The sequence below is a fragment of the Candidatus Omnitrophota bacterium genome, from assembly GCA_028715965.1.
Taxonomy (GTDB): Bacteria; Omnitrophota; Gorgyraeia; order Tantalellales; family Tantalellaceae; genus JAQUQS01.
Window position 1 is genome coordinate 67,004 of record JAQUQS010000001.1, and the last position, 57,671, is coordinate 124,674.

General features: G+C 50.5%; 53 protein-coding genes and 5 tRNA genes (1 of these 58 cut by a window edge). All 58 read right to left on the reverse strand.

The window, feature by feature from the left end; translation table 11 throughout:
- Nucleotides 1–113, reverse strand: a 113-nt coding sequence (locus PHH49_00395; protein MDD5487414.1) for a GTP-binding protein, incomplete at its 3' end; no start/stop codon positions are given.
- 106 nt (nt 114–219) lie between these two features.
- Nucleotides 220–295: transfer RNA gene (locus tag PHH49_00400), tRNA-Thr, on the reverse strand.
- 571 nt (nt 296–866) lie between these two features.
- Nucleotides 867–9,413: a metallophosphoesterase gene (locus tag PHH49_00405; GenBank protein ID MDD5487415.1), complete on the reverse strand. Its 8,547-nt coding sequence runs from the start codon at nt 9,411–9,413 to the stop codon at nt 867–869.
- A gap of 1,392 nt (nt 9,414–10,805) precedes the next feature.
- Nucleotides 10,806–10,879: transfer RNA gene (locus PHH49_00410), tRNA-Gly, on the reverse strand.
- A gap of 117 nt (nt 10,880–10,996) precedes the next feature.
- Nucleotides 10,997–11,170 (reverse strand): hypothetical protein, encoded by a 174-nt coding sequence (locus PHH49_00415; GenBank protein ID MDD5487416.1) that lies wholly within the window; start codon nt 11,168–11,170, stop codon nt 10,997–10,999.
- The gene (locus PHH49_00420) at nt 11,170–11,343 is read right to left on the reverse strand and encodes a hypothetical protein (protein MDD5487417.1); all 174 of its coding nucleotides are present in this window, start codon (nt 11,341–11,343) and stop codon (nt 11,170–11,172) included. Before PHH49_00420 ends, PHH49_00415 begins: the two co-directional genes overlap by 1 nt.
- A 127-nt stretch (nt 11,344–11,470) precedes the next feature.
- Nucleotides 11,471–11,791, reverse strand: coding sequence for a hypothetical protein (locus PHH49_00425; GenBank protein ID MDD5487418.1), 321 nt, complete (start codon nt 11,789–11,791; stop codon nt 11,471–11,473).
- An 83-nt stretch (nt 11,792–11,874) separates the two neighbouring features.
- Complete coding sequence (locus PHH49_00430; GenBank protein ID MDD5487419.1) at nt 11,875–12,636, reverse strand: hypothetical protein; 762 nt, start codon at nt 12,634–12,636, stop codon at nt 11,875–11,877.
- Between the two features lie 92 nt (nt 12,637–12,728).
- Nucleotides 12,729–13,088, reverse strand: coding sequence for an FMN-binding protein (locus PHH49_00435; protein MDD5487420.1), 360 nt, complete (start codon nt 13,086–13,088; stop codon nt 12,729–12,731).
- A gap of 17 nt (nt 13,089–13,105) precedes the next feature.
- Nucleotides 13,106–13,552 (reverse strand): PilZ domain-containing protein, encoded by a 447-nt coding sequence (locus PHH49_00440; protein ID MDD5487421.1) that lies wholly within the window; start codon nt 13,550–13,552, stop codon nt 13,106–13,108.
- Between the two features lie 23 nt (nt 13,553–13,575).
- On the reverse strand, nt 13,576–14,010 hold the full coding sequence (locus PHH49_00445; protein ID MDD5487422.1) for a hypothetical protein: 435 nt from the start codon (nt 14,008–14,010) through the stop codon (nt 13,576–13,578).
- A gap of 80 nt (nt 14,011–14,090) precedes the next feature.
- Nucleotides 14,091–14,456 (reverse strand): response regulator, encoded by a 366-nt coding sequence (locus tag PHH49_00450; protein ID MDD5487423.1) that lies wholly within the window; start codon nt 14,454–14,456, stop codon nt 14,091–14,093.
- Nucleotides 14,457–14,534: 78 nt separating this feature from the next.
- Nucleotides 14,535–14,732 (reverse strand): hypothetical protein, encoded by a 198-nt coding sequence (locus tag PHH49_00455; GenBank protein ID MDD5487424.1) that lies wholly within the window; start codon nt 14,730–14,732, stop codon nt 14,535–14,537.
- A gap of 138 nt (nt 14,733–14,870) precedes the next feature.
- Complete coding sequence (locus PHH49_00460) at nt 14,871–15,785, reverse strand: cation diffusion facilitator family transporter (protein ID MDD5487425.1); 915 nt, start codon at nt 15,783–15,785, stop codon at nt 14,871–14,873.
- Between the two features lie 510 nt (nt 15,786–16,295).
- Nucleotides 16,296–16,380 (reverse strand) — tRNA-Tyr (locus PHH49_00465).
- Between the two features lie 22 nt (nt 16,381–16,402).
- Nucleotides 16,403–16,477, reverse strand: a tRNA-Thr gene (locus PHH49_00470).
- Nucleotides 16,478–16,608: 131 nt separating this feature from the next.
- Nucleotides 16,609–17,475 (reverse strand): NAD(P)H-hydrate dehydratase, encoded by an 867-nt coding sequence (locus tag PHH49_00475; GenBank protein MDD5487426.1) that lies wholly within the window; start codon nt 17,473–17,475, stop codon nt 16,609–16,611.
- Complete coding sequence (acpS, locus tag PHH49_00480) at nt 17,459–17,854, reverse strand: holo-ACP synthase (protein MDD5487427.1); 396 nt, start codon at nt 17,852–17,854, stop codon at nt 17,459–17,461. Before acpS ends, PHH49_00475 begins: the two co-directional genes overlap by 17 nt.
- Entirely contained in the window at nt 17,854–18,567 is a 714-nt protein-coding gene (locus tag PHH49_00485) for a pyridoxine 5'-phosphate synthase (protein ID MDD5487428.1), read from the reverse strand. Before PHH49_00485 ends, acpS begins: the two co-directional genes overlap by 1 nt.
- Nucleotides 18,560–19,096: a YbbR-like domain-containing protein gene (locus PHH49_00490; GenBank protein ID MDD5487429.1), complete on the reverse strand. Its 537-nt coding sequence runs from the start codon at nt 19,094–19,096 to the stop codon at nt 18,560–18,562. Before PHH49_00490 ends, PHH49_00485 begins: the two co-directional genes overlap by 8 nt.
- Nucleotides 19,093–19,899 (reverse strand): diadenylate cyclase CdaA, encoded by an 807-nt coding sequence (cdaA, locus tag PHH49_00495; protein MDD5487430.1) that lies wholly within the window; start codon nt 19,897–19,899, stop codon nt 19,093–19,095. Before cdaA ends, PHH49_00490 begins: the two co-directional genes overlap by 4 nt.
- A gap of 1 nt (nt 19,900) precedes the next feature.
- Nucleotides 19,901–20,743: a dihydropteroate synthase gene (gene folP, locus PHH49_00500; protein ID MDD5487431.1), complete on the reverse strand. Its 843-nt coding sequence runs from the start codon at nt 20,741–20,743 to the stop codon at nt 19,901–19,903.
- Nucleotides 20,744–20,773: 30 nt separating this feature from the next.
- Nucleotides 20,774–22,696, reverse strand: coding sequence for an ATP-dependent zinc metalloprotease FtsH (gene ftsH, locus PHH49_00505; protein ID MDD5487432.1), 1,923 nt, complete (start codon nt 22,694–22,696; stop codon nt 20,774–20,776).
- A 78-nt stretch (nt 22,697–22,774) separates the two neighbouring features.
- Complete coding sequence (tilS, locus tag PHH49_00510; protein ID MDD5487433.1) at nt 22,775–23,797, reverse strand: tRNA lysidine(34) synthetase TilS; 1,023 nt, start codon at nt 23,795–23,797, stop codon at nt 22,775–22,777.
- A 15-nt stretch (nt 23,798–23,812) separates the two neighbouring features.
- Complete coding sequence (locus tag PHH49_00515; protein MDD5487434.1) at nt 23,813–24,364, reverse strand: epoxyqueuosine reductase QueH; 552 nt, start codon at nt 24,362–24,364, stop codon at nt 23,813–23,815.
- Nucleotides 24,365–24,375: 11 nt separating this feature from the next.
- Nucleotides 24,376–25,290: an MBL fold metallo-hydrolase gene (locus PHH49_00520; GenBank protein ID MDD5487435.1), complete on the reverse strand. Its 915-nt coding sequence runs from the start codon at nt 25,288–25,290 to the stop codon at nt 24,376–24,378.
- Nucleotides 25,278–26,249, reverse strand: coding sequence for an NAD(P)-dependent oxidoreductase (locus PHH49_00525; GenBank protein MDD5487436.1), 972 nt, complete (start codon nt 26,247–26,249; stop codon nt 25,278–25,280). The genes PHH49_00520 and PHH49_00525 overlap by 13 nt, the downstream gene beginning before the upstream one ends.
- Nucleotides 26,250–26,519, reverse strand: coding sequence for a SemiSWEET transporter (locus PHH49_00530; GenBank protein MDD5487437.1), 270 nt, complete (start codon nt 26,517–26,519; stop codon nt 26,250–26,252). It abuts the gene before it with no gap.
- Nucleotides 26,520–26,544: 25 nt separating this feature from the next.
- On the reverse strand, nt 26,545–28,266 hold the full coding sequence (locus PHH49_00535) for a FecR domain-containing protein (protein MDD5487438.1): 1,722 nt from the start codon (nt 28,264–28,266) through the stop codon (nt 26,545–26,547).
- 85 nt (nt 28,267–28,351) lie between these two features.
- Nucleotides 28,352–28,750, reverse strand: a complete 399-nt coding sequence (locus PHH49_00540; protein ID MDD5487439.1) for a hypothetical protein — start codon at nt 28,748–28,750, stop codon at nt 28,352–28,354.
- A gap of 31 nt (nt 28,751–28,781) precedes the next feature.
- On the reverse strand, nt 28,782–29,255 hold the full coding sequence (locus PHH49_00545; protein MDD5487440.1) for a PilZ domain-containing protein: 474 nt from the start codon (nt 29,253–29,255) through the stop codon (nt 28,782–28,784).
- Nucleotides 29,256–29,391: 136 nt separating this feature from the next.
- The gene (locus tag PHH49_00550; protein MDD5487441.1) at nt 29,392–29,847 is read right to left on the reverse strand and encodes a PilZ domain-containing protein; all 456 of its coding nucleotides are present in this window, start codon (nt 29,845–29,847) and stop codon (nt 29,392–29,394) included.
- The gene (gene uvrB, locus PHH49_00555; protein ID MDD5487442.1) at nt 29,844–31,871 is read right to left on the reverse strand and encodes an excinuclease ABC subunit UvrB; all 2,028 of its coding nucleotides are present in this window, start codon (nt 31,869–31,871) and stop codon (nt 29,844–29,846) included. The genes PHH49_00550 and uvrB overlap by 4 nt, the downstream gene beginning before the upstream one ends.
- Nucleotides 31,872–31,916: 45 nt before the next feature.
- A complete protein-coding gene (gene nadC / locus PHH49_00560) occupies nt 31,917–32,810 on the reverse strand; it encodes a carboxylating nicotinate-nucleotide diphosphorylase (GenBank protein ID MDD5487443.1) in 894 nt (297 codons plus the stop codon).
- Between the two features lie 10 nt (nt 32,811–32,820).
- Complete coding sequence (locus tag PHH49_00565) at nt 32,821–33,543, reverse strand: pseudouridine synthase (protein ID MDD5487444.1); 723 nt, start codon at nt 33,541–33,543, stop codon at nt 32,821–32,823.
- A 39-nt stretch (nt 33,544–33,582) separates the two neighbouring features.
- Nucleotides 33,583–36,267 carry a valine--tRNA ligase gene (locus PHH49_00570; protein MDD5487445.1) on the reverse strand — a complete coding sequence of 895 codons (2,685 nt, stop codon included), beginning with the start codon at nt 36,265–36,267 and terminating at the stop codon, nt 33,583–33,585.
- Nucleotides 36,264–37,841 (reverse strand): citramalate synthase, encoded by a 1,578-nt coding sequence (gene cimA, locus PHH49_00575; GenBank protein MDD5487446.1) that lies wholly within the window; start codon nt 37,839–37,841, stop codon nt 36,264–36,266. Before cimA ends, PHH49_00570 begins: the two co-directional genes overlap by 4 nt.
- 31 nt (nt 37,842–37,872) lie before the next feature.
- Entirely contained in the window at nt 37,873–39,123 is a 1,251-nt protein-coding gene (locus tag PHH49_00580; protein ID MDD5487447.1) for an aspartate kinase, read from the reverse strand.
- A gap of 34 nt (nt 39,124–39,157) precedes the next feature.
- Entirely contained in the window at nt 39,158–40,357 is a 1,200-nt protein-coding gene (locus tag PHH49_00585; GenBank protein MDD5487448.1) for a cofactor-independent phosphoglycerate mutase, read from the reverse strand.
- A 4-nt stretch (nt 40,358–40,361) separates the two neighbouring features.
- Nucleotides 40,362–41,423 carry a threonine synthase gene (thrC, locus tag PHH49_00590; GenBank protein ID MDD5487449.1) on the reverse strand — a complete coding sequence of 354 codons (1,062 nt, stop codon included), beginning with the start codon at nt 41,421–41,423 and terminating at the stop codon, nt 40,362–40,364.
- Nucleotides 41,424–41,443: 20 nt separating this feature from the next.
- Nucleotides 41,444–42,742: a homoserine dehydrogenase gene (locus tag PHH49_00595; protein ID MDD5487450.1), complete on the reverse strand. Its 1,299-nt coding sequence runs from the start codon at nt 42,740–42,742 to the stop codon at nt 41,444–41,446.
- A gap of 36 nt (nt 42,743–42,778) precedes the next feature.
- Nucleotides 42,779–42,857 (reverse strand) — tRNA-Pro (locus PHH49_00600).
- 14 nt (nt 42,858–42,871) lie between these two features.
- Complete coding sequence (locus tag PHH49_00605) at nt 42,872–43,852, reverse strand: NAD(P)-dependent glycerol-3-phosphate dehydrogenase (protein MDD5487451.1); 981 nt, start codon at nt 43,850–43,852, stop codon at nt 42,872–42,874.
- A gap of 272 nt (nt 43,853–44,124) precedes the next feature.
- Nucleotides 44,125–44,490: a hypothetical protein gene (locus tag PHH49_00610; protein MDD5487452.1), complete on the reverse strand. Its 366-nt coding sequence runs from the start codon at nt 44,488–44,490 to the stop codon at nt 44,125–44,127.
- A gap of 154 nt (nt 44,491–44,644) precedes the next feature.
- Nucleotides 44,645–45,301 (reverse strand): glycerol-3-phosphate 1-O-acyltransferase PlsY, encoded by a 657-nt coding sequence (gene plsY / locus PHH49_00615; GenBank protein MDD5487453.1) that lies wholly within the window; start codon nt 45,299–45,301, stop codon nt 44,645–44,647.
- Entirely contained in the window at nt 45,298–46,647 is a 1,350-nt protein-coding gene (gene der / locus PHH49_00620) for a ribosome biogenesis GTPase Der (protein MDD5487454.1), read from the reverse strand. Before der ends, plsY begins: the two co-directional genes overlap by 4 nt.
- The gene (locus PHH49_00625; GenBank protein ID MDD5487455.1) at nt 46,631–47,167 is read right to left on the reverse strand and encodes a CDP-alcohol phosphatidyltransferase family protein; all 537 of its coding nucleotides are present in this window, start codon (nt 47,165–47,167) and stop codon (nt 46,631–46,633) included. Before PHH49_00625 ends, der begins: the two co-directional genes overlap by 17 nt.
- A gap of 4 nt (nt 47,168–47,171) precedes the next feature.
- Nucleotides 47,172–47,765: a signal peptidase I gene (gene lepB / locus PHH49_00630; GenBank protein ID MDD5487456.1), complete on the reverse strand. Its 594-nt coding sequence runs from the start codon at nt 47,763–47,765 to the stop codon at nt 47,172–47,174.
- Nucleotides 47,762–49,564, reverse strand: coding sequence for a translation elongation factor 4 (lepA, locus tag PHH49_00635; protein ID MDD5487457.1), 1,803 nt, complete (start codon nt 49,562–49,564; stop codon nt 47,762–47,764). Before lepA ends, lepB begins: the two co-directional genes overlap by 4 nt.
- A gap of 36 nt (nt 49,565–49,600) precedes the next feature.
- A complete protein-coding gene (locus PHH49_00640; GenBank protein ID MDD5487458.1) occupies nt 49,601–51,028 on the reverse strand; it encodes a phosphoglucomutase/phosphomannomutase family protein in 1,428 nt (475 codons plus the stop codon).
- A 59-nt stretch (nt 51,029–51,087) separates the two neighbouring features.
- The gene (rpe, locus tag PHH49_00645; GenBank protein MDD5487459.1) at nt 51,088–51,729 is read right to left on the reverse strand and encodes a ribulose-phosphate 3-epimerase; all 642 of its coding nucleotides are present in this window, start codon (nt 51,727–51,729) and stop codon (nt 51,088–51,090) included.
- A 15-nt stretch (nt 51,730–51,744) separates the two neighbouring features.
- Nucleotides 51,745–53,016 (reverse strand): pitrilysin family protein, encoded by a 1,272-nt coding sequence (locus PHH49_00650; protein ID MDD5487460.1) that lies wholly within the window; start codon nt 53,014–53,016, stop codon nt 51,745–51,747.
- A gap of 23 nt (nt 53,017–53,039) precedes the next feature.
- On the reverse strand, nt 53,040–53,453 hold the full coding sequence (gene ruvX, locus PHH49_00655) for a Holliday junction resolvase RuvX (protein ID MDD5487461.1): 414 nt from the start codon (nt 53,451–53,453) through the stop codon (nt 53,040–53,042).
- Nucleotides 53,454–53,462: 9 nt separating this feature from the next.
- Nucleotides 53,463–54,299: a tryptophan synthase subunit alpha gene (trpA, locus tag PHH49_00660; protein MDD5487462.1), complete on the reverse strand. Its 837-nt coding sequence runs from the start codon at nt 54,297–54,299 to the stop codon at nt 53,463–53,465.
- Nucleotides 54,296–55,486 (reverse strand): tryptophan synthase subunit beta, encoded by a 1,191-nt coding sequence (gene trpB, locus PHH49_00665; protein ID MDD5487463.1) that lies wholly within the window; start codon nt 55,484–55,486, stop codon nt 54,296–54,298. The genes trpA and trpB overlap by 4 nt, the downstream gene beginning before the upstream one ends.
- The gene (locus PHH49_00670) at nt 55,458–56,141 is read right to left on the reverse strand and encodes a phosphoribosylanthranilate isomerase (GenBank protein ID MDD5487464.1); all 684 of its coding nucleotides are present in this window, start codon (nt 56,139–56,141) and stop codon (nt 55,458–55,460) included. Before PHH49_00670 ends, trpB begins: the two co-directional genes overlap by 29 nt.
- A gap of 19 nt (nt 56,142–56,160) precedes the next feature.
- Nucleotides 56,161–57,519: a TrpB-like pyridoxal phosphate-dependent enzyme gene (locus PHH49_00675; GenBank protein ID MDD5487465.1), complete on the reverse strand. Its 1,359-nt coding sequence runs from the start codon at nt 57,517–57,519 to the stop codon at nt 56,161–56,163.
- A gap of 22 nt (nt 57,520–57,541) precedes the next feature.
- On the reverse strand, nt 57,542–57,671 hold the 3' portion of the coding sequence (gene trpC, locus PHH49_00680) for an indole-3-glycerol phosphate synthase TrpC (protein ID MDD5487466.1). The gene runs 647 nt beyond the window's last position; only the last 130 of its 777 coding nucleotides appear in the window; its start codon lies beyond the right edge, outside the window — the gene reads right to left on this strand; it ends in the stop codon at nt 57,542–57,544.

Genomic DNA, 57,671 nt, shown 5'->3' on the forward strand with positions numbered 1-57,671 from the left:
TTCGCCAGGTACGTCGTTATCGCTGCCGTTAACGTCGTCTTGCCATGGTCAACGTGACCTATCGTTCCAATGTTCAGATGCGGCTTGTTACGTTCAAATTTTTCCTTGGCCATCACTTACCTCCTTGGATTAGTGCTTTGAAATATCCTTTCCTTTGCACTTATTTTTTCGAGGGTTTTTCGCATATTTATTCCCGCAACCATCCGGGACTTCCTTGCCTGGAGCCCACGGCCGGATTTGAACCGGCGACCCCGTCCTTACCATGGACGTGCTCTACCGACTGAGCTACATGGGCGACCAAAAAATTTTTCTATATACTATTAATAGACAGTAAACTTCCCCATTTGCTTGACTTACGTCAGCATTTGAGTAAGTTAATACCATCTATTGCATAGTATTATAGAAATGTCGGAGTATAGATTTTATCAAAAAAGTTTTTTATGTCAAGCAGTATTTGTATTTTTTTGTATTTTGACGGTTTTTTAGGCACCGAAACGGGCTAGCAGGCGTCTCCCATTACAAGGTCAAGACCACTCAGGGCAAGAACCTTGCCGTGCTGATACCTCCCCGGATAAGTACCAATAGCGTTCTTGTCATACCCGGTCCTTGTACGCGGCATATCTATCGAAGGGGCCCGCGTATCCCGCCCCCCCCTCCAAGCTATACATTATGTTCTTTCCTATTAATCACATCAGGGGGCAAAACGCTGGTTGTTGCTCTAGCCCAAAAGTCCCCCATCCCCTGAGCTTTCCCTTTCTACTTCATGGCTTTATGGTAAGGTCCCTTTAATTAAACTTAAATGGGACCTTTGTGAGCGACCTGTTATGACCCCATAGATATTTCCCCGGAGAAAGAGGCCGGATGCCTTAGGCGGCCTTGAGGAATTCCTGGATATGCTCGTGTAGCTCTGTCAACGCGTTGATATTTACCATGCCGACAGGCGGCAGGAACCATTCAAGGGCCCTGTTAAGTCTTTGTACCCCGTCCTGGCTTATTAGATATCCCACTATCTCATCTGTAAGCTTATCCTCTCCACGGGCCTCAAGATAAAGGGACTTAAGCTTTGATACGATATGAGGCCTTATTTCCGCCAGGTCCTCACTAGCGCCCTTTTCCCCCTCCCTGACCCTGCGCTCAGCGGCCACCAATACGGCCTTGGCCAATCCGATCATGAAAGCCGATTCAAAATTATTCAGATTGACCTGTGAACTGGCGGCGCTGTTCGGACCTTCAAGCGCTACCGGATACTGGTTGTCCAATAGTTCCATCTCCTCGTCCCTTATCCATTCGAGCATATAAGTGGACGTAATAGGCACCTCTATGCCCTCTGGTGAACCCATCTTTTCCTTCTCGCCCTTAACGCGTACGCGTCCGGGCTCACCTTCAGGCAGGCCCTCGCCCAGAAGCCCAGCCCTTATATCATCATCGACGAACAGGAAAGATCCCTCCCTTATGGTCTTGATCACTTTATCCATGAACTCCCCGGGATCAGGGGAACTATCCATCAGCCTTTTAACATCATAAGGCAGTTCTTCCATCCCCAGGCCTTCCTTTGTCCTCATCCCCCTGGTAAAGATAAAATTAACGTTCTTCATGCATCCGCATAGCATGATGAGATAGGCCAGGGTCTCGGCATTGGCGTCTACATCCTCCTCTATCTTGGATACAAGCGATACATCGATCACGATGTCTACCGGAGGAAGAGTCTCCCCCTCCTCAGCGCTTTTAGCGATATCCTGCATGCCTTTTACTACCGCCCTGTAAAGGCTGAGGGACTCTTTGTTCAGATATTCGAGTTTATCCTTAAGGTTCTCGACATATTGTTTATGCCTTTCCTCGTTGGCCTGCTTGACCAGTCTTAACAGACCGCTACCTACATTCGGCGCCGTATATTCCCTTCCCAGCTTGGGATATGCCCCAAGGACACGGCCTTCCTGGAAGACCAGGGCCGCGCGGCCTGACCCATAGCTCGTTGTCATACCCACATCCACGTCCACTATGCTTTTCTCTCCATCGCTATCCGTTATGACCCCGAGACGTCCCTCTTCCTGGAACGGGTGCGGATCATGGAAAACCACCTCATCAAACGGCATCCAGTCCATGGCCAGAAGACTCACTTTGGAAAAATAATAATCCGCTATGCCCCAGATATTATCATTAATGATCCCGGGCGCCGAGCTAAATATCACGCTGTCGAACCTGTTACTACGCGCGGAGTCCCTGAGCGTATCGTTAACGGCATACGAGAAAGTATCCGGATCACTTATATCCCCGACATATTCCGCCTGGAACGCGTCAACAAGCCCCGGCAATATGACCCCGTGCGTGAACACCTTACCGCCAAGAGAATACGCCCCGATAAGGTTACCGTTCCTGATATCCTCCCGTATCATCCCGACAAGTTCCCTGTCGTTATGCCATAACGCCTCGTTGAACCCGCGGATCATATCCTCTCTCCGCAGCCTCTCCGCCTGGCCTTTCCATCTGCCTCTGGCATGTTTATAAAGGTAAAAGAGCTCATGGTTCCCTATAAGCCTTACAACCTGGCCACTGGCGGTATTGGCCTTCACCTGCAGCATACGCAAATACTTGAAAGCCTCAATGGATTTTTCTCCTCTATCAACCACATCCCCGCCCTGGATAAGACAGGCATCTCCGCCCGTCCATATATCCTCTTTCCCATCGGGGTCGTCACCTCTCTTTATGACACCAGTATTTTCCAGTATATTCCTGAACGCATCCAGGTCCCCGTGGATATCCCCCACTACGACCACACGCCTATCCACGCCACTTAGCGGTTTTACGCGGGGGATCTCCTCATACTCCCACAATGCGGATAATCCCTGCGCGGGAACATCCGCATCCTTTTCTTCGCGTTTCTCCCCCCTGGGAGGGGCCGCGGGCCTCTTGTCCGCATCTTCCCCTTCCGCGATCGGCGCCTCACTTGCCGCGGCGTTTTCAACAGGCGCCGTTATTTCCCAGACGATATCGAAAGGATAAGGCGAGGGTGTGCTGTTCCAGTATATTTTATCCGGAAGGACCACCGGCTCACCATACCGGCCTGACACCACCTTTACGATATCGGACCTGTTAGAAGTTATGTTCCCTTCGTTATCAAGGGTAGGCAGGCAAAGATGCATGTACCCTCCGGCTTCCTTAATGCGCAAAAGCGCTTTCTCTATGAGAGGATATACCTCTCGCGCCTTTACTTCGGAAAGATATTCGGTACTCGGTTCTATCCCCGGGACCGTGAGGACTTTCTCTCCGCCCACTTCCGCCTCTACAAGATGAACGTATCCCGCTACCCGCCTGTTCCTGGTATCGTACATTTCCAGAAGGAAGAATTTATCGCTCTCCCAGAGACTGTCGTCCTGGGCCACGCACACACCAGCATTAAGCCCCCATAACCCGTGAGGCATACCTTTCACCACCCTGAACTCAAGTACTGAGGAACGTTCGTCGCTGATCTCGTCGAACTTTTCCCTTTCCCGGGATATCATCTCGACCGTCCCGGATAAGAGTTCCTCTATTATATCTTTATGGGCCATGGCCCTGAACGTCGGCCTGGATAACATTATATCCCTTATAAGGCCCTTGAGTTCCGGTATCTCTATTATGCTTATCAGTTTGTCCTCTACCTCATTAGCATCAAGCCCCGTAAGTACGTTACTCAGTGATGCCCGTCTTGCCTCGTCAGCCTGCCGGCTCATCCATATACCGGTAACGGTCCTCTTGACCGCGTTCGGATCAGAAAGTTTCCGGCCTTCCAGCAATTTTTGGCGGGGAAGCTTGTCCTGGTCGATCTCCTTCAGTTCTTTTTTCAGAATGGCCCCAAGGTTATCCTTATCGGAAAAGATCTGTTCTATGAGCAAAAGATCATAATATGACGCCCCTTCAACGGCGTTGACCTTCTGTCTTATTACCTCATCATGGGACGCGAACAGGCAGAGCGCTCTCAGGCATTCTTCCTGTTTGGACGCGTCCCCACCGGAGGAGAAGAACGCCTCAAGCGCCGCCAGGAACTTTTCCCGGTCACGGTAACGTGCCGCGGCCTCATCCTCCTCTGCACTAGCCCTCAGGACCGACAGCATGTCCCTTATCTTGTTATCCGGGTCTACCTTTTCACCCTTCCTCAGCCTCCACTGTACTATCGGTATCGCGTCCTCTTCCCCGTCGCCAAAATCCCTGTTACGCAGTGGTTCCGGGACATCATTACGTCTGTCACCGGAATATATCCTTCTACTTAGAAGGGATAGCACTTCGCCCTTCTTGACAAAAGACGCGCCGGAAAGAGGGATACGCATCTGCACGGCGGCAAGCAACATCTCCTCTCTCTGTGGCATATCATATCCGGCGAACATGTCGGAGGTAAGGAACGCGTCTATTTCCGCTTTTCCCACCGCATCTATTGAAACGTCCTCGGCGAACCCGGCAAGGGTTTCCAGGACCTGTTCGCCTTTTTCATGGTACATCTTGTATAAAAGCGGAGAGAAACCGTTCATCCTTCCGGAAAAACGCAAAACGGCGTTCTTATCTTCCGTTGACATCACCGCCGGGAGCATGCCTGAAGCCATCCCCTCGGTCACTCCCTCCAGTACGTTAAAGGCCAGGGACCTTCGCTCCTTTATTATGGTGTTATAAAAGTCCATATGGTCCACCAGGTCGGCTCCGCGTTCCTTAAGCGCCTCCAAACATCCGCGTCCCAATATAAGCCCCAGGATCTTGGGCCTGTTATAATCCGTACTATTACCGCAAATGGAAAGAAGCGTTCTATTCAGAGCAGGCCATGCCCTGTAGACACTCCACCGGCCATATACGGAAAAAAGGTTCTCAATGCCGGCGAACAACTCTTTTTTGGCCGTTCCGGCGTCCGCCCCCAAAGCGGACAACTGTTTTCCCAGCGCCCTCAGTCTCAACCTGATGTACCCCGGGGCATCTCTCGATGTGATCTGGTCCATGAAGAACGGCAGCACCTGATACATATACGGTATAAGTTCCGTATCCGCCTCACTGAATTCCGAAAGGCCTTTCCCGATCTCGATCAGGTCGACTTCGAACGCCATGCTGCTATTTGCCCGCAGATCGTCCGCGAACATGGGTAGCCCTTTTGATAATACATATCCCGAACGTTCTCCCGCGATGACCGCCGTTTCCACCACGGCCTGCCAGTGTTCCCGCACGCTTTCCTCTCCGAACGCCCGCAACATACCGGGTATACCTCTATCGAACAGCATGTGCGCCCCATCGGGATCACCATACGCGGCCGCGGCCATCCTTATAATGTCCTTACCGAAACTCACCAGGTTCTCTCTTGTCCTTACGGGATCCCCCTTTTCCACTATCATGTATCCTATCGCCGGCAAGGTACTTTCCAGGACAGGTACCGCGACCCCATGCTCCAGGGAACCTCCTATCACCATGATCTCTTCCCAGTACTCCTTTATGAAATCCTCGCCAAAAGCCCTCTTCAAAGCGCTCATACCCCTGGAATAAATATCTCCGGCCGAACGGCTGTCCCCCGCGGCCTTGCCCATATTAAGCATGTCCATGGCCCTTCGTTCAAAACGCTCAAGCGTGGCATCGAGATCCCCCTCTACCCTGGCCGCATTGAACGCGCATATAAGCCCCGTTTCGAACCTGTCGGGACCGTAAGCGTGCCTGGTGGCTGCATCACCAATGGTGAAAAGACCCTGGGTCCCATCCCCGGCCTTTTCAGCTATTCGTATGAGCACATCGCTTATCCTGGCCAGATATACCGCTCTTTTTTGCGGATCCTGGCTGGAATATATCTCATCAAGAAATCCTGAATCCAGGCTATAGAAGATCGGCAGACCATCGCTGAGCACATAACAGGAATTCCTCCCGGCCCTGGCACATATATCCTGGATTTCCTCCCAATGCTCCTTTATTATCTCAATACCGATCGAGCCGGGAAACCCTTCCTGGAAAAGTCGCCACGCGTTATCCTCGGCCTGTACCCCCGCATTGAGCATCTCAGCCCAATGCGCCGCGATGAACCCTGCCCCGAACCTGCGTACTCCTTTTAGGCTGTACTCGAAGAAATGTCCGGCACCATCCCCCATAGCGTTCGTAAGCTCGACAAGGTCCTCGTCCACCCCTGCCCATATCAATATCTCCCTTACCTCGGCATCTAATGCCGAGAATCGCCGCGCGCCTTTTGCGATGAGCGGGTATATCATGGCATCATACGCCTTTTCGGCGCTTATACTGCGTATGCTACGCGTGAGCCTTCTGTCAATATCCTCAAAAACGCGTCTCTGTAGTATCCTTAAAAGATAATGCTGGTTCTTTTCCCTATCGAACCAGTACTGGTCGTTCTCCAACCACACCTCGCCATTATCCCTGAGATCGTCCATAGCATCTGAAACATCGATCGGGCCGAACTGGACGCCGTCTACCGTCGCGTATAGTTCTTCTGACGCCTTATCGAACCTCAAGGCCAGTTTCCCGCTGGACACAAGATATTCCCCTATCTCATGGATCACCGCCATGAACCTGTCCGGATAAAGCTCTTTGTTTATTGCTATAATACTGCCTCCCGGGTGGGCGAGACCGAACATGTCCCCATATAGCTCAGCATAGAACACGACCCGTACGTCATCAGGAAAAGCGTTCATCATGGCACCGACTAGATCTTTGTTATCTATCGCGTTCTCAACTATTGCCCGCTTGTTGACCGGCGGGCTTTTATCCGTCACATGCAGTACGAATTTTTCCGTGAACACGCTATCTTTCTCGGATACCATGACACCGATAGAGTCCGGGCCATCCTTCCCTTCTCCTATTATTATATTTTCCACATCGTACTGTTTCCCTATCTGGGGCACGGTCGAATACGCCGGCGCCGGATATCCCGGTATAGGCAATAGCATCTGGGGTGAAATATCCTGTCCGTTCATGCCCCTCACCTCGTCTACAAGGTCCATGGCGTCTCCCCATGAGATCACATAGAACAGGTTGTAATTCCTGTCGTCCTTGCTGTCTATATACTCAACCTGCGGATCATCTATTTTCCTGAACCTTATGTCCCCCCGCCTGAAGAACCTTTCCGCGTCACTATCCGCGGGATGCACCACCATTATGGGTTTGTCGATATCCATGATCTCGAACATGGTCCTGCTCTCTTCGCCGCCGTTAAGGATATCGACATAACCAAGACGTGTCATTATGCTCTCAACGGATTTCGCCAGAAGTATCTTTCCCAACCCCATGCCCCTGTATCCACTTTCAATTTCCAGATAGTCCCCGAGATATCCTTCATACACACCCCTCAGGTCTTCGTCCATCACCATTATCGGGCTCCTGCCGCATACCGTGAGACCTATCATGCGCCCGGACTCATCCATCATCCTTACCAGGAAACGACTTCCTTCATCTTCTTCAGCCGGAGCTATGGATATCATCAATTGTTCCTTATCGAAATCCCTGCCGCCCTCGCCTACTCCTTCGAACCATTTATTAATGGCCTTCGTCATGGCCTCATACCCGTTTATCTCGGATACGAAATAGTTCTTGCCATTGACCGTGAAAGGTCCTTTTATGCCATCCGCTTTCCACCTGTCCCCCTCTTCTCCTACAGACGGCACGGCGCGTTTGGTCGACAATACCGGCTTTTTCTCAAGACTTTCCAATGCCCCCTTTTTATCCCGTACGACCATCCTGACCGGCCTCATCCAGACATCGGTATCTTCCCTGGCATAATACACATCTATGTCCAGCACATGTTCGCCCGTTTCGGGCAGGTACTGGTAGTCCTTAAGAACAGCTCCGGTCGTATAAACAACCCCTTTTATCCATCCATCAATGTCATACTGCCTGTCTTCCGGCGCGAAAACGACCGCTTCCGTGAACCTGCTTGGCCGTCTTTTGTCGATGATAAAGGCCCTTACATCGTAATATTTAGGCCCATATTCGGCTCCCCTGTGATAAAAGACCACTTCGAACGGACATTCCGGGATACTTCTGGCCCCGTGTACCGACGCTGAAGGCCCTATCCAGCCTATATCAGGATAATTCACGGACTTGTATTCCCTCATATCCTGCCAGGGACCATCCGGCCCCTTATATGAACACGCAAGGCGTATCGTGGAATTCCATCGTTCCTCGGGACGATATAACGCGTACCATACCCTCCTGCCTTTCTCGTCCCTGTACGGCGCGTTGAAAGGCGCGAAATTCTTTATGTTCTGTCCGGCGCATGGCCCGTCATTTATCAGTTTCTTGAGCGGGGTCCACTCCCAACTGAACTCCTCACCCTTGAGCTTCTTCGCCACATTCCCAAGAAGCGCTTTCCTGTCATGTGAGGTCACCGCGGAATACCACTCAACCTCTTTTTCCCCGTTCCTCTCGACCTCTCTTACAGCCGTAAGATAAACATATATACGCCCTCTGTATTCGAGCACCCTTGCGTCCTCAAGGAATTTGACCTGGGGATCAAGGGACAACAGCGCGCTGTTCTCCGGGGCCAGCAGATCGCGGTCTATCTCTATCATGCTATCTGTCTCGACATCGTGCACGTAAAGGCCTATCCTGGAATCAAGCATGGCAGGTATCTCGGGAATAGGGGTCTTGCCGGTCACTCTCCTGGCGAATATCAGGCGCTTTGTATCCGACAGCCCTTTCAGGTACTTCCCGCTCAGGACACCGGCGTTAAGTATATATTTTTCCTCGGACGGTTTCATTACCCTTCGGGCTTCGCCCGACTCGACCTTCACCTCGACATCTAACGGCTCATAACTTACGGGTTCAGGAAAAGGAAGCTCAGATTGGAAATATCCATTTTCCGCGCGCCGGATACTCTCCTGTACGGGAACAGGCTCTATGGACAGCTTACTTTCATCACTCTGCATTTCATTTATGCTGTTATAATATGAGTTAAAGCGGAATTTCTTCCCCCTGTTCTCTCCCCAGAGCACTTCAACATCAACGGTAGTCATAAAAACCGTTTCTCTGGGATCATATATCGCGCGCGGATCCGAGACTATACGCAATATGCGCGCCCGATCCGATGAGGGCCTGTCCCTTTTTATGGTCGTGAACCATTTATCTAATTCCGCGTTGATCTCGGAAAGGGATGGCAATTGCGCGTTGATATAAGCACTGTCCTTGCTTTTCTCGCACGCTTCGGAGAACTTCCTGATGATCGAAGCCAATATGATGGCGGTCTCTATCCGTAGCTGGTTCTCGTATTCGACATCGGGACTGCTTATTATGGGCTTGAATATTGACTGTACCTGAAGATCATGGGAATCCGGTTCGTAGGCATGTGCCGTATCGGGAGGAAAAGATATAGTGTTGATAAAAAAGACCGCAGCCACCATCCAATGTATAGCTCTACGGATGGTAGAGTTCGCTCCCCAGAAATACCTTCCTGCTTTTTCTAAATATTCCATAATACTATTGACTTTCTTAGTATTTATAACACTAACCCGCTAATAGTATACCATTTTCATTGGTTAGCTCAAAATAAAGCTGGTCGTCTTTTGTATCCTTAACAAAACGCTATATAACATTGCTGTTAAATTATATTGTATTATGGGGCAAATATATAGATATATTTCTACTTTTTGGGCGATCCTACCTCCACGGGCTTGGCCCCTGTCCATCCCTTATCGTTATTTCCAAGGCAAAACCTGTTTTAAACCCGGGGATATGCTTTCCGCAGTAAACTGTCCCCAGGATATAAACCATATGAAATGTGGACCGACCGATGGGCCAACGTGCTTTGCCCCTACTGCCTATACTTTCAGGGGCCCCAGCGCGAGTAGCGTACACGAACGAGAAAATAAGGAAAAACCCCTGTTTTTCATGATTTTTGAGTGAGTTTACGCGGGCCGTAGGCCCCAGATAAGATATGGGTAGACCGACCGAGGATGACCTGGGGCATGGTTCCCGGGAAATGTCGAAATCCTGGAGAGGTTTCGACCGTAATGTCCGAAGGCGTGTCGCGAGGTCCCCCGAGCGACCGATGGGCCAACGTGCTTTGCCCCTACTGCCTATACTTTCAGGAGCCCCAGCGCGAGTAGCGTACACGAACGAGAAAATAAGGAAAAACCCCTGTTTTTCATGATTTTTGAGTGAGTTTACGCGGGCCGAATGGCCGACCAGTGAAAACTGGAGCGAGCAACTGAGGACGTAATGTCCGAAGGCGTGTCGCGAGGTCCCCCGAGCGACCGATGGGCCAACGTGCTTTGCCCCTACTGTTTACACTTTCAGGGGCCCCAGCGCGAGTAGCGTACACGAACGAGAAAATAAGGAAAAACCCCTGTTTTTCATGATTTTTGAGTGAGTTTACGCGGGCCGTAGATCTAAGATAAGATATGGGTAGACCGACCGAGGATGACCTGGGGCATGGTTCCCGGGAAATGTCGAAATCCTGGAGAGGTTTCGACCGTAATGTCCGAAGGCGTGTCGCGAGGTCCCCCGAGCGACCGATGGGCCAACGTGCTTTGCCCCTACTGCCTATACTTTCAGGAGCCCCAGCGCGAGTAGCGTACACGAACGAGAAAATAAAGAAAAACCCCCGTTTTTCATGATTTTTGAGTGAGTTTACGCGGGCCGTAGGCCCCAGATAAGATATGGAGCGAGCAACTGAGGACGTAATGTCCGAAGGCGTGTCGCGAGGTCCCCCGAGCGACCGATGGGCCAACGTGCTTTGCCCCTACTGCCTATACTTTCAGGAGCCCCAGCGCGAGTAGCGTACACGAACGAGAAAATAAAGAAAAACCCCCGTTTTTCATGATTTTTGAGTGAGTTTACGCGGGCCGTAGGCCCCAGATAAGATATGGAGCGAGCGATGGGAATCGAACCCACGTAGGAAGCTTGGAAGGCTTCTGCACTACCATTGTGCTACGCTCGCCCTTATGTAGCGACCATTTTACATGATTTAATATACATCATTTCAATGGGTTGTCAACAATAATGTACCCAAGTAAGAGCGATATCAGCGCAATATCAGTTTGGCAGCACTTGTTTTTCAGCTGTTTATAACCCTCTTATATAGAGCCCTTACCTGATCCCTGTAATAAGAGTCAAAGGCATGTTTTATAGCCTCTTTGGGGACCGCCCTCCTCATTCCATCCTCCGTCCTTTTTTTCTCTCTTTTTCTTTCACTTAGAGTGACTTTGTGCATGTGAAGTTTTCCCGGCATTATTCCTCCCCTTTCCTTACTTTTCTGAAAACAACACTTCCGTCATGCTGAACAACGAATATCACCTTATCCCGGTTATGTATACCGAAATATCCCTGAAGAGCCTTTGGTATGAAGATCTGGCCTCTGTCAGATACGGTCGCTTTGAATTTGAAATAGTTACTCACGGGCATGCTAACTCCTAAAAAGTATTCAACAAGTATAAAATAAGTATACAACAAGTATAAATACTTGTCAAGTAGGCACAAAAAAAAGAGCGGCAGAACCGCTCTTTTTTTGTATACGATCAACCCGTCCCCGTTAATCCATATCCCTGGGATCTTCTCCACCCATGGAAATATATTCTCCGCCCGCACCTTCCTCATAGAGATCTCCGGTCGCCATATCCTCGAAAGCACCATCACCCTCTTCTTCCGTCAGCATCAGGGAACCATCCGTAGATTGGTACTCTCCATCTCCCAGGTCCTCGAGCGTGCTGTTCCCCTCGGTGGCGAACTCGCCCATTGCCGACATACCATCTGTTCCGCTATCCTCCGAAACAGCGATATCTGTCATGGAAAAAAAGACCAATATGACCAAGACCGCCAATCCGAAAAGTACACGCTCCTGTCCTTTTAACATACATCCACCTCCTGTAGTCCCACAAAAAAATACCCACCTTCATAGGTGGGCACAACGATCAACTCATATCATGTATCCGCGGATCAACGTTCATCTATATTCTCTTCGTCGAGGCGCTCTATCCTGTCCACTATGTCAACGTTCACCCCGACACCATTGACCATGATTATCCCATGCCTGGCTTTTTCACCAAAGCCCGCGCTCTCCCTACCAGCACCAGAAGCCCCCTTCAGGTCGTTGGCTGTTTTCTTCAAGGCATCGAGAACCGCATCATCGGTCTTTCTGATGGGCCCCGGGTCGCCATATTTGATTATATCGCAACTGTACCCTTCTCCTATCGTAACCTCTTCTTTAAGCGAACCGTCAGGATTGAACCCACGAAAAAAAACATCATGCTGGTAAACGTTCACATTCGTCATTAACCCGTCGGTCGCGACCATCCAACCTGTGCCCCTGGCCCCGCAAATACCACTTGGGGTGCGCATCACGAACTGCTGTCCGCTGGAAAGTCCAAGAAGGTTAGCCACTATCGTACCGTTGAAAAGCTCTATGATATCAGGCGCCGCATCCTTTATTTCAACTAACGTATTCTCCTCTATCTTCGTAAGGTTCTTCCTCGCGTCATCAAATGCCACTACAACGTTCGAAGCTTTCCCCACTGAAAGCCAGTCTCCACTTTCAAGCTGTGTATCGGGGATACAGGCTATGCCTGCCTTAGTCCCGGATTTTATGAGCTTTACACTGCCTTCTGTGGAAACTACGTTTATGGTCTCTTTTGCCGAAACCTGACCCACAAAAGCTACAGTGATAATGATCACAGATCCTATTGCCGTCTTCCAGTACATCCCGCCTCCCGTAAAGCAACCTTTTTATTGCTCTATCAAGGTTATTGTACAACAGAATAGCGTAAAAATAAAGTATTATTTTTGAATGAACTTTACTTTTTACGCGCAGAAGATATAGCGCTCTCAATAGCGTCAAGTATGGCTTTACTGGTAATGGTCGCACCCGTTACCGCATCGACATCAACGCTCTGGCGGTCTATCACATCATCGATCACATCAATGCCTTGCGTAAAATAGGGCTCCCACCCATCCGTCAACACATTGATATCGACTATCTTACCGCCACTTATCGTAACATCAAGCTTGAGGATGGGGCCTCCGTAGTCCTCAGCCTCTCCCCGGTATACCCCGTCCGGGATGTCACTAAACCCCTTGTCCCCGGCAAACGCTCCCACATGGAGCAAAAGACAGACCATAGTCAGAACGACTACTACCTTCACCCGTGTCCTCATTTAACACATGGCCTTTCCTATTCAGCTTCTATGGTATATCTCCTCAAGCATTCCCGTTCCATCTCCCCAAGGTCCATAAAAGCCACAGCCAGAAGATATACCGGCGCGTTCGTGTCCTTCTGTATGCGTACTACTTTTCCCGAGCAAAGAATTGGACGTTCGAAAGTCGGGAAATTTATTTTCAGATCGACAAGGGTCCCTTCGGCAAGTTTCTTGTCATAATAGAAAAGCGCGCCATTCACGCCCAGGTTATGTATGGTCACCATGTCCCAGGCCGGGGAGAACTTTTCCCTGAATCCTACGACTATCTTCCTGGAAACCCTTTTGCCTCTTCTTCTTTCAAAATCCGAAGACGCGCTTTTCTTCATCTTTTCGAGGGCTTCCGCGTCGACCGTTTCACCGCAATATCTACATTTAACGGCCTCTATGATGATCTCCGCTCCGCAGAATGGACATTTTTTCATCGTCTAAGCCCCCTCCGGCTTTATTATTCGTAAACGCCCCTTTTAGGCTCGCAATAATCCCAACTTTGGACCACCCCGTCTACAAGACAGAACGTGATAACCTTCTTATCCCCCTCGGGCCGGGGCAATCTGAATGAAACAAACTCTTCCCCATCCTTTTTATTGCTCGCTATCAGGTTCTTTTCGGAGAAACCGATCTTACCCAATCCGGACATGGACATACCCGCGTACAGACTCGTACCCGTTCCCTCATCCTCATCGCTGCCAAACCCCATAACTACAAGAAGATATCCGATAAATATAAGAACTGAAAAAAGCCTTGTCACCAGTATGAGACCTGGATATACCTTAAGTGACGAATAATATCCCGCGTCTACCGCCCACAGTCCCATGCCTATACTTACCGCATAGATACTCTTGAACGCTTTTTTCCACTTTTTATCTATCCGAAATTTCATAAATGACCGTATGTGTTTAAGTAAAAGATTACCAGATGTGTGGTCTGTTTGCAAGGCAGGCGCGTATCCGTCCGTGGCCCTTAGCCGAGAATGTTCTTAATGACCTTGAGGAGTTCTGCTGGTTTAAAGGGCTTTGTAATATAATTTTCCACCCCACAGCCCCTTGCCACCATTTTTTCGATATCGTCATCAAGACATGTAAGGAATATCTTTGGTATACCCTGGTATTTACCTTCACGCTTGAAATCGTCCAGTATGTTGAACCCCGAACGTCCGGGCATCAGGATATCTATTATCATAAGATCCGGCTTGAACTTATCTATGTACTCCTCTGTCCGCATCGGGTCAGCAAGTGTCTGTATCTCATACCCTTCAGCCTCAAGATTGAATTGAAGCAGGCTTAATAGCCCTTTATCGTCGTCGATAGCCAGTATCCTCTTTGCCATATATGCCCTCTTTCAGATTGTACCCCGGGGAAAACCCGGGGTTGGTCCAACATTTCTCTTATGTCTTCAATTGTACCCTCATATGTTCGTGAATTCAATAGCTAAAGTACATATATAGCCAAAAACGCGCCTTTGACTTTGTACCGGGTACAAAAGTCCGCTTAACTTGTCCCTGAACTCCTCTTCAACCTGTCCCCCAGAGAGTGGGCAATAAGATACAGGTTTAGCTTTGAGAATAAAAACGGTATTGGTCAGCTCCTGTTTGATTTCGTTCATATGATATGCTGATCAACGTCGGTACCGAAAAAATAACCAACCTTCCTCAATGGGCCCATCTCTATTATTCCCCTGTCTCAAAGGTATTTTACGGACATTTACGGTCCGGGACAACGGACCTGGTCTTTAGTCGTTACATTATCTTTTGGGCTTAAAACACACAACCGCGTCACAGCCGGATAGCTGGAGTTTGAGTTCTTTTTCAAAAACATCGGCCAGCTCTTCTACCCGCATGACCGTAAGATCCTCGCTGACCAGGAAACATACATCCACAAATACTTTTTGCCCGGCCTTCCTTACCCTTAAACGATCCACGCCGAACACATCAGGCATGCATCTCTCGACCGCTTTCTTTACTTTATCGCGGATATCTTCTCCCGGAGCGGCATCCAGCAATTCAAACAAACTATTGGCCGCACCCCTAAAAGGCATTGAGACAAAAAATAACGCTAGCAGAATAGCCATTACAGGGTCAACGTAAGGCGTTATCCCACTGTATCCCAGAGATTGCGTGGCCAATCCAACGAGAAATCCCGCGCACACGCTGAAAGACAATACGGTGTCAATAAGCCAGTGTAAACTTGCCGCTTTGATCATTTGCACTTTTGTACGGCGAAAGATCCCTTTAAGGTAAAGCGTGATAAATACGCCCAGTACTCCGGACAGGAAAGTCGCTATTGCCGGCATGCTGTAGCTGTGTATGTCTTCCGCGTGCACAATATCCTGTATAGCATATTTTACGCTGATAACGCAGGTACCAATGATCAAACCGTTCTGGACAGCGACTGTCAGCGGTTCGTATTTATGATATCCAAAATTATATAAGCCGTCGGGAGGACAGTGTATTTTTTTTATCGAGAAATGCATCAGGGACGCCGTAACCAGTATCACCAGGCTAGCCGACGCATCCAGTATTAAGGTCATAGAGTCGACCCAGATACCGACAGTGGCCGAGATAATAAACAAGGCAATTGAGCCGAACATCGAGACCCTTGCGGCAAAAAGCTGTTGTTTTTGCCCGTCTATACCCGTAGACTCTATCCCTTTCGTCATTCCGGTCCTCCTTTAAGGATACTATCTTTCCGTCAGGTACTTCTGTTTTGCCTTTTTTCCTGCACCATACGACCCACAACACCTCTTCCTATGCAAAACACATTGAACTGCCCCCGACTCGCGAACAGGCGCAATTTCTAGGTATTATACACTATATTTCGGACCCAGGACAGGTTGCCTTTTGAGCATGACTTTTGTACCAGGTACAAAAGTCCGCTTAACTTGTCCCCGAACTCTCCTTCAACCTGTCCCCTGGGAAATAGTAGTTTAAACAAAAAGCCCGCTCTATGAGCGGGCTTTGTTTAAATGGTGGGGAGAGAAGGACAATCGAGCTATCGAACCTTCCTTTCCGGTCGGTTCGACCTAACGCTCTCTCGGCATGAAACTTCTCCGTTCGGAGAAGTTTCAGATTCGGCGCCGTAAACAGGAATATTGGTGGCACCTCATCCTTAACCGGCACGCCGGTTAAATAAAAAAAACCCGCTATGAAAGCGGGTTTTTTTATTTAAATGGTGGGGAGAGAAGGATTCGAACCTTCGAAGGCTGAGCCGACAGATTTACAGTCTGTTGCGTTTAACCACTTCGCTATCTCCCCATTATCATAAAGAGCGTATATATGGAGCCGGCGGAGGGATTTGAACCCCCGACCAGAGGTTTACAAAACCCCTGCTCTACCCCTGAGCTACGCCGGCCTTCTCACAGCCGCTATAAGGTACGACACAACACGTTAAGCTCCGGGCGTGTATAACGTTTTGTATTATACCTTAAAGACGCTTTTTGTCAAATATTTACGGCGCGAAACCAGCCATAGCCCCGGGACCCGTTAGATCCCGGCCTTCTTGAACGCCTCAGGCAGGCAATCTATCAGGTCCGACGCTATCATGGGAGATTGTCCCATTTTCTCAGCGGCGATATCCCCGGCAAGACCATGCAGATATACCGCGCAAACCGTAGCGCCGTAGTCATCCAATCCCTGCCCTATGAATGACGCTACCATACCGGTCAGGACATCTCCCGTACCGCCAGTGGCCATACCTGAATTACCCGTCACGTTCCTGTAAATACCACCTTCGGGAGAAGCCACTATGGTCCCATGGCCCTTGAGGCAAACAATGGCCCCCGTCACTTCCGCGACCCTCTTTGCCACCTCGGTACGGTTCTCCTGGATAAAATCCACGCTCTCGGTCAAAAGCCGCGCCATTTCTCCGGGATGAGGCGTTATTACGGTCCTGTACGTCCTTTTTCTCAATAATTCCGTTTCTCCGCCAAGGGCGTTCAATCCGTCAGCGTCAAGGACAACGGGGATCGATATGTTACCAAGAAGTTCCAGCACGAGCTCCCGAGTTTCTTCTTCCCTGCCCAGCCCGGGTCCGATCGCGACCACATCAGCTTTAACCGCAAGGTCCATTATGCTATCCCTGGCCCTTGAACTGAGAGACCGGTTCTTAGTTTCCGGCAAAGGGACCGTCATAACTTCCGTAAGCTTCACTTCCATGATATCGTTCAAAGAGGACGGTACGCCACATGTCACAAGCCCGCTGCCCGAACGCAACGCCGCCTGTGAACATAAAAAAGCGGCTCCCGTCATTCCCGAGGACCCGGCTATAACAAGCACTTTACCGAGATCTCCCTTATGCGCGTCGGCCCTTCGCGCCCTCATCGCGCCTATATGATCATGCCCTTCGATCATCGCCCACCACCACCGCGTTCGCGGTCGCAAGGTCCCTTGTATGGGATATGCTCACAAGCACTTTTTTTATCCCGTGTTTTTTTACTATTTTGTCCGCCTCGCCGTGTAACATCACATAAGGCTTGCCGTCATCCTGGTTGAGTATCTCTATGTCCGCCCAGCTCAGGCCTATGCGAGCGCCATCGGGTAGGGCTTTCTTTACCGCTTCTTTAGCGGCGAATTTACCCGCCATATGCATCGAATGGTCTTTTTTCAGATCGGCGTAGCTGAGCTCATTCCCCGTGAATATCTTCCGGAGAAAAACCTCGCCATATGACTCAACGGCTTTCCTGAAACGATCCACTTTCACCGCGTCTATACCGATACCGAGAACATCCATCACAAGAGCTCCTTCATTTCTTTTACAGCCGCGCTTATCCCGCGAAAAACTGACCTGGATATTATTGAATGACCAATGTTGAGCTCGTACATGCCGGGTATAAGCGCGATATTACGGACATTATCATATGTAAGTCCGTGTCCTGCGCATACCGTAAGCCCTTTATCCATAGCATACCCGGTAAGGTCTGTAAGAACCTTTAGTTCAGGATCGTGATCCTCCCCGGCGTCATATCTCTGGGCGTACCGTCCCGTATGGAACTCGATCATACCGGCGCCGGACACGAGGGAAGCGTCTATCTGCTCTTTTTCCGGATCTATAAAAAGACTGACCTCTATCCCGCTCGCCCTAAGCTTCTGGACCACTCGGGACACCCTGTCCATATTAGCGACTACATCCAAACCACCCTCGGTGGTGACCTCCATGCGGTTCTCCGGGACAATGGTGGCCTGGTCTGGCTTGATCCTGCAGGCGATATCCACTATCTCGCTGTCAACGGACATCTCCATATTAAGGCGTGTCCCGACTTTTTCCCTGAGAAGAACAAGATCATTATCCTGTATATGCCTCCTATCCTTCCTGAGATGGCACACTATGCCGTCCGCTCCAGCCTTCTCGCTCTCAAGTGCCGCCTGTACGGGATCCGGTTCGAACGTCTTACGTGCTTCGCGAACAGTAGCGACATGGTCGATATTAACCCCTAATTTAACCACTGGTCGCACCCTCCGCCGGCACGGGCTGTTCTGGGGATGATTGTGAGGGGATCGTTTCCGGTACCGCGATCTTCTCGGTAACGGCACGCTTACCGCTTACGCTTTCCACTGGCAGGTATACATCAATGACCTTATCTTCCAGCTTAAGCAGCCCGGAATCGGCATCTATGCCTACTCTTAGCCTGGTACTACGCGTATACTCATTGAGGTCTATCTTCTGGGTCCTTAGTTCGGTAATACCCGCAAGCACGTTGTCCGGACCAAAAACGGCCAACTCGGACGGATCGAGCACTACTTTATCGAATATGACCCTGTACCCGTCCGGGGACTTACCGTAAAAGACCGGTTTAATCTGCAATTCCTTCATCGTGAACTTATTCCGGAAGAACGCCTCTTCCGCATCATCTGATTTTTGCAGGAAAGAGTCACTGTTCACGAGATCAAAAACATAGAACCACGTGGCTATGGCCAGCACTAAGGCGATAAGCTTTGCCCATACGTTATTGAATATCACTTTATATAAATTCATGCCATTCCCTGCGCGTCCTCTTTTTTGGAAAGGATCTTTTTGATGACCGATAATACGGAACTTTTTCTTACCCTCGGCATATAAGCTTTTTCAAGTATCCGGGCGATGTTCTTATGGTCAAGATCTTCCGTTATCTTACCTCCCATCGCCAATGATATTTTGCCGGTCTCCTCGCTTATAACTATTATAGCGGCATCGGTCTCTTCGCTAAGACCTAGTGCGGCCCTGTGCCTGGTGCCCATGGTCTTGGGAACGTTCGGGTTCTGCGTTAAAGGAAAAAGACAAGCCGCGGCTTCCAGTCTTTGCTCGGATATGATTATACCCCCGTCGTGCAGGGGCGTGGTCGGGGTGAAGATGGTGTTGATAAGCTCGCTGGTCACCCTTGAATCTATGCTTACCCCACTCTCCACATAACGCCTGAGCCCTATCTCGCGTTCTATCGCGATAAGTCCGCCCGTTTTTTTCTTCGACAGCACAACACTGGCTTTCGCGATCTCTCCCAGTATCTCGCGTTCTTCCGCGAAAATGCCAAAGCGACCTATCCTCGCAAGACCCCTTCTTATCTCCGGTTGGAATATTATCAGGAAGGCCAGCACGGATATGGCCAGAAGTCGCGTAAGAAGCCAGTTGATTATTACAAGGTTAAGCCCTCTGGTAAGCATTATAACGGCCGAAATTATGATAACGCCCTTAAGCACCTGTTCGGCCGCGGTACCCTTGAGGAGTAGATAGACAAGATAGTAAACTCCCCATAGTATGCTTATCTCGAGTATCATTTCCCAGGACACAAAGAATAATTCCATGTTATCTACCTTTTATGGCGTCGACCACAAGACAAACTTCTTTTATCTGGCCGATATCATGCACCCTAAGGATATCGGCCCCGTTCAATACCGCCACGGCAGAAGCCCCTGCCGTGCCGAACTCTCTTGAATCCGGGCCCTTCCCGGTTATACTGCCTATGAACGATTTACGTGAAAGCCCTATGAGAATGGGCTTGTCCAGCTCCTTGAACCTGGCCAGCGCTTTTATTATAGCAAGATTATGTTCCAGCGTCTTCCCAAAACCTATTCCAGGGTCCACTATAATCTTGTTGGCCGGGATGCCGGCCTCGACCGCCCTGTCAACAGCGGACTTCAAAAAATCATATACTTCCTCGATCACGTTCCTGTATTTCGGGCCGTCCTGCATAGTTACAGGCGTACCTTTCATATGCATAAGGACAACGGACGCGCCGTACTCCGCGACCACCGCTCCCATCTCAGGATCACCGGTAAGCGCGGTTATGTCATTAACTAACTCCACCCCGGCCTCAAGAGCTTTCTTCGCTACGGAGCTCTTGTAGGTATCTATGGACATCGGCGTCTTAACTATCCCCTTGAGCGCGTTTATTACCGGTAGCACACGACCTATTTCTTCCTCCGCGCTCACCGGCTCCGCACCAGGCCTTGTTGATTCACCACCTATATCGATTATATCCGCGCCCGCCTCGCTCATTTCAAGGGCCTTGGCAACAGCCCGGTCCTTATTCAGATATTTTCCCCCGTCCGAGAACGAATCAGGCGTCACGTTCAGTATCCCCATAATACATGTTCTTTTCCCTATGGGGAGCACGTGGTCCTTAAGTAACATATCTTTCTCGTCCATTCTCATCATCTGTCAACGACCTGTGTTGTCCTATTCCGCTTCCGGCGTCGGGAATCCCAGAAGCTCTCTTACCTCTGAAACATCCATGGTCTCTTTCTCCATGAGTTTACCGGCCAGAAGATCAAGTTTATCCTTATTCTTCCTTAAACTATCGACAGCGACCTGATAGCAACTATCTATGATGGACTTGACCTCTTCATCTATCAACCTGGCCGTTTCCTCGCTGTAATTGCGTTCCTCCGCGATATCCCTGCCCAGGAACACCTGGTGATGCCTGCGTCCCACGGTCAAATGCCCCAGTTTCCCGCTCATGCCGTACTGGGTCACCATATCCCTCGCGAGCTGCGTAGCTTTCTTTATGTCGTCCTGGGCCCCGGTGGATATCTCGCTGAAAGCGATCTCTTCGCTGGCACGCCCCCCGAGCATACCGGATATCCTTCCCATGAACTGTGTTTTCCTGTATATATACCTATCCTGCTTGGGAAGCTGCATAGTATATCCAAGCGCCATACCCCGGGACACTATGGTCACTTTGTGCAACGGGTCCGCACCTTCCACAAGGAACGCCATAAGCGCGTGTCCGGATTCGTGGTACGCGATTATCTTCTTTTCGTCCTCTCCGATCTTTCTCGATTTGCGTTGGGGCCCGGCCATCACCCGTTCCATGGCCTCCTGGAGGTCCTCGTACGTGACCGCTTCCTTGTTCTTCCTTGCCCCGAGAAGGGCCGCTTCATTTATTATATTCGCCAGGTCCGCACCGGAGAACCCTGCCGTTTGTTGCGCGATCTTGTAGAGGTCCAACCCCTTCTCCATAAGGATATTCCCGGCATGGACCTTGAGTATGTCATTCCTTCCTACGATATCCGGCAGGTCGACGACTATCTGTCGATCAAATCGCCCAGGCCGAAGAAGCGCCGAATCCAGCACATCCGGTCTGTTGGTAGCGGCTATCAATATAACGCCGGTAGCCGTATCAAACCCATCCATCTCGGAGAGAAGGGCGTTAAGGGTCTGTTCTCTTTCATCGTGTCCGCCGCCTATACCGGAAAATCTCTGCCTGCCCACCGCGTCTATCTCATCAATGAACAGTATGCACCCCTTCTGGCTGGCTTTAACTGACTTTTTCGCCTGCTCGAAAAGATCGCGCACCCTGGACGCGCCTACTCCAACGAACATTTCCACGAAGTCCGAGCCTGACATACTGAAAAACGGCACATTGGCCTCTCCTGCCACGGCCTTAGCCAATAATGTCTTCCCTGTACCCGGAGGGCCCATAAGAAGCACGCCTTTGGGCATTTTCCCGCCCAGTCTCTGGAATTTTCTCGGGTCCTTGAGGAACTCTATGACCTCTTTGAGCTCTTCCTTGGCCTCTTCTATCCCGGCCACATCGTTAAAGGTCACTTTTCTTTTGTCCGCGGTAGCCAGTCTTGCCTTGGACTTACCGAAAGAAAGCATTTTCCCCCCGCCGGATGCCGCGCCCCTGTAGATGAAGAACCACAGGAACAGTATGAAAAGTATCATGGGCCCGAGAGAATAGAACAGGTTCGACAGGAAGGTCTGCGGCGGCCTAACGTCAAAATCCGGTATATTGCGTCGCATAAGGTCCACCAGGTCCTTATCCCCGGGAATTATGTTCACGATGAACCTTTTGCCGCTACTTAGTTTCCCCATAACGCGATCATCTATTTTTACGGCCGAAACAATATCCCCGTTATCGGGATTGGCTTCCACCATGCCATAGAAAACCTTGTATGTAAGTTCTCCCGCGGTCTCTTCGAGCGAAGCGAACACCCACTGGAATATCATCAAAAGCCCGGCGATGATAAGCACCCATACGAACCTGTCGGGCATATTGTTGTTCCCCTTTTTCATGGGGCCTTTACCTGGAGAGGTCTTTTTCCGCGTAAGCTTTTTTTTGATCTCTTTCATCTCAAAATCGTTTTGCTCTTCCATAGCTTCCTTATCTATTATTAATTAATAACATCTGTTATAGGCTAAGGTATTCTAGCATACTACAAATGACAGGTCAAATCAGTCCTTACTGCGCGTCTTGCCTCGACCCGTGACCTTCTTGAAGTGCAGGTCTTTCCTGGTTTTTATTATACTTACATCTCCGGGCAGGTCCAAGGAAGCCCTCTCCGCGCCCGTACGCAACAACCTGTCCATATCCATCCAATGCCGGTACGTCAGCCTCTTCGCGTTACCCCCCGAAGCCAGGAACATCTGTTTCAATATCTCTTTCCTGATAGCGCGCGGTTGGGAAAGGATGTCTGCCAGCTCCAGCCGGCCATCATCCCGCCGGCCAGCGGCGTCCATACGATCACGAGAAAGAAGGGCCAGGTCCTCACGAAGAGAATCGGCCATATTCGCGAGACTGCGCCGTATCTGGGGGTTATAAGCCGCGAGACCTGGCAGCAGGTCCTTTCTTACCCTGTTACGCATGAATCTCGGGTCCTGGTTCGAACTATCTTCCACATAACCTTGTTTCATTTCTCCCAGGAAAGCCAGGATATCACTTCTTTGAGAACGTATAAGCGGACGTACTATCCGGGTCTCCCCGGATATCCGCACCGGGGGGATACCCGTAAGCCCGGCAATGGACGAACCCGATATGACCCGCATCAGTACCGTTTCCGCCTGATCATCAAGGGTATGTCCCGTAGCGACCACATTGTACCCACGCGCGCGGGCTTCCTCGGTCAGGAACATATATCTTTCCTCCCTGGCCGCTTCTTCAAGGGACATCTTCTTTTTACCACCACCGGATATCTTGACCCTTTTATGTACATATTCCAGCCCCATGTCAGTGGCCAGGTCCCTAACAAATGCCGAATCCCTTTGTGATTCGGCCCCGCGTATACCATGGTCCAGGTTAGCTATGGCCATTTCTATTTTCAGTCCCGTTCCAAGATAATCAAGTATCCTGGCAAGACATACCGAATCAGCTCCGCCGGAGACAGCTATCATCACCCTGTCCCCGCGTTCGAACATATGGTAATTCGCGATAGTCTCCCTGACACTATTCACAAAAACAGTTATCCTGCTCTTACCCATATACCCATCGCCTCTTTATTCTTTGTTCTTTTTCCTCTTGTAACTCTCCTCAAGACTATATATGCATCCGCAATAATCCTGGTGATAGATCCCTATCTCTTTCGCCAGTTCCACTGCCCGCTGGAACCCGCCTTTTTTCTTGAAATCCGCCTCTATGAACCTGTCCCCGGCGAGAGAAGTCCCTATCCGGTTTATCACGACCGCGTCCTTATGCGGACTTACGGTAAGCGTGGTCGCGAAACGATCGAACCCTTTTTTCTTCATCTGGTCGAACGTCTTTTCAAGCCGCATGGAAAAGCAGGCCTGACATCTTAGCCCGCCTTCCTTCTCTCCCTCCACTCCTTTTACCATTTCGAACCATTTTTCCCTGTCATAGATAGCTTCGACAAGTTCTATGTCAAAATGCCTTGCTACCTTCTCCGCGCTGTCGAGCCTTTTCCTGTATTCATCTTCCGGGTGTATGTTCGGACCGTAAAAAAATCCCGTGACCTCATATCCCTCGATCAGAAGACGCTCTATGACCCCCGCCGCGCATACCCCGCAACATATATGCAATAATACCGTCATATCCCCGTCCCTCAGACAACAAGTTCCATCATATCGTACGCCACGCTTACGTTAGCGGCGCCTTCCAGCATTTTTTCGAGCGCGGCCGGGTCAGAATATTTCCTGCCGATATGGGTAAGTACCGTTCTTTTGACCTTTTCCGCCTTTATCATTTCCAGCACTTCCGGTAAAGCCGCATGTTTATAGTTCTTTTCCGTGATATCATTGGAAAAATATGTACAGTCCTGTATCAGAAGGTCCGCGCCGGCGGCGAGGGCCTTCAGGTTATCACATATCTCCGTATCGCCGGAATATACTATCCTTCTTCCCTTTTTTACCGTGGATATCTCCTCAAGACACACCCTCCTGCCATCAAGATACGTCTCGCCCTTTTCCTTTAGTTCCGAATAGAACTTTCCTTCTTCAGGCAATCCCGCTTGTCTTGCCTTTTCAACGGAAACACAGACCTTATCCTTTTCGAATATCCCGAAAGCTACCGCGGGGATACTATGCCTTACCGGCACGGATACAACAACGAACCTGTCGTTCTCGAAAACCTTGTCTATACGTGACCCGGAACTCCTGAGATTATCAAGAACGACCCTGACCTTCCCCATGCTATAGGACCGTTTGATCAGCCTCCTGCCTTTTCGCGCTTCCGGACAATGGATATGGAGTTCTTTCGTACGTCCCTCGAACCCCATGGTATCAACAAGACCCGCCAGGCCCAGACAATGGTCGCCATGCCAGTGAGTTATGAATATATCATCGAGCTTCATCATATTTATGCCCGCGGACATCATCTGACGTTGAGTACCCTCACCACAATCGAACAACATCGGCACCTCATTGCCATCGTCATAAGAGATGAATATGGAAGCATGCGCTCTTTGTGGCGTGGGGACCCCAGCCGTGGTTCCGAGTATGGTCACTTTTATCCGGGACATCTATCAGCTTCTTTGTTAGCGATCTTCTGGCGCCAGTAGGCAACGGACCTCTTAAGCCCATCTTCGGTGGTGAACTCCGGCCGGTATCCCAGTTTTTCCCTAGCCGCGGAAATATCATACACCCTGTCCTTAAAAAATGACCGTGCCCAGCCGGAGAATGGGGGGAACATAAGTACCGGCCCCGCCAGCCATGAAGGTATCACGACAGGAAAACCCCCGCATATCTCCCTGTACAGTATCTCAAGAAAACCCCTTATGGTTATCACTTCTTCGTCAGCTATCATAAAAGTGCCGCTTAGCGCCTCTTCACCCTCCATGGCAAGTTCGATCGCCTGTATAAGGTTGTTTATATATAAAAGTTGGAGTTTCGAATCCATACCGGACACGTCGGGCACCGGGATCCTTCTCAACAATACTTTCGTGAAAATCTTCTCAAGCGCGTGTGGCTCATCCTCACCGTACACCATACACGGCCTTAATATGGCAGATCTAAGACCTTTCTGCCTGAAATCCTTGACGACCCTCTCCGCCTCGATCTTCGAACGCCCATAACTATTGCTGGCCTTGTACGGCATATCCTCCCTGAGAGGCGCGGCGTCATTACCGCTTACAACAGCTACTGAACTGATATGCACGAATCGGGCGATATCCGAGGCAAAACAAGCCTTGCAGAGATTCCGCGTACCGTCCACATTTGTGATGAAAAGTTCTCTTTCGTCCTTCGACATGACTTTCGCGGCGGCGTGACAGACCACATCGGGCCGTGTCTCCGCGATTATCCTCGCGATATCCTTTTCGTCAAGGATATCGGAGATCATGACATCCGCGCCGGCCTCACTGAGGAACTCGAACCTGCTGGTATTCCTTACCAGGCAGATCACATTATGCCTCCGGGAGATAAGCCTGGCGGCCAGGTTGCGCCCGATAAAACCGGTCCCACCGGTAAGAAGTACCCTCAATTATGCCCTCCCCCGAAATACCAGTTTAGCCGTAAGGATCATGGAACAAAGGACCAGAGACACGGAATTAGCGACTATTATGGGGATCTGGTCCTTGACCACACCGTATATAAGCCACATTACTATACCGAATGTGAGCATTAGATACATATGGAGCGATATGTCCCTTACATGCCTCGTCCTGATTATCTTCATGACCTGTGGGACGAAAGACATGGTAGTACATGTTCCTGCGATGAACCCTATAATGTTCATATGGATCTCTTGCATTCTCGATCTCCGTTACCGTTGTGCCCTATTTAAGGGCCTCCGTTATGTTCTTCACGCGGGTCAGCCAGGGTTTGGCCTTATGCGGATCGGGTTTAGTATACCATGAACTCAATACCTCAGCAGCAGGTTTGTCATTAGGGGTAAAGCCCCTGTCGTTAGGTCCCCCCATCAATGGATGGGTCCTCCACGTCCACCAGTACATGCCGTAGAACCATTTTTTATTCCAGAACGTCTGTAGCGCCGCGCGGTAACCCCTTTCTTGCTGGGCGATGTCCACAGGCCCTGTAGGCTGATGCGCCCACGGCTCCCGGACAGTGCCTTCACAGCTTTTATACCCTATCTCCGGGAATATCACCGGCTGGCCATGGGTCGCCTGCCACTGCTCTATATCTTTGAGCCACGGACCCCAGTTCTTCAATATCTCGATATAAGAAGGTCTGTCTTTATCCGAAAGCGGGAAATACGCCGCTATACCGGCATAATCCAGGTATTTCCAGAACTTTATTTCCTTATATTCCTCGTGCCAGTTAGCCGTATATACAAGCCGGCCCTTATAGGTCCCTCTGACCTCTTTGATCAGCTCTATCCACTTGTCCGGCCTTTGTGTGGTCGTAAGCGCCAGTTCCGTACCTATATTGAACATCTTAACATGTTCGGCTTCGGCTATGACCGCGTAGTGAAGGATGAAAGCCCTGTACCCCTCGAACCACTTATCCCATTCCGCGGACGTACTGAACGATATATCCCCGCGCCATAGTCCCCCCTCTGTGTCCTCCAGGTCAAGTTGCGGAGTAAGCATGATCTTCATCCCCAGCCTGTGCGCCCTCCTTATTACATGTATAAGAGCCTCGTCCGCCGGCGTTTTTTCTGGAAGTGGGCGTATCAGCGTACTTCTGGCGACCGGCTGGTACCATGTTGTAACAAGATTTATCCATGTCGCGTTTATATCTCTCTCGATCTTAGTGATAGCTATATCCGATTCTTCAGCGGAATATTTCAGCGGCTGCCACGATGCATAGCACACCCCTTCCTGCCATTCCGGATAGGGATCGGGCTCGCTATACGCTATATCGTTAATGATGGCGGAAGCATCTAGTGTTCCGGAAGTGGCACCGACCCACCCGTTCCACTCATCGTACCTGTCGGACGCGATATCCACGTATTCCGTGGACTGGCCGGCGGCACCACCTGTAAGCAACAGCTTTTCACCACTCGGTATTATATAAGGATCCTCCTCATACAGCTCATACGTGCTGCCGTATTTGACCTTACCGTTAAAGACCTCTATAGCGGCCCCGGAACCCTTATCCGCCGTCACTTTCCATCCGGTCCCCCGGGCACCACACGTACCCAGAGGCGTCTTGATCCTGAACGTGGCCTTCCTGCCGGGGCGGGACAATGAGGCTATTACCTCACCATATTCCATTTCCAGCTCTATCCGATCCTTGGCATTGAGCTTTACCTGGCTTTTTTCGCCGGCAGTCATTACAGCCTGGCCTTTTCCCCCGAGCAGCACCGTACAACTGGATCCCGCGCCCGTACGTATGATATCTCCCGTGTCCAGCTTATATCCTTTACGATAAGGTTCCCAGTCGTCCTTTTCAGCGTTGTATACCCTGATATCCCCATGTCCCGATAATATCCTGCCGTTGCTGAAATACAGATAACCCGCATATCCCACATATAAAAAAACCGATGCCGACACAACACATATGAAGAATGCCGTTATTTTCCTGATAAACCTCATTCGTGCCCTCCCTTCAGGCACACTGCCCATGATCCGGCATGCCGTATATATACATTCCTTATCATTGTAACCATATACCCTCTCGTTATATCCCGAACATATGCCTTAATATGATATCGGCAACGATCGCCACGATAGAAAGTATGAAAATGAATAAATAGTTCAGGTCCTCACGCGATCGCGATATCGATGTGAGCAGGAACTCTGCTATTTTTCTTTCTTCCCCCGAGAGCGGGACGCCTTCCCGGACCTTTCGTATTATATCACGCCCCTTTATAACACGTTTACGGCGCATGGTTATGCAGAACCTGTACAGGAAGAAAAGCATATATCCTATGGCGCCGGCATACCATACCGTGCGGACATACCGTGGGGCCATATAGTTGACGATAATAAGCGCCCTGAAGGCGAGTGCGGATAATATCCCTATGATAAAAAAAAGATTGATCACCGAAGGCGGCATTACACGAAGTGGTTTTTCCATGTTTCCCCTGTGTGTTTACTGGATATTATGCTCATCTTATCGGCTTAGCGAACCTCAGGCCTATCCTTATACCATAAGAAAGTATCCTAAGGTTACGCACCTCGGCCGGTATGTGAAAATCACTGCCCGAAGAGGAAATAATATGGACGTTAAGTCCTTTCTTGAGAAAATGCTGTGACAATATGGCCATGCCGTTCCTGGACACATCCAGGACACGTGCCTCAAAATCAAGGTTAATATGTTCCTCAATAATACCCGATCCGTTGAAAAGTGGCGCGTGTATCCTCACGGTGGAATCCCGGTCCTGCCTTACCCTTTTTTCGCATCTCATGTCGAGGAACTTAGTTATGTCCTCTTCATCATAGTGCTCGCTTTCCAGCATCTTTCTCAGTCGCGCCTTGCCGCTCGCCTCAAAAGACGAATAACCTACCATGAAACCCAGTATAAAACTGAATATCATGCCCGGTATCAACAAGAACCCCTGTGACAGGCAGGTCAGGTCCATATTCCCGTTTTCCCTCTTTTTCCTTGATATATGCTGATCGCATATTTGATATATATAAGATATTACTCGCGAACACCGACCTTTGCAAGCACCTCTTGGATTTTACCCCACCATGAACGCTTCCCAACCGGGTCCACTACTCGCTCAGCTTGAACCCTATGCGTATGCCCGACGGCATAAGTTTGAGGTTACGCACTTCTCCCGACACATTGACGTTCATATCATCATGACTGTATATACGCGCGATCTGCCCCTTTTTCAGAAATACACCGGAAATGATACTTATCCCGCTCTTCGATACATCCAGTACCCTGGCCTCGAAGGTCATGGTCTCGCCATGAAAAGAGACTCCGGCATTATCAAGCCTTTCGGTCTGTACTGTTACCGTACTGTCTTTCGGGATACGTTCATGCTTACGACACTCTGCGTACCTCCCGGGCGAAGATCCCTTTTCTTCTTCCATCATCTGGCGAAGCGATATCTTCCCTCTTTTTTCATATATGAGATAGCTCATAACAGCCCCGGCCACAACTGCGGCAATAATGACCGGGATCGCTACAAGTAGTACGTAGAACATGATGGAAGTGGTCATCTCCCCCCTTTACCGCGTTTTTTATCCTTACCCGCCGGCCCCTCTTCTCGGGGCTGATGCACGATCATCTTTTTCAATCGCGCTATCTGGTCACGATACACTATGGCCTTTTCGAACTGAAGATTGCGGGCGGCCTCCTCCATATCGTACTCGAGCTGGTTCATCACCTCTATAATGTCATATTCCTCGGGCGTTTCACCCGCGGCGCTCTGCACGATCTCCTTAGCCTGGCGATAAGCTTCTATCCCTTCGTTAATGGCCTTGACCACGGTCATAGGGCTTATACCATGCCGCGTATTATACGCGACCTGTTTTTCCCTGCGGCGCTCGGTAAGGTCCATGGTCTCCTTCATGGACCGGGTCATATTATCCGCGTACAGGATAACTTGTCCGTTCAAGTTACGCGCGGCGCGCCCGGCCGTCTGGACAAGACTTGTCGTGCTTCGCAGGAATCCTTCCTTATCCGCGTCCAGCACAGCCACGAGTGAGACCTCCGGCAGGTCAAGACCTTCCCTCAAAAGGTTTATACCGATAAGACAATCGAACTTACCCAGCCTCAGGTCGCGGACTATGTCTACCCGGTCAAGCGCGTTTATCTCCGAATGCAGGTACTTGACCCGGATATCCATATCCTTCAGGTATTCCGTAAGTTCTTCCGCCAATCTTTTGGTAAGCGTGGTAACAAGCGTTCTTTCCCCTTTCTTCGCCCTGGCCTTCACTTCCTTCATAAGGTCATAGATCTGCCCGTCGGTAGGCCTGACCTCTATAGGCGGATCGATGAGCCCCGTAGGCCGTATCACCTGTTCGGCGATAACAGCACTCGTATCCTTCTCATACTCACCCGGCGTTGCCGACACAAAAAGTATCGACGGGGCTATTTCCATGAACTCATCAAATTTAAGCGGCCTGTTATCAAGGGCCGACGGCAACCTGAACCCGTAGTCGACCAAAGTACGTTTCCTGGCCTGGTCGCCGTTATACATCGCGTGAAGCTGGGGCAATGTCACATGTGACTCATCAATGATAATAAGGTAATCGTCCTCGAAATAATCCAGCAAACACCATGGCCTGGACCCCGGGTCGCGCCCCGATATGTGCCGCGAATAATTCTCTATGCCGTTACAATACCCGAGTTCTTTGAGCATTTCCAGGTCATACGCTGTTCTTGACATCAGCCTCTGGGCCTCAAGAAGCTTACCTTCCCCGTTGAGTTCCTTAAGCCTGCTGTCGAGTTCCTCTTTTATCGATCTAACCGCGCTATCTATCTTATCCTGCGTGGTGACGAAATGCTTGGCCGGATATATGGAGATCTTGTCCAGATCAGTTATTATATCCCCGGTAACAGGGTCTGTTTCAGATATGCGCGAGACTTCGCTGCCAAAGAATTCTACCCTTATCGCGGTCTTCTTATAAGCCGGCAGCACTTCGATGATATCGCCCCTTACGCGGAATTTGCCCCTGTCCAGGTCCATGTTATTCCGCTCATACTGTATGTCCACGAGTTTCCTGAGGAATTCTTCCCTGGAAAGCGTCTGGCCCGTACGCGCCTCGGCAAGCATATTGGAGTAGTCCTCGGGCGACCCCAATCCGTATATACATGAAACACTTGCGACTATCAATACGTCCTTGCGCGACAGTATCGAGCTCGTAGCCGATAACCTCAACCTGTCTATATCCTGGTTTATGGACGCGTCTTTCTCTATATAAAGATCGGTCTGAGGCAAATACGCCTCCGGCTGGTAATAATCATAATAACTTACGAAATACTCTACGGCGTTATCCGGGAAGAATGACCTGAATTCGGAATACAACTGGGCGGCAAGCGTTTTGTTATGCGATATCACAAGCGTGGGTTTGTTGAGCCTGGCTATTATATTGGCCATGGTAAAGGTCTTGCCGCTCCCGGTCACACCAAGGAGCGTCTGGCGGATATTACCACGGGAAAGGGACCCAAGTATGGTTTCTATCGCCTGGGGCTGGTCCCCCGAAGGCTTAAGGTCTGTCACAAGATGGAATGCGTCCATAATATCGATACTGAAGATCGTCGGTCCTTAAAGGCACAGAAGGGATCACCCTCTCCTGTAGACTACTTCCATACTGAGATCCAGGCCCTTTACCGTACCGGTAAGGGCGCCTATGGAGATCATGTCCACGCCTGTCACGGCATATCCCATGATATTGGCCTCGTTCATCCCTCCTGAGACCTCAAAAAGCACTTTTCCCTCAAGATCTTTTTCCCTGCGGCATTCGACAGCTTTGCGAATGGTCTCCGGGTCCATGTTATCCAGCATTATGACATCGGGAGCGGCTTCCAGGGCATAACCGCACTCGGCGAGTGTTTCGACCTCTATTTCCACGCGTATATTGGATTGTACGTTCTTACGCGCACGATGAACTATCTCTTTTATCACCTTTTCACTGTCGGCGTTATCTTTCTGCATCGCGAACGCTTTTATATGGTTATCCTTTATCAGCACCATATCGTAGAGACCCTGCCTGTGGTTATATCCGCCACCTACCCTCACCGCGTATTTCTGCAGATACCGGTGAAGAGGTATCGTCTTCCGGGTGTCGTATATCTTCACCCCTGTCCCTTTGACCATCTCAACGATAGATCTCGTTCTTGTCGCCGTACCACTGAGCATACTGAGAAAGTTAAGCGCCACGCGTTCCGCCTTTAATATGGACCACGCTTCTCCCTCAATAAAAGCTACTTCCTGCCCGGGGTTCACATTATCCCCGTCAGACACCATGGGTTTGAACTTCAGGCAATAATCCACCGAGGCGAACACCCGTTCTACTACCCCCATACCGCAGATAACGCCTTTTTCCCTGGCTATGATCACGGCATCAGCCACAAGGAACCTGTCCAGAACCGCCTGGGACGTTATATCCCCCGTCCAGATATCTTCCTTGAGCGCGAATCGCACTATCCGGTCTATCCTTTTTTTATCTAATTCCATAACACATCCTCTATCCCCGTGTGTCCTTCCCGGAAAGCATTTCGATCTCAGCCCGGGTAAGTTCCCTGTATTCGCCCCGCCTCAAACGTCCGAGAGAAAGCCCCGCGTACTTTACCCGGTCAAGCGCCTGGACCCTGACCCCCGCCTGCCTGAACATCTCGCGTATCTGCCGTTTACGACCTTCGTGGAGATAGACCCTGTAAACGGTCCCCTCTCCTGAAGTTCTTTCCGTCTTTATCACGCATGGCGCGGTTTTCCTGCCCTCGACCTCGATCCCCGACGATATCCTCTTTATATCGTTATCCCCAAGTTTACGCCCCACGGTGACCAGATATTCTTTTTCTATCCCGAAACTCGGATGCGACAACCTGTTAGCCAACGGTCCATCGTTCGTGACCACCATTAGTCCTGTAGTATCCTTGTCGAGCCTTCCAACCGGGTACAAACGTGCTTTTATTTCCCGGAAGAAATCTGTCACCTTTTTTCTCCCATGAGTATCGATAGCAGTGGATATAACGTCTACGGGCTTATTGAGCATAAAATAATATTTCTTCTCGTGGCCAACAGGAACACCCTTAACACATACCTTCTGTTTGCTCGGATCTACCTTGTGACCTTTCTCCCTGACGACCACACCATCGACAGTGACCTGTCCGTTCTCTATCACGCTTATCGCGGCCCTCCTCGAGGCTACTCCCGCGTGCGCAAGGAATGTTTGTAATCTTTGTTCCATATTATCGGGATTCTCCGGGATGAACGGCGTCAGCCCATATCACAGCAAAGCGGATATGTTCTCTTTGAGGTCTTCGATCTGGTGCCGGAATCTTTCCTGCTTGTCTTTCTCCTTATTGACGACATCCTCGGGAGCGTTCTCGAGAAAAGACCTGTTCCCGAGTTTCTTGGTTATACCATTAAGGTATTTCTCAAGCTCGGAGACCTTTTTATCTATGCGTTCCTTCTCCCGGTCTATGTCGACAGCCTCACCAAGAGGTACATAGACATTTATGTTCCCGACAAGGGCCGCCACCGACCTCTCGGGCCTGTCTATCTGCCCGCCGATGGCTGCCACGGTCGACCTTGACAGCCTCTCGATGTAAGGCAGGTTATCCTTGATCGCCGCGATCTTATCGCCCGAGGGAACGTTCAGGAAGACCTCGATCTGCGTGGTCTGCGGTATGTTCCAGAAAGCACGGATATTCCTTACCCTTGTTATTATATCAATGATGACCGCCATAGAAACCTCTGAATCCTCATCATCGAACCCATTGTCCGACACGGGCCATGCCGCGATCATTACGCTCCCCTTGCACGTAGGTACCTTATCCCATATCTCTTCGGTTATGAACGGCATAATAGGATGCAGCAATTTAAGCGATACCGCGAGCACATGGACCAATATCTCACATGTGTTCAACCGGTTCGATGCCAGTTTTGATATTTCCAGGTACCAGTCACAGTATTTATGCCATATAAAGTCATACAATTCCATCGCGGCGTCGTTAAAACGATACGCCTCAAGGCTTTTCTGCACCTTATCGATCGTACGGTTAAGATTGGACAATATCCACTTGTCCGCGAGCGTCAATTTGTCCCTGTCTATCCTTCCCGAGATGTCCTGCCCCTCCGTGCTCATAAGGACGTACCTCGACGCGTTCCAGAGCTTGTTTGCGAAATTACGGCCTATTTCGAACTTGTCCCTGGAAAGAAAAACGTCCTGCCCTTGGGAGGTAATGGATATTATACTGTATCTCAGGGCATCACTGCCGACCTCACGAACGACATCAAGCGGGTCTATCACGTTCCCGAGGGATTTAGACATCTTGGTCCCGGTAGCGTCACGTACAGTACCATGTATGTATACGTCCTTGAACGGTACGTCCCCGCGGAACTTGATCCCGGCCATTATCATCCTGGCCACCCAGAAGAATATGATCTCCTGCGCAGTGACAAGGGCGTCCGTGGGATAGAACTTCTTGAGGACCTCGGTCTCATCCGGCCAACCCATGGTCGAGAACGGCCACAGCCACGAACTGAACCAGGTATCCAGCACATCAGGGTCCTGCTCGATATCCACCGAACCACAGTGAGGACATTTATCCGGGACATCACCTACAAAAATACCCGGAGTATGTGGTTTATCTACCTCCACGTCCAGTACGTTATCGAACTTCAGACAGCCTTTACAGTACCACACGGGTATCCTGTGCCCCCACCATATCTGCCTGGATATGCACCAATCCCTTATATTATCCATCCAGTTAAGATAGACCTTGGTCCATCTCTCGGGATAGAACCTTATCTTGTCATCTTTTACCGCTTCTATGGCCGGACCGGCAAGTGGCTTCATTTTCACGAACCACTGTTTTGACAAACGTGGTTCGACCACTGTATGACACCTGTAACAGTGCCCGACCGCGTGCCTGTGGTCCTCGCTCTTGATGAAAAGATGCCTTTGTTTCAGGTCCTCTATGATCGTTTCCCGGCACTCGAACCTGTCCATCCCCTCGTAATCGCCGCCGAGGCTGTTTATCTTTCCATTGGCATCCATGACATTAATGCGCGGCAATCCATGCTTTGTGCCAAGCTCGAAATCCACGGGATCATGCGCGGGTGTGACCTTGAGCGCTCCAGTCCCGAAAGTCGGGTCAACGTTCTCGTCAAAGATCATCTTTATCTCGCGCCCCACCAATGGAAGTATCAACATCTTGTCCTTGAGATGGGCGCGGGCCTCATCTTTGGGATTTATCGCGACAGCCACGTCCCCGAGCATGGTCTCGGGCCTCGTGGTAGCAACCACGACATAATCCTCGTTCTCTTTTTCCAGCTTTTCATGTCCCTTGACGGGATATTTTATGTAGTACAGTTTCCCTTCCACATCCCTGTGTTCCGCCTCCTCGTCACTGAGCGCGGTCTCGCACCGTGGACACCAGTTAATGATATAATCCCCTTTGTACAGAAGACCATCCTCGTAAAGCCTGAGGAATACTTCCTTTACAGCACGTGAAAGACCTTCGTCCATAGTGAACCTGGTACGGTCCCAGTCACATGAACATCCCAGGCGTTTCAACTGGCGTATAATAGTGGAGCCATACTCCTCTTTCCATGTCCATACGCGCTCTATGAACGCTTCCCGCCCCAGCTCGTCACGTGTGAGACCTTCTTTAGCCAGCTGTCTTTCCACTACGTTCTGCGTGGCTATTCCGGCATGATCGGTGCCGGGCATCCACAACGCCTCATGCCCCTGCATGCGCTTCCACCTGACCAGTATATCCTGTATGGTATTATTCAGCGCATGCCCCATATGCAGGATGCCTGTTACGTTCGGAGGAGGGATGACTATACTGTATTTTTTTTTGCCACTTTTCTCGTCCGCGTGGAAAGAACCGTTCTCCACCCATCCTTGATAGGTCTTCTCCTCGGACAATAGCGGATCATATTTAGTGCTTAATTCGCTCATCTCTTTTTCTTTTCGTCCTTCATGAATTTATATTCGATCGAGTCCTTGAGCGCGAGCCAGCTGGCCTCAATGATATTCTCGGATACCCCGACCGTCCACCACGAATCTGTCCTGTCCTGTGACTGTATGAGCACCCTTACAGGCGCGGCCGTGGCCGCTTTCTCGTCGAGCACCCTTACCCTGAAATCCGAAAGGTGCATTTCCTTCAGGGATGGATAGAATTCCATGAGACATTTCCGTAAGGCCTGGTCCATGGCATGAACGGGACCGTCACCAAGGGAAACAGTATGCCTGTACTCATTCCCTATTTTAAGTTTTACAGTAGCTTCGGACACAACCGGTCCGTCCCCCCGCTTTTCGACTATGACCCTGAAATCCTCCATGTCCAGGTGTTTTTTGAACGTATCAGAAGCCTTCTGCATCAAAAGGAGCAGGGACGCTTCCGCCAGTTCGAACTGGTATCCCGCTTTCTCCATGTCCTGCACACAGTTGAGTATCTCTTTGGCCCGCCTGGAATCCTTATCCATATTTATCCCCATCTCGCCGGCCTTGTCGATTATGCTGGATTTTCCGGAAAGCTCCGAAATAAGCATTCTCCTCTTATTTCCCACTGTCTCGGGGGGAAGATGCTCATAAGTCCTGGGGTTCTTGAGCATGGCGTTCACATGCACCCCGGCCTTATGGGCGAACGCGCTCTTGCCCACATACGGCTGGAAATCCTGTTGTTTGACATTGCTGATCTCGGATATATACCTGGATGCTTCCGTCAATTCCTTGAATCCGAACGCCGTAAGACATGTCATCCCCAGCTTGAACTTAAGAGCGGGCAGGATAGAGACCAGGTTGGCATTCCCGCATCTTTCGCCATAACCGTTGAACGTACCCTGGACATGATCACATCCCGCCTGTACCGCCGCGACCGAGTTCGCGACAGCCATTTCCCCGTCGTTATGTACATGTATACCAAGCGGAGCGTTAATCGTTTCCTTGACCTCTTCCACTATTTCAAATACACGCCCGGTCAATGCCCCACCATTAGTGTCGCAGAGTACCAGCGTCTCGGCCCCTCCGGCAAGCGCCGCTTCGAGCGTCTCTATCGCGTATTCGGGATTATCTTCATAACCGTCAAAAAAATGTTCGGCATCATATATGACCTTGCGACCTTTCTGCCTCAAGTACCTTACCGAATCCTCGATCATACTGAGGTTCTCCTTGAGCGTGGTCCTGAACACGCTTTTCACGTGCAGATCCCAGCTTTTTCCAAATATCGTAACATACGAGGTCTTGGCCTTGAGGAGACCCTTCATCACCACGTCTTCGGAAGCCTTGACTCCCGCCCTCCGCGTACTGCCGAAAGCGACAAGTTCGGCCTTTTTAAGTTTAAGGCCTTTGGCGGCTTCGGCGAAGAACTCATCATCCTTCGGGTTCGACCCCGGCCAGCCACCCTCTATAAAATCCACACCGATCTCATCCAGTTTCTGGGCAATACGCATTTTGTCCTTTACGCTGAAAGAGATGCCCTCCGACTGGGACCCGTCCCTGAGGGTTGTATCGTAAATGAACACTTTTTTCATAATGACCCCTTTTGCGCCCTTCTATAACGGCCTATTTTTTCCTTTTGGACGACCGCTTCTTCTCTCCAAGCCCGAAAGCCTTATGTATCACACGGACCGCCCTGTCAGCATCTTGTTTTTCCACTACACACGATATCTTTATCTCGCTCGTGGAGATCATGCCGATGTTTATCTTCTCGGTAGCCAGGGCCCTGAACATCCTGGCGGCAACACCGGAATGGCTTCGCATTCCTATGCCGACCACCGAGACCTTAGCGATGTTCTTATCGAATTTCACGCCCTTAGCGCCTATGTGCTTCACTATGCTCTTTATGACATTCTGGGTCCTGGTAAGGTCCTTTTCCTCGACAGTAAAGGAAATGTCGGTGGACCTGGTCCTGGAAATGTTCTGTACTATCATATCCACGTTCACATCCGCCTTCGCGAGTTCCTCAAATAGCTTGCTGGCCTCACCTGGCTTATCAGGCACATCGCAAACGGTTACTTTGGCCTCGTTCTTGTTCGAGGTCACGCCCCTGACCAAAACATCTTCCATATCCTTGACCTCCCTGGTTACCAATGTCCCTTCTTCCGGGGACATGCTTGATCTTATCTGCATGGGAACGTTGTATTTGCCGGCCACTTCCATGCTCCGAGCCTGCATTACCTGAGCCCCGAGAGAAGCCATTTCCAGCATTTCCTCATAAGTTATCGTGCTCAATTTACGCGCATCCGGCACGACCCTGGGATCCGCGGTATACACGCCTTTCACGTCGGTATATATCTCGCACAGGTCCGCGGAAAGGACTTTTGCCAGCGCTACCGCCGTCATATCGCTGCCACCGCGTCCGAGAGTGGTTATCTCGTGGTCCGGATTTATACCTTGGAAGCCGGCCACTATAACAACCTTGCCCTTGGCCAGTTCCTTTTTTATACGCTTAGTGCCGACATCCAGTATCTTGGCCTTGGTATGTGAGGAGTCTGTCACAATGCCGACCTGGGCCCCGGTGAAAGAGATCGCTTCCACTTCCCTTTCATGCAGGGCCATAGCTAGAAGCGCTACAGAGACCTGTTCCCCCGTAGAAAGCAGCATGTCCATCTCCCGGTCCGACGGGTTATCCGTTATCTGGGACGCGAGCTCCACAAGTTCGTCGGTAGTGTCCCCCAAAGCCGACACCACTACGACCACATCGTTCCCTTTTTGTTTTGTAAGCGCTACTCTACGCGCCACCCCTTTTATCCTGTCGGGATTGGCCACGCTGGAGCCACCGAATTTCTGTACTATGACTTTTCTCCTGCCCATTTCCGTCCCTTATATTTGCTTTTTCTGTCCCGGGTCATTTCGATATCAATAACTTCATCAGTTCATGCCCGTGTTTCAACTCCATGCTGCCGGCTTTGGCGGCTTTTTCCGAGAACACCGTAACACCATCCGGCTCCACTCCTTTACCGGCTATAGCGAACGGTACCGGATCGGAAGTATGGGTCCTTTTCTTGACGGGAGTAGGATGGTCCGGGGAGATAAGCACCCTGAAGTCCTTACCACTGTTCTCCATGGCCTTCAAGACCCGCGAAGTGATCTTGCTGTCAAAATTCTCTATGGCTTTTATCTTCTCCAGGATATCGCCATTATGCCCGGCTTCATCCGGGGCTTCTACATGTATGAAGACCATATCCATCTCGTCAAGCGCCTCGAGCGCCGCTTCAGCCTTTCCGCTGTAATCCGTATCGTAATAACCCGTGGCACCGGGCACATCTATGACCCGCAGCCCAAGCACTTTGCCCATTCCCTTGAGAAGATCGACCGCCGATATTATGGCCCCTGAAAGACCGTAAGCGCTCGAGAACAATGGCATGTCGGGTTTTTTCCCCTGACCCCATACCCATATCATGTCAGCCGGGTTCTGGCCAAGGTCGATACGAACCTTGTTTATATCATGTCCCTTGAGGACCTCACGCCCCCTGACCATGATATCCACCAGTTCCTGTTCTTTCGGGTAATATTTGTCTATCGGCTGGTCCAGTATGTCATGGGGCGCGAAACATTCCGTCTTGGCCAGTCTTTCGGCTTCGGTCCGGGACGAACACTTGATAACAAGCAGGTTCCTGTAGCTTGTCCCGGTATAGAACCTGTAGCGGCTGCTTCCAAGACATCTGTCCAGCTCCTTGACAAGCATATCGGTCTCTTTCGTAGAAATATGCCCGGCCGAATAATCGGCCATTATACCGTCGGAGATAGATACCATGTTGAACCTGAACGCCACGTCGTTCGGCCCCAGGTCCACACCCAGATTAGCCGCTTCCAATGGCCCTCTCCCGCAATAATATTTCCGGGGATCATATCCCAATATGGAAAGATTAGCCACATCGCTCGCCGGCGTCATACCTTTTGGGACATTGCTTGATATCCCAACGATACCTTTTTTCGCTATCAGGTTCATGCCCGGCGCGTTGGCCACTTCCATACATGTACGGTCATTGAGCTCTTCCAGCGGTTCTCCCGCCATACCGTCAGGAACGAGGATAATATACTTCATAAGATTATAGACCAGCCTCCTTGACCACCTCTTCAAGCTTTGGCTCAACTACCGGAGGATGTTCCAGGCATTTTATAGCGCGATCCGGATCCTTGAGCCCATGGCCCGTGAGCACACAGATTATGTCCTTTGTCTCCCCATCCGCAAGTTCCGGGAAATATCCCTCTCCCGCCTTTTTCATTACACCCGCCACGCTTGCCGCCGACGCGGGTTCACAGAACACCCCGACTTTCCCGGCCAGGAACTTATAGGCGTCAAGGATCTCATCGTCCGTCACCTTGTCTATGAGCCCACCGGACTCATCCCTTGCCTCCTCGGCGGACTTCCAACTGGCGGGATTCCCGATCTTTATCGCCGTCGCTATGGTCTGCGGGTCTTTTACGGGCCTTCCTTCCACTATGGGAGCGGCCCCCGCAGCCTGGAAACCAAGCATTACCGGGCATGACCTGGTAATACCCGAGGCCTTATATTCTTTATATCCTTTCCAATACGCCGTGATGTTCCCGGCATTCCCGACCGGAAGCGCGTGATAATCCGGGGCATGGCCCAGCTTATCGCATATCTCGAAAGAAGAGGTCTTCTGCCCTTCGATACGATACGGATTTATCGAGTTCACCAAAGTTATAGGATACTTTTCCGTAAGCTCTCTCACTATTTCCAGCGCGTCGTCGAAATTACCCTTGATTGCTATGACCTTCGCGCCGTGTATAAGGGCCTGGGCCAGCTTACCGAGCGCTATAGCGCCTTCGGGAATGACCACTATGCATTTTATGCCCGCACGTGCCGAGTATGCCGCAGCCGAAGCCGAGGTATTCCCCGTAGACGCGCACGCGACGGCCTTTGATCCCGCCTCCAGGGCTTTTGAGACCGCCATGGTCATTCCCCTGTCCTTGAAACTCCCGGTAGGGTTCAGGCCTTCATACTTAAGCCACACCCTGTATCCTTTGCCAACGACCGCGGCTACAGGATCGGCTTTTATCAGCGGCGTATCCCCTTCCTCAAGAGAGATCACCGGGGTTTTCCCCGATACCGGAAGATATTTTCTGTATTTGTCTATAAGTCCCATGTTCTCCTCTCGATCAAAAGCTACTGTTCCATCCTTATGGCGACCGTACTGTCGCTTACGTGTTCCAGCTTATCCGCTTCCATTATGGCTTTTCTCATATCGCCTTCAAGCGCTTTATGCGTAAGTATTATCACGGGCACCGGCCCACCTTCATTCCTTTCGTCCTGAGATACACTGGCGATACTTATGTTATTCTTAGCGAGAACGGAAGATATACCGGCCAGCACACCGGGCTTATCAATAACGGAGAACCTCAGGTAATAAGATATCTTTATATCTTCCATCTTCTTTATCCTGCCACCGGGAGCGAAAACCGGGTCGCATGCCGGCTGGTCCGGACTCCCGGAGCTGTTCATGTTCCTTGCTATCTCGATGATATCGCCCATAACGGAACTCGCTGTCGGCCTGCTTCCGGCCCCTTTGCCAAAAAGCAGCGATTCCCCGACGAGGTCACCCTTGATGAATATGGCATTGTCCGCGCCGCGTACACCCGAAAGAAGATGAGATACCGGTATCAACGTCGGATGGACCCGAAGCTCTATGCCGTCGGCGGTATTCTTGGCGATAGCCAGGAGCTTAACGCTATATCCCCATCTTGCGGCGTTCCTGATGTCCTGGCTGGATACAAGCTCTATCCCTTCGGTGTAAACGTCTTTTGCCGTAACATCCGCGCCAAATCCCAGTACCGACAATATTGCCAGCTTATGCGCGCTGTCGGCCCCGCTTATATCCAGGGTCGGATCGCTTTCAGCGAACCCTTTGGCCTGCGCGGTCCCCAGGGCGTCGGCGAAAGAACATCCTTTTTCCGACATTTCCGTCAATATGAAATTGGTCGTACCGTTGAGTATGCCGTATATGGTCTCTATCCTGTTAGCGACAAAACTGTCACGTAAGGTCCTGATAACGGGTATGGCGCCGCCTACACTCGCCTCGAAATTCACGGATACACCTTTCGCGGAAGCCGCCGAAAAGATCTCTTTCCAGTGCTCGGATAAAAGGGCCTTGTTAGCCGTAACTACATGCTTGCCCTTACGTATCGCCCCAAGTATTATGCTCTTTGCCGGCTCAATACCGCCAATAAGTTCAACGATCACGTCTATGTCGTTATCGTTCAGCAGATCATCATAGGACCCGGTAATGATATCACATTTTCCCCTGGAAATGTCTTTCAACGCGGCCGCCGCACTATCGCATACACCTTTGACCTTTAAAGACACCCCGGCCCTTTTCTCGATAAGAGGTCCATTGCTTATCACAGCATCATATACGCCCTTGCCTATGGTACCAACGCCTATTATGCCTATATTGACCGTTTTCATCTCTCCTCTTTCCGTCAGTATAAGGTCTTGAAAAAATGGTCGGGACGGCCGGATTTGAACCGGCGACCCCTAGTCCCCCAGACTAGTGCGCTAAACCAGACTGCGCTACGTCCCGACTATGGATTGTACTCAATCTTCTATTTTGAGATCTCGCGTCATCAGCTCTGTAACCGCTTCCGCCGCGTTCTTGCCTTCGTAGATAACTTCATACACTTTGGAACTTATTGGCATCTCAACGTTGTATTTATCTGCCAGTTGCCTTACGGCTCTACAAGTTGCCGCGCCTTCAACTACCATCTCGGTACCTTCAAGCACCTCCCGGGCGGACCTGCCTTTGCCCAATTCCTCCCCCAACCACCTGTTACGACTACGCGGGCTTATACAGGTCGTCGCCAGATCTCCCATACCACTAAGACCTCTGAAAGTATCGGCCTTCGCTCCCATTCTCTCGCCAAGTCTGGTGATCTCAGCAAGCCCTCTCGTAAGTATGGCCGCTTTTGTATTCGTACCGAACCCCAGACCGTCCGATATGCCCGCGGCTATGGCGATAACGTTCTTTAGCGCCCCACCGAGCTCCACGCCCGTGATATCGTCCGAAGTATAGATACGGAACCGGTCGGTGGTCAGTATCTCCTGGGCCTCTTTCATATGCCCTCTGCTCCCGGCAAGGACCACGGCCGTCGGCACTTTCTGGGCCACCTCATAAGCTATGCTGGGCCCGGATAACGCGCCTATTTCGGTATTCGGGAAAAGCCCCGAAAGGATCTCCGACGGACGCATCAATGTATCGTATTCGATCCCCTTTGTAGCGCTTATCACATTCTTAAAATCGGCCGCGATGAATCTCTTCGCGGTCTGGCCGAGATATTCACACGGCACAACAAAGACCGCGTATCCGGAACCGGACGCTTCTGATACTTCAGAAGTGACCTTTATCCCCTTAGGGATACGTATCCCTTTGAGGAATTTGGGATTTTCCCTGTGCTTATCGATATAATCGGCGTATTCAGGGGAAAAACTCCACAAAGTGGTCTCTATACCCTTAGAATCAAGAAGTATAGCCAAAGCCGTACCCCAGCCGCCGTCTCCTATTACGGTAACTTTGCTCATAATAACCTTGAAAGTTTAACATAGATGATTTTTATAGTCAATAAGATTACTATTATAGGGGAGTTACGTGGACCCTGGAAAGAAAGAGAGGGATGGACCGGGTTCCATCCCTCTCACCTTTAGGAGGTAGTGTCTGCACCTAAGTGCAGCACCTTTAGGAGATCATTTGTTATTTATCCTCTCTAGGAGGAATAAGCGGCCTTTTAACATGGATATCTTCCATATGACCACCAGAAACGTCAATACATGCGCGGGATCGGACATTTTCATGTTCATGCTTTCTCCTTGATCTGGTCTATAGTGATCTTCAGTTCATTAAGGTACATGATCCGGTACGCGGTATGCCGCGAAACCACGAATATTTCCCCCAATATCTTGCATATTATCTTGTTCTCCCCGGTACGCGTATCCACATGCCGGAGGATATGACAGTCTCTTTTAGTGCCCTCATCCGTTTTTGCGCGTATCCACTCTTTTATCACCTGTTTGTTCTCCGATGTAAACCTTTCCTTTATAAAGTACTTACACATCCACTTCTTGGAAACTTTATTACGTGAACGTGCAGATATCTCCTCTATAGATATCTCACTTTTTCTGGGATTATCGCCTAATTTGCTTTTGTAAAATAATTCCTTCATGACTGCCCTTGGTTATGACTTTTTAAATCTATTGAATAAGTTTCCTAAAAAAACGGGGTTTCCCCTTTTGCCGAATATATCTAATTTATATATTTCCTTTTTCTTGTGCTAACAATGCTATTATACAGCATCCACAAAATAAAACAAGAGAATATTACTGGCTTTTTTTAATCTTAACGAAGCGGTTTTCGGTCCCCTGGAAAAGACGCCTGATATTGCTACGATGTGAATAGATGCCTAGAAAACACAGTCCGCACGAAAAAAGAACTACCTCAAGATCTTTTCCGGTGACCATGGTAAGAACAGGAAGGACCAAAGCCGCTGAAATGGACGCGATCGACACATATCGGGTGAACATGAATACCACCCCCCAGACCAACAGGCAGGCGGCAAGCACCACGGGCATCATGCCTCCGATCACGCCAGCGGTCGTCGCTACACCCTTCCCCCCCTTGAACCCAAGAAAAACATTCCAGATATGCCCGGCGATAGCCGCCACTCCCAGAAAGATCACGACAACACTCAGTTGTCTGGGTATATCAGATATGAAATACTTATCCGCCATTTCCGGCACAAGACGTTTCAACATCTCCGGCAACAACGTTACCGCGACGAACCCCTTGAGCACATCTATGATGAAGACCGCTATAGCGGCTTTTTTACCGATGGTCCTCGCGACATTCGTAGCGCCTACATTTCCACTGCCATGTTCGCGAATGTCGATCCCCTTCATTGCCTTGCCGAATATATACGCGGTAGGGAAAGAACCAATGAGATACGCGCATATTATCGCGAGAAATATATATATCATTTTCTTTCCTTTCTCGATCTCTTTAGATTTATCCTCACCGGGAGACCCTTTAAAGGGAAATTACTCCTGAGCTGGTTCTCGATAAAGCTCAAATGTGCCGGAGATACCCATGCGGGGTCGTTCACGAAATAATCAAAACTTATCGGCCGTGTCCCGGTCTGCACAATGTACAGGAAATTAGGCCGTTTGTCCCTTCGGGGAACGGGCACCTGCCCCGGGTCCCTTTTCTCGAACACCTTGTTAAGCGCCGGCGTCGGGACTTTCATGTTAAGCGATGTATCCAGCTCCTTCGCTATGGCAAGACTTTCAAGCACGTTATAATCTTTCTTGGCGGAAGCGTAAAGCAGCGGATATTTTTCAAGCTTGCTGTTCTCTTCCAGAAGATGGTCTTTATAACCATCCTGGTCCACGTCATCGACGCCGGCGGCAAGGTCCCACTTATTTATGAGGACAAGGCACGCTTTTCCCTGCTCTTCTATGAAATTCAATATACCCGTATCGTCCCTCGTCATCCCCTCCGCGGCATCAATAAGAAGAAAGGCGACATCCGCCCTTTCTATCGCGTCACGCGAACGCATCATACTGTAGGAATCCACCGGTTCCTTGACCTTTTTCCTGTGCCTGATACCGGCTGTGTCGATCAATATATAATCGGTATCATCATACTTGAAATATGTATCCATGGAATCCCTGGTCGTCCCGGGGACCTCACTGACGATGAACCGCTTCTTTTTCAGCAGGGCGTTCACGAACGATGATTTCCCGACGTTCGGCCTCCCGACCACGGCTATCTTGATGTACCGCGTGTCTTTTTTCACGGCAGGCCTGCCACTGGCGGCACCCATGATCTTCCTGATATGCTTTTTCAGTGACTGGACACCCCTCTTGTGCAAAGCGGAGATCGGCATGGGCTCCCCCAGTCCAAGCGTATAGAACTCGGATATCCCGCTCTCTATCCTAGCGTTATCGACCTTGTTCGCCACAAGAAGGATATTTTTGCTGTACTTCCTCAAAAGGAACGCTATTTCCGTATCCATCGGCGTCATACCCGCCATGGCGTCCACTACTACCAGAATGAGCTCCGCCTCCTCCATGGCGCTGAATATCTGCTGCTGGATCTCATGTGAGAACCGATCCTTATCTCCGGCCATATACCCGCCCGTATCGATGAGCCTTGCCTTTGCCCCCCCGATGTCCACAAAAGACTCCACCCTGTCCCGGGTAGTACCGGACTGCTCTACAACGACCGCCTTTCTTTCCCCAAGAAGACAGTTGAAGACGGAAGATTTTCCCACATTAGGCCTGCCGACTATGCTTATTGTCGGAAGTTCATTCGGATTTTCCATTTATATACCCGGACCCTATCCTTAAATAATCCAACCCCGATATGACCGTAAGTACCACGGTCACGCTACACAACCATTTTGAATATATGAACTCCACAAGAAGCGCTATAACTGTCAGCATCTGGAAGAACGTGGTGATCTTCCCTATCACTGTGGGCCTTATGTCCACTTTGTCGAAGATCATGTTAATGGACGCTATCCCCGCGAGAATGATCACGTCCCTCGATATTATGATCACCGGCACATATACCGGTATTTTCAGGTGCTCAGGCAGGCCGGACACAAGGCTGAAACTTATGAACGCGCTGCCGATAAGCAGTTTATCCGCCAACGGGTCCATCACCGCCCCAATCTCGGTCTTCTCGTTCCTGGTCCTGGCTATATATCCGTCCAAAGCGTCCGTGATCGTGGCTATTGTGAAGACTACAAGCGCTTCGGTAAGCTTACCATAAAGCACAAGCGTTATAAAGACCGGAACAAGCACTATCCTTAACAACGTAAGACGATTCGCCAGGTTCATCCCTTTAATCCCCACCTTTTAAGAGACGTATCCTCGTAATAGGCCAGTGTATCACGAAAGCCTTGCCGACCATATTGTCTACCGGGGTGAACCCCCAATACCTGGAATCAAGCGAGTTAGCGCTGTTATCCCCAAGCACGTAGAACTCTCCCTCGGGAACATGTATCTCTTTCCCTTCCTCCCCATACTCGCCCTTGCCGTAATAGTAGAAACGGTTGAACGGTACTGAGTCCAGGACCTTACCGTTCACGTACACCTTGCCGTTCTGTATCATGACCGTATCCCCAGGCCCGGCTATATAACGCTTAATGAGGAACTTTTTCTTTTCGACCGGGGACTTGAACACGACGATATCACCGGATACCGGATCTTCCAGTTCCGGCAGCTTAATATGGGTGAACGGTATTTTCGCCCCATACACGAACTTGTTGACGAATATACGGTCGCCCGGCTTAAGCGTAGGGAACATGGAATGGGACGGTATCTTGAACGGCTGTATGATGAACGTCCTGATGAAAAGCGCCAGCACCCCAGCGACCAGGACCGGCTTCACCCATTCGTACCACCACCAGTCCCATGAGTATTTACGATAGATCACGAAACTCTCATTGCCTTCAGGAACGCTTCCTTCGGCACATCCACCTTGCCGATCCTGCGCATCTTTTTCTTTCCCTCTTTCTGTTTCTCCCATAGCTTCCTCTTCCTGGTTATATCTCCTCCATAACACTTGCTGGTAACATTCTTCTTGAGGGCCGAGATATCCTCTCTAGCCACGATCTCCCCTCCGATAGCCGCCTGCAACGCTATTTTGAAAAGATGTTTCGGTATGCTCTCCTTGAGTTTTTCCACCAGCTCTTTTCCTCTCGTCCTCGCCCGATCCCTGTGTACAATGGCCGAAAGCGCGTCACACGGAACGGCGTTTATCAAGATGTCCAGTTTCACGATGTTAGACCTGCGATATCCTATAAGCTCGTAATCAAGGGACCCGTATCCCTGGGTCGAGGACTTTATCTTATCATAGAAATCGATCACTATCTCGGCGAGCGGCATGTTATAAGTGAGTTGTATACGCTTGGGGTCCAGATATTTCGTGCTGATGAACTCCCCCCTCTTGTTCTCGCAGAGCTGCATGAGCGTACCAAGGCTCTCGGCCGGGGAGAAGATATGGCACCTTACAAAAGGTTCTTCCACATACTCGATCTTTTCGTTCTCGGGATATTTCGTCGGGTTATCCACTTCCATCATCTCGTCCTGGCCGCTTATTTTTACCCGGTAGTTAACACTGGGGCTGGAAGCTATAAGATCCAGGTTGAATTCCCTTTCCAGCCTTTCCTGGATTATCTCCATATGCAGCAGACCCAGGAACCCGCAACGGAACCCGAATCCCAGGGCCGCGGATATTTCCGGCTCATACATGAAAGAGGGGTCAGAGAGCTGCATCTTGTCCATGGCGACCTTGAGGTCCTCATAATCCTCGTTGCTCACGGGGAATATACCGCTGAACACCATGGGCTTGACCTTCTTATACCCGGGCAGCGGGCTGGAAGCGGGACACAAGGCGTCCGTAATGGTATCCCCCACGACGACCTCTTTTGCTTCCTTTATATTACATACTATATATCCGACCGAACCGCAACCCAACCGCTCCACGGTCCGTTCGCTCGGGACGAAAACACCCGTTTCTTTCACCTCATACCTGGATCCCTTGTTCATCATCTCTATTTCCATGCCAGGCCGAAGCTCCCCGTTGATTATCCTCACGTATATTATAACTCCCCTGTATATATCATAGGAGGAGTCGAAGATGAGGGCTTGCAGGGGGTCTTCACTTTTACCGGCCGGCGGGGGCACGTTCTTCACCACGGCCTCCAGCACTTCTTTTGTACCCAGTCCTTCTTTGGCGCTGATCATCAGGATATCGTCGTCGTCACACCCGAGAAGATCGAATATCTGGTGTTTGACCTCTTCTATCCTCGCGTTCTTGAGGTCTATTTTGTTTATTATAGGTATTATCTTGAGGTCATGCTCCATCGCCAGGTAAAGGTTAGCCAGCGTCTGCGCCTCTACCCCCTGCACCGCGTCCACCAGGAGCAAGGCTCCTTCGCACGCGGCTATGGATTTCGAGACCTCATACGAGAAATCAACATGCCCCGGAGTATCGATGAGGTTAAGAAGATATTTGTTCCCGTCATCGGCGTCATAATATATCCTGACCGCGCTTGATTTGATGGTTATACCCCGTTCACGCTCAAGGTCCATATTATCCAGGAGCTGGTCCCTGAACTGCCTGTCCTCTACAGTATGGGTATATTGGATGATCCTGTCCGCGAGCGTGGATTTACCATGATCTATATGCGCGATTATGCAAAAATTGCGTATCTTGTCCAGTCCGTACATATTATGTCTGCCTTTTTGAGTATATGTATACGTTCATCATGACATTAATTTTAAGGCGTATTTCTTCCCGGCGCCTATATACTTGAGCGACATGCCCCTGGTCCGCGTCTCCGAATATATCCTGAGCTTGGGCTCTGTCCCTGAAAGCCTTACCAGAAGCCAGCTCCCGTCATCACAAATGAATTTTGTCCCGTCATAATCCTTGATGTCGACCACAGGCCTTCCAAGCACGTCCTTCAAAGGCTTGTCCTTGAGCCCCTTCATCAGTTTTTTCCTCTTAGAACTGTCGAACACCATGTCCTCTCTCTCGTAGACGTAATCCCCGAACTCCCGGTTCATATCGGCTACGATACGCGAAAGCGGCTTCTTCGCCGACACAATGAGCTCCATCACCAAAAGCGCTGAAAGGAACCCGTCGCGTTCCGGCACATATCCCTTGAACGTCACGCCACCCGTTTCCTCGCCACCTATCAGTATATCTTTCTTCAGCATCATCTCGCAGATGTATTTGAACCCGACAGGCGTTTCATAACATTTAAGCCCGAACTTCCTGCACATATTCTCTATCTGTCCGGTGCCACATATCGTCTGGATCACGCCGCCTTTTTTCTTCCTGTTGCGAAAAAGATGAAGAAGAAGTACCGCCATGAGCTTATGCCCTGAAAGCACGTTGCCCTTTTCGTCAACAACGGCAAGCCGGTCGGAATCACCGTCCGTGGCGATCCCCAGGTCATACTTACCTTTCTTTATCCCGGCCACGAGCTCCTTCAGGTGTTTTTCGTTAGGTTCCGGCGGTCTTCCGTTGAACCCGGGATTCACCTCGTCATAGATGTAGTCGGTCTTTATCGAGGTGTCTTTCAATATCGTCCTGATATAATTCCCGCCGGTACCGTTCATCGAGTCGATCAGCACCCTGAGTTTGGCTTTCTTAAGTTTTTTCATGTCCGCGTATTTTTTCACTACCTTGAGCTGGACTGAAACTATGTCCTCTATCATGACCTTTTTATCCGATACAGCTTTGTCCATGTCGACCTTCTTCACCTTGGACTTATAAAGCCGTTTTTCGATATCATCGATGATATCACTCCCGGCCGACCCGGCAAAATAACCTTTATATTTTATTCCGTTATAACTAAAGGGGTTATGGCTTGCCGTTATCATCACGCCACCCGTGAGTTTCTTCTCCCTTATATACACGCAAACCGCCGGCGTCGGGCTCGGTTTATCCGACAAAACCACTTTTATCCCGTTCGCGGCGACAACACACGCCACAGTCTCGGCATACTCTTTCGAAAGGAATCGCGTGTCATACCCGACCACTATCTTCCTTTTCCTGTATATGGGCTTTTTCTGCGCTTTGATGAAATCCGCTATGGCCTGCGCCACTATTTCCACGTTATCGAACGTAAAATCCTTGCTTATTATCGCCCTCCACCCGTCGGTCCCGAATTTTATGTTGGACATCCCTTTCCTCCTCCGTTCTTATCTTTTATTGATGCCACGATATCCGTCGCGGCATCGGGTCATTTTCCCTTAAGCGCCTCTATGGCCATCTTATAATCTGACTTCCCGAACACCGCCGTACCGGCCACCAGGACATCAACACCCGCGTCCACAGCCTGCCTAGCGGTATCGACGTTTATCCCACCATCTACCTGGATATACCCGTCGAAACATCCCCTTATCTCCTTCACCTTGTCGAGCATTTCCGGCATGAACGCCTGCCCGCCGAAACCCGGTTCGACCGTCATGACCAGCACCAGATCAAGTTCGGGAAGCAGACCCTTAACCCTGGATATATCGGTCCCCGGTTTTACGGATATACCGGCTTTTTTTCCTTTCTGCCTTATTTTCCCGATAATGCCGGCCGGATCGTCCACAGCCTCGGCGTGGAACGTTATAAGATCACTCCCGGCATCAGCGAAGTCTCCCACATATTTTCCCGGATCATTGATCATGAGATGCACATCGAAAAAGAGCTTGGAAACAGGGCGGATGGATCGCACGACCAGCGGCCCTATCGTTATGTTCGGGACAAAAGCCCCATCCATTACGTCAATATGTACCCAGTCAGCGCCGGCCGCCTCGATGTCCTTTATCTCCCGGCCTAACCTGGAAAAATCGGCCGACAATATGCTTGGCGCTACCATTACGCTTTTTTTCATGATATTACCGCTCCTTTACAGACCATTTACCCCTCTTTTCATCACCCTTCTTTCCTTTTCCTGGACATTCCCGACCACAGCCAGCCTTACGGCACGACGGTCGAATACGTGGCGTGACGCCCGCAAGACATCCTCTTCCGTCACGTGGTCTATATTGGCCAGGACTTCCTTGACCTGCGGCACCTCCCCGTGGACCATCAAACGATCTCCCAGCCATAGCATCCTCGAGGATGTGGCCTCCATCGCGAGCTCGAACTGTCCTTTTGTATATCGTTTGGCCCTTTCAAGCTCATCCGGGGTTATCCCGAGATCCTTCATTTTCTTTATTTCCCCTGTAATGGCGTCAAGGGCCCGGGAAGCTTTTCTCGTATCGACCCCGGCATGTATCTGTAACTCTCCTACATCGCTATGCCGTTTGTACGAAGAGGATATATCGTAACAAAGACCGTTCTTTTCCCTTAATTCCTCGAAAAGCCGGGAAGACATGTTCCCCCCTAAAATAACGTTCAAGATCTTTATCGCGAACCTTTCCCTCATATCCTTCGCGGTAGCGTAAAACCCCATGGCAATATGGACCTGCTGCGCGTCATCCGCGGAGAATCTGACCACAGGTCCGGTAGAACGGACAACAGGCCTCTTGACCTTTTTCCTGTCCTTCTTTTTCATGGCACTGAACCCGGAAGGCATATATTTCCGTATGACGCCCATATCGACATCTCCGGTAGCCACGATCGCGATATTGGCGGGATGGTAGTTCCCTTTCTTGAACGCCCAAAGCTTGTCCAGGTCTATGCTCTTAACGGTGGCTATCGTACCCGTAAGCGGTCTTCCCAGAGGATTGTCCGGCCACATTATCCCGTTCAAAAGATCCAGTACATGTTCAGACGGCTGGTCCCGGTACATTTTTATCTCTTCGCAAACGACGAATTTTTCCTTGGCAAGATCCCCGCCGTCAAACTTTGGGTCAAGCACCATGTCCGACAATATTTCCATTCCCAGTCCCGTATACCTCGAAGGCACTTTCACCATGTAACATGTGACCTCATCAGACGTGAACCCGTTGAAGGAACCTCCGACACCTTCGACTGATTCCTTAAGTGCCTTCGCGTCACGCGTATTGGTACCCTTGAAAAGCATATGCTCTATAAGATGGCTTATTCCACTGACCTCCGCCGGCTCATATCTCCCCCCAACACCTATCCATATACCAAGCGATACCGACGACATATGGCGCATAGGGGAAACCATCATCGTCAGCCCGTTATCTGTCCTTTTTTTCTCGAACATGCATCTCCCGTCCGTGTTCCGACCTATTTCTCCATGCTATCAAGATATTCCTGCAATATCAGCTGTGCGGCTATTTTATCGACCACTTTCTTCCTCTTCCTGCGTGATACGTCCGCGGATATCAGCACGCTTTCCGCGCCCCGCGTGGTAAGCCGTTCGTCCCATAGCACCACATTAAGTCCTGTGGCTTCTTTTATCTTCTCGGCCAGGACCTCGCTATCCCTGCCACGCTCTCCGACGGTCCCGTTCATATTGATAGGAAAACCCACCACTATTTCCTTTACACCATATTCATCCGCGAGTTCCTTTATCCTGGAAACAGCGTCACGATCGGTCCTCCTCTCCACTACACCCCTACCCTGGGCTATGGTCCCGCTCTCGTCAGATACGGCCACTCCTATATGCTTCATGCCTATATCAAGCCCCATCACTCTCATGCTCAGGCCTCACCCCTTTGCCGCGTGCACAGCGTCCGCCATATCCCGGACGAACTTCCTCACCGTTCGCAGCATCCTTTCCCTGTTCCCAAGGTTCTTTTCGATGATCTTGATCACCGCGCTACCCACTATGACTCCGTCAGATACCGACGCTATATCGCGCGCCTGGGCCGGAGTGGATATCCCGAACCCCACGCACACAGGCACATTGGATATCTTCCTGAGTTTTTCTACCCTGCTCTTAAGCCCGTGGGCCAATCCTGTCCTTTCGCCCGTAACACCGGTGAGAGAGACATAATACAGGAACCCTCCGGACATGTTCGATATCTCGCGGGTTCTCTTCATGGAGGTTGTGGGGGCGGCCAACATTATCAGGCAAACATTGTTCCTCCTGCACGCTTTTTCAAGTAGCCCGGCTTCCTCCATGGGAAGGTCCGGGACTATTATCCCGTCAGCGCCGGAAGAAGCAGCGGCACGCGCGAACCTCTCAACACCGTACGTAAAGATTATGTTGTAATAGGTCATGAACGCTATCGGCACATCAATGCTCTTCCTTGTCCTTTTCACGAGATCAAGTACCTTTTTTACCGTACATCCTGCCGTAAGGGATCTATGGATAGCACGTTGTATCGTAGGTCCGTCCGCCATGGGATCCGAGAACGGTATACCTAACTCGACCATATCCGCCCCGGACCCGGCCAGTCCCCTGACAAGCTTCTCCGTGGTCCCCAGGTCCGGGTCCCCGGCGGTAATATAAGTAATCAGGGCTTTACGCCCGGCCAGTCTTTCGAACATGGATACTATCCTGTTCGAACTTAGTGATCTTTTTACGTTTTTTCCAGTCATAAGTATTCCTTGATTATGTTCATATCCTTGTCCCCTCGACCGGAAAGACACAATACTATGATGTCTTTCTTCTTCGCCCTCTTTACCAGTTCGGGAAGATAAGCTACAGCGTGCGCCGACTCAAGTGCCGGCATTATGCCTTCACAGACGGCAAGGGTCTTCACTCCGCAAAGCGCCTCTTTATCCGTTATTGACACATATTCCGCCCGACCGGAATCCTTATAGAAAGAATGTTCCGGGCCAACGCCGGGATAATCAAGTCCGGCCGACACCGAATGCGCCAGTTGTATCTGGCCATCACTGTCTTCCAGGAGATAACTTTTGCTCCCATGCAGCACTCCAGGGCGGCCTTTTTTGAGCGCTGCCGCGTGCTTACCGGTCGACAGTCCCGCCCCCGCCGCTTCGACCCCTATGAACTTCACGGCCTTATCGCCGTAGAACTCATGGAAAAGCCCCATTGAGTTACTGCCTCCGCCCACACAGGCCACCAGGTACGAAGGCAGCCTGCCTTCGATCTTAATGATCTGTTTTTTTGTCTCTCTGCCTATTATGGACTGGAAATCCCGTACCATCATAGGATAAGGATGCGGGCCAGCCACTGATCCGATCACATAATGCGTATCCCCTACGTTGGTCACCCAATCCCTTATAGCCTCGTTCATCGCGTCCTTAAGGGTACATGAGCCGCTATCGACAGGGATGACCTCGGCTCCCAGGAGATTCATCCTGGACACGTTGAGGCTCTGCCTTTCTATGTCTTCCGTGCCCATATACACCGCGCATTTCATGCCGAAAAGCGCGGCAACGGTAGCCGTAGCCACACCATGTTGTCCGGCTCCGGTCTCGGCTATCAGCCTCCTCTTGCCCATCTCTTTCGCCAGGATTGCCTGCCCCACGGTATTATTTATCTTATGCGCGCCGGTGTGCAGCAAGTCCTCCCTCTTGAGATATATCCTGGCACCGCCCAGAGTACGCGTAAGGCTTTCGGCATAATACAACGGCGTAGGCCTCCCCACATATTCCCTGAGATAATACCTTAGTTCTTTCCGGAAAGGCGCGGACATGCATATTTTCCTGTAAGCTCTTTCCAGTTCTTCCACGGCCGGCATAAGTGTTTCGGGTACGAACCTCCCCCCGAACTCGCCGAAATATCCCTTTTTATCCGGTAGGTCCTGTTTTTTTCGCATTTTTTATGAACTCCCTCAATAATACTTTATCTTTTATCGCGGTCAGTTTTTCCACCCCGCTGGAAACATCAACTCCGAACGGTGACAGCTCAAGTACCGCACGCGCAACGTTATCGGGATCAAGTCCTCCCGCCAGGAAGAAAGGCTTATTTATATCCCGTATCCTTTTTCTGAGCACATCCCAGTTAAAGACCTTACCGGTGCCTCCATGGAAATCCTTGTCATAGGTGTCGAACACAAAATAATCCACGCAAAGGTAGTCCCGACAACTTTTACCCCCGGGATGAATTATCCCATCGGTACCGACCTTAAGCACCTTGAGCAGTTTTACCCCGCGCGCGCCTTTCCCCAAAAGAACGTTCTCCAGCCTTTCACAGTACTCCGGGCTCTCATCGCCATGCAATTGTACATGGTCAATGCCACAGCGCACTACCATGTCGCTAACCTCGTCCACCGGGCTATCCATGAAGAGGCCGGTAAATCCGCTGGTGTACCCATTCTTCCGCGCGGCCTCAAGTATCTCTATTGCCCGGCTCTCAGGAACGGCCCGTGGTGTCCCCTTTATGAATATGAGCCCAATAAGGTCCGCACCTAGCCTGAACGAGTCCAGCGCGTCCTCCGCTCGTGTTATACCACATATCTTGACTTTCGTCATGTGATCGGGCTCTTTTCTTCTATCCGGCTACGCACGGGATATCTTTCTGCGCGAGCTGTATTTTCTCATCCGGCAGCTCGAAATCTTCCAGTTGCCCGGAAAGATACGCGTTATAGGACGCCAGGTCAAAGTGTCCATGTCCGCTGAACATCATCACGATACACTCTTCCCTTCCTTCCTCCTTACACCTGATAGCCTCGTCGATAGCCGATCTTATAGCGTGTGAGGTCTCAGGAGCGGGAATGATCCCTTCAGCCCTGGCGAACATGACCGCCGCGTCGAAAACACTGTTCTGGTGGTAGGCCTTGGCCTCCACTACCTTCTGGTCGACAAGAAGGCTTACAAGAGGCGCCATGCCATGGTACCTGAGCCCTCCGGCGTGTATCCCCGGCGGGACGAAACCGTGTCCCAGCGTATGCATCATGAGAAGCGGCGTCATTTTCGCCGTATCCCCGAAATCATATCTATACGGCGCCCTTGTCAAGGTGGGGCATGCCGTGGGTTCGGTCGCTATTATCTTTATATCCGCGCCGTCAAGCTTATCCTTGACGAACGGGAACGCGAACCCCGCGAAGTTGCTTCCGCCCCCGCAACACCCGATCAATACGTCAGGGCTTTCACCCGCGATAGCCAGCTGTTTCTTCACTTCCTGCCCCACTATCGTCTGATGCAACAGCACGTGGTTAAGCACACTGCCAAGTGAATATTTAACGTCATCTTCTTTTACCGCGGCCTCTATGGCCTCAGAGATGGCCATGCCCAGACTGCCAGTCGTATCAGGGAACTCGGCGAGTATCTTCCTGCCGGTTTCGGTCCTTTCGCTGGGGGACGGATACACTTTGCCGTTCCATACATGCATAAGGAACTTCCTGTAAGGTTTTTGGTCATAACTGACCCGGACCATGTATACCTCACATTCGAGCCCGAACAGGTTACACGCGAACGAAAGAGCGCTTCCCCATTGCCCCGCGCCCGTTTCCGTGGTTATTTTCCTCACGCCCGCCTGCTTGTTGTAATATGCCTGCGCGACCGCCGTGTTCGGCTTATGGCTGCCGGGAGGAGAAACACTCTCGTCCTTATAATATATCCTTGCCGGCGTACCCAGCATCTTCTCCAGTCTCCTTGCCCTTCTAAGCGGCGTAGGCCTCCACAACCGGTAAATATCCATGAGCTCATCCGGTATCTCGATGTATTTCTCCATCGATATTTCCTGGTCGATGATGTTCCTGGGAAATATCGGCAACAGGTCATCAGGGCTTATCGGCTTACCCGTCGCCGGGTTGATCGGCGGCTTTAACGGCTGTGGCAGGTCCGGTTGTATGTTATACCACCTAGTGGGAAGCTCTTTTTCACTGAGAAGTATCTTATAATCATCCATTAGTGTACCTCCATAATTTTGATCATTCTCTCATCAACTCCCTGACCTTATCCCCTATATTATCGGACGCCATGAACGTCTCGCCGATAAGTACGGCATTCACACCCAGGCTTTTGAGGAACATAACGTCCTCATAGGTCCGTATGCCGCTT

Coding starts and splice junctions, on each gene's coding strand:
- PHH49_00570 (MDD5487445.1), bottom strand. CDS start 36,267: ATGAGCGAATTAAGCACTAAATATGATCCGCTATTGTCCGAGGAGAAG.
- cimA (MDD5487446.1), bottom strand. CDS start 37,841: ATGAAAAAAGTGTTCATTTACGATACAACCCTCAGGGACGGGTCCCAG.
- PHH49_00440 (MDD5487421.1), bottom strand. CDS start 13,552: ATGAAAAAATGTCCATTCTGCGGAGCGGAGATCATCATAGAGGCCGTT.
- PHH49_00515 (MDD5487434.1), bottom strand. CDS start 24,364: ATGACGGTATTATTGCATATATGTTGCGGGGTATGCGCGGCGGGGGTC.
- PHH49_00605 (MDD5487451.1), bottom strand. CDS start 43,852: ATGAGCAAAGTTACCGTAATAGGAGACGGCGGCTGGGGTACGGCTTTG.
- PHH49_00595 (MDD5487450.1), bottom strand. CDS start 42,742: ATGAAAACGGTCAATATAGGCATAATAGGCGTTGGTACCATAGGCAAG.
- PHH49_00580 (MDD5487447.1), bottom strand. CDS start 39,123: ATGGGCAGGAGAAAAGTCATAGTACAGAAATTCGGTGGCTCCAGCGTG.
- plsY (MDD5487453.1), bottom strand. CDS start 45,301: ATGATATATATATTTCTCGCGATAATATGCGCGTATCTCATTGGTTCT.
- PHH49_00460 (MDD5487425.1), bottom strand. CDS start 15,785: ATGACGAAAGGGATAGAGTCTACGGGTATAGACGGGCAAAAACAACAG.
- PHH49_00435 (MDD5487420.1), bottom strand. CDS start 13,088: ATGAGGACACGGGTGAAGGTAGTAGTCGTTCTGACTATGGTCTGTCTT.
- der (MDD5487454.1), bottom strand. CDS start 46,647: ATGGAAAATCCGAATGAACTTCCGACAATAAGCATAGTCGGCAGGCCT.
- PHH49_00585 (MDD5487448.1), bottom strand. CDS start 40,357: ATGAAGTATATTATCCTCGTTCCTGACGGTATGGCGGGAGAACCGCTG.
- PHH49_00625 (MDD5487455.1), bottom strand. CDS start 47,167: ATGAACCTGGCGAATCGTCTTACGTTGTTAAGGATAGTGCTTGTTCCG.
- PHH49_00520 (MDD5487435.1), bottom strand. CDS start 25,290: ATGTCCCGGATAAAAGTGACCATACTCGGAACCACGGCTGGGGTCCCC.
- PHH49_00610 (MDD5487452.1), bottom strand. CDS start 44,490: ATGAAGGAATTATTTTACAAAAGCAAATTAGGCGATAATCCCAGAAAA.
- acpS (MDD5487427.1), bottom strand. CDS start 17,854: ATGGATGTTCTCGGTATCGGTATAGACGCGGTGAAAGTGGATCGTTTC.
- PHH49_00550 (MDD5487441.1), bottom strand. CDS start 29,847: ATGACCACTTCCATCATGTTCTACGTACTACTTGTAGCGATCCCGGTC.
- PHH49_00675 (MDD5487465.1), bottom strand. CDS start 57,519: ATGGATGATTATAAGATACTTCTCAGTGAAAAAGAGCTTCCCACTAGG.
- rpe (MDD5487459.1), bottom strand. CDS start 51,729: ATGAAAAAAAGCGTAATGGTAGCGCCAAGCATATTGTCGGCCGATTTT.
- folP (MDD5487431.1), bottom strand. CDS start 20,743: ATGGACGAGAAAGATATGTTACTTAAGGACCACGTGCTCCCCATAGGG.
- PHH49_00640 (MDD5487458.1), bottom strand. CDS start 51,028: ATGTCCAACATAAAATTCGGGACCGACGGGTGGAGGGCGATAATAAGC.
- PHH49_00425 (MDD5487418.1), bottom strand. CDS start 11,791: ATGTTAAAAGGACAGGAGCGTGTACTTTTCGGATTGGCGGTCTTGGTC.
- PHH49_00420 (MDD5487417.1), bottom strand. CDS start 11,343: ATGCCCGTGAGTAACTATTTCAAATTCAAAGCGACCGTATCTGACAGA.
- PHH49_00475 (MDD5487426.1), bottom strand. CDS start 17,475: ATGATCGAAGGGCATGATCATATAGGCGCGATGAGGGCGCGAAGGGCC.
- PHH49_00650 (MDD5487460.1), bottom strand. CDS start 53,016: ATGTTCGAGAAAAAAAGGACAGATAACGGGCTGACGATGATGGTTTCC.
- PHH49_00545 (MDD5487440.1), bottom strand. CDS start 29,255: ATGGACCTGACCTGCCTGTCACAGGGGTTCTTGTTGATACCGGGCATG.
- PHH49_00445 (MDD5487422.1), bottom strand. CDS start 14,010: ATGAAATTTCGGATAGATAAAAAGTGGAAAAAAGCGTTCAAGAGTATC.
- PHH49_00450 (MDD5487423.1), bottom strand. CDS start 14,456: ATGGCAAAGAGGATACTGGCTATCGACGACGATAAAGGGCTATTAAGC.
- PHH49_00565 (MDD5487444.1), bottom strand. CDS start 33,543: ATGGAACAAAGATTACAAACATTCCTTGCGCACGCGGGAGTAGCCTCG.
- uvrB (MDD5487442.1), bottom strand. CDS start 31,871: ATGGACGCATTCCATCTTGTGACAGACCTTAAGCCTTCGGGGGACCAG.
- thrC (MDD5487449.1), bottom strand. CDS start 41,423: ATGGGACTTATAGACAAATACAGAAAATATCTTCCGGTATCGGGGAAA.
- PHH49_00535 (MDD5487438.1), bottom strand. CDS start 28,266: ATGAGGTTTATCAGGAAAATAACGGCATTCTTCATATGTGTTGTGTCG.
- ruvX (MDD5487461.1), bottom strand. CDS start 53,453: ATGAGAGTGATGGGGCTTGATATAGGCATGAAGCATATAGGAGTGGCC.
- PHH49_00670 (MDD5487464.1), bottom strand. CDS start 56,141: ATGACGAAAGTCAAGATATGTGGTATAACACGAGCGGAGGACGCGCTG.
- cdaA (MDD5487430.1), bottom strand. CDS start 19,899: ATGGAATTATTCTTTGTGTCCTGGGAAATGATACTCGAGATAAGCATA.
- PHH49_00430 (MDD5487419.1), bottom strand. CDS start 12,636: ATGTACTGGAAGACGGCAATAGGATCTGTGATCATTATCACTGTAGCT.
- PHH49_00490 (MDD5487429.1), bottom strand. CDS start 19,096: ATGAATTTATATAAAGTGATATTCAATAACGTATGGGCAAAGCTTATC.
- lepA (MDD5487457.1), bottom strand. CDS start 49,564: ATGTACGGACTGGACAAGATACGCAATTTTTGCATAATCGCGCATATA.
- PHH49_00415 (MDD5487416.1), bottom strand. CDS start 11,170: ATGCCGGGAAAACTTCACATGCACAAAGTCACTCTAAGTGAAAGAAAA.
- trpA (MDD5487462.1), bottom strand. CDS start 54,299: ATGACTGGAAAAAACGTAAAAAGATCACTAAGTTCGAACAGGATAGTA.
- nadC (MDD5487443.1), bottom strand. CDS start 32,810: ATGGAATTAGATAAAAAAAGGATAGACCGGATAGTGCGATTCGCGCTC.
- tilS (MDD5487433.1), bottom strand. CDS start 23,797: ATGGGTAAGAGCAGGATAACTGTTTTTGTGAATAGTGTCAGGGAGACT.
- PHH49_00455 (MDD5487424.1), bottom strand. CDS start 14,732: ATGAACGAAATCAAACAGGAGCTGACCAATACCGTTTTTATTCTCAAA.
- ftsH (MDD5487432.1), bottom strand. CDS start 22,696: ATGGAAGAGCAAAACGATTTTGAGATGAAAGAGATCAAAAAAAAGCTT.
- PHH49_00405 (MDD5487415.1), bottom strand. CDS start 9,413: ATGGAATATTTAGAAAAAGCAGGAAGGTATTTCTGGGGAGCGAACTCT.
- trpB (MDD5487463.1), bottom strand. CDS start 55,486: ATGCGAAAAAAACAGGACCTACCGGATAAAAAGGGATATTTCGGCGAG.
- PHH49_00530 (MDD5487437.1), bottom strand. CDS start 26,519: ATGCAAGAGATCCATATGAACATTATAGGGTTCATCGCAGGAACATGT.
- PHH49_00540 (MDD5487439.1), bottom strand. CDS start 28,750: ATGGAAAAACCACTTCGTGTAATGCCGCCTTCGGTGATCAATCTTTTT.